Here is a 56,088-nt window from a genome sequence, read left to right as displayed (position 1 = left end):
GCTTTTCACCGCGTTGATGCCATCGCCCACCAGGGCATCCACCAGACCGCTGGCGTAGCGAATTTCGCCGCCGGTCATGCTCCAGATAAACGGACGGTCGCGGGAGTCGTACTCTTCAATCCCCGCTTCCTGTTCAATAACCTGCGGTCCGTTGAGGCCCAGACGCGCTTCACGGGTGACAATCAGGTAGCTGCACAGCGCCGCGGCGATGGACATCCCGCCGAAGCAGCCGACGGTACCGGCGACAATGCCGATTACCGGGGTGTAGCGGCGCAGGTCGACAATCGCGGCGTGAATATCGGCGATGGCGGCAAGGCCCAGATTGGCTTCCTGCAGGCGTACGCCGCCGGTTTCCAGGCACAGCACCGCCTGGGTAGGAATGCCGTTGCGGTTATCTTCCGCCGCCAGCTCAAGGGCGGCGGCCATTTTCGCGCCGGAGACTTCGCCCATGCTGCCGCCCTGGAAGGTACCTTCGATGGCAATGACTACCGCCGGCTGGCCGTTAATGGTGCCTTTTGCGACGACCATACCGTCGTCGGACTGCGGGACGATGCCCTGCGCGCCGAGCCACGGGGACATAATGCCGTCAAAGGGATCCAGCAGTTCGCGATAGCTGCCGTCATCCAGCAGGGTGCGGGCGCGTTCACGGGCGCGGAGTTCAATAAAGCTGCGATCGTTACGCATGAGCCACCTCCTCAAAAACCTGTTCAATACGGATCCGCGCGACGCCGGGCGTGGCGCCGAAATCGTGGATGATCAGCTGTCCGCCGGGCAGGCCGTTAATCAGGCTCAGTCGTTCGAACAGCGCGTTCCAGCGCGCCTGGCTGTTGTCCACGGAGGTGGTGATTTCGACGTTGAGCGTATCGCTCTGTCCGGCGGTATAGAGCACTTCCATATCGCCGGAGCCGACAACGCCTGCCAGCGCTTTGCCGCTGAGGGCGCGGTTGGCAGGGAATGACAATTTAATCTGTTCCATAACATCCTCTGAATGCGTTAAGCGGAAACCCGGTCGAGAAACAGGGTGGCGGCAAGAAGATCCGCCGCGCCACCCGGCGAGGCGTTCTGCGCCAGCATCTGCACGTCGAGACGCGCCAGCGCGGCGCGCCCCCTGGCTGTCGCACATCCTCCTGCCGCCAGCACCTCGCCTGCGCCTTGCCGCATCGCCTCCAGGCCCGCCATTCCGGCGCGGGAGAGCACGCAGGTATCGCTAAGCGAGGTCATAATCGCCATCAGCGCGTCAAGCCGGGCCTGATCCTCGCTGGCCCCCGCGGCCCGGCTGCGCAATAGCTGCGGCAGCGCCAGGGTGGTGATGTGCGGAAAAGCGCGCTGCGCTTCTTCCCGGGCGCCGGGAACCTGCCAGCGGCGGCTGGCGCGCAGACCTTTACTGAAGGTCCTTGGCGCGCAGGCGTCCGGCAGACGGGCCAGGGCGGCGGCGGTTTCCGTAATTCTCTGTGCCTGACCCTCCCCCCCGAGCATCGCCGTCGCGCTGACCAGCAGGCCCAGCGCCCAGATAGCGCCGCGATGGGTATTGACCCCGGCGGTCGCCTGCATCATCCGCGCTTCGCCTTCGCGGCCAAGCCGGCCAACGGTTTCGCGCAGGGCAACGTCGGCCGGACGCCGCCAGCTCTGCTGAGCCAGCGCGTGAAACGTCGGCTGCAGGCTGTGGGCCGAACGCTCCATCAGGGCCAGGTTCAGGTCCTGATGCGCGCCGTTGCTGCGGCTATCCACCAGGCCCGGCTTGGGGCTGAGTCGCGCTTCGTCAACCAGGCAGGCGCTGGCGGTCTGGGCCAGCCAGCGGGCCCGGGTTTCAGCAACGTGGGGAGAGAGTTTTTTCATTACCAGCTCCGGAATTTTGCCGGTGGGTTGTACAGACCGTCGGACCACTCCACCAGATCGGCTACGCTGCCGGCGGCGAGCAGAGAGCGGGTGGCGTCGCTGCGGCGGATACCGATATCTTCCGGATAGACGACTTTGCCGCTTTGGCGCAGTGCGGCCACGCGTTTGGCGTCAACGCCGAGCCCGATATCGGTGATCCCGGCCACGGCCGCCACCATTGCCCGGCGCTCTTCCAGGCTTTCCGCCCGATAGAGATAGGCGATGCCTTCTTCGGTCAGCACGTGGGTGACGTCATCGCCGTAAATCATCACCGGTGCCAGCGGCATTCCGGAGGTTTTAGCGACCTCAACGGCGTCGAGTTTTTCCACGAAGGTCGGTTTCACGCCCGCCTGGAAGGTTTCCACCATCTGAACGACCAGCTTTTTACCGCGCTGCATCGGATCCGGTTCGGTGATCATGTTGAGCCATGCCGGCGTAGCGTGGCGTCGACCGTGCGGGTCGTGGCCCATATTCGGCGCGCCGCCGAAGCCGGAGAGGCGGCCGCGGGTCACCGTCGAGGAGTTGGCGTAGCCGTCAACCTGTAAGGTCGAGCCGATAAACATATCTACCGCATACTGTCCCGCCAGCTGGCAGAACGCGCGGTTGGAGCGCATGGAGCCGTCGGCGCCGGTGAAGAAGATATCCGGACGCGCGCGAATGTACTCTTCCATTCCCAGCTCTCCGCCGAAGCAGTGCACGCTCTCGACCCAACCGCTTTCAATTGCCGGAATAAGGGTGGGGTGCGGGTTCAGCGTCCAGTGTTTACAGATTTTGCCCTTCAGGCCGAGCTGTTCGCCGTAGGTCGGCAGCAGCAGTTCGATGGCGGCGGTGTTAAAGCCGATCCCGTGGTTCAGGGATTGCACCTGATGCTCGGCGTAGATGCCTTTAATCGCCATCATTGCCATCAGGATATGTTCCTGCTTAATCAGGCGCGGATCGCGGGTAAACAGCGGCTCGATAAAGAACGGTTTATCCGCGACGACCACGTAGTCAATCCACGAACCGGGTATATCCACGCGCGGCAGATCGCACTCGTCATCGACCAGTTCGTTAACCTGCGCAATAACGATGCCGTCATGGAACGCGGCGGCTTCCACCAGCGCCGGGGTATCTTCGGTGCTCGGCCCGGTGTACAGGTTGCCCTTGCGGTCGGCTTTGTAACCGGCGATCAGCGCTACGTTTGGCGACAGGTCGACGTACAGGCGAGAGTAAAGTTCGATGTAGGTGTGGATAGCGCCGATTTCCAGCAGGCCATCTTCCAGCAGCTGCGAAATACGCAGGCTTTGGGTACCGGAGAAGGAGAAATCAAGCTTGCGGGCGATACCTTTTTCGAAGAGGTCCAGATGCTCGCTGCGCCCGACGCTCGGCATAATCATATGCAGGTCGTGAATTTTTTGTGGGTTAACTTCCGCCAGCATCCGCGAGAGGAAATCAGCCTGTTTCTGGTTGTTGCCTTCCAGCACCACCCGGTCGCCGGGGGCCAGCAGCTGCTCAAGAACGGCGACCAGCTGGTCGGTGGGGATCACTTTGCCCGAGACCTTCGCCTCGGTCAGTCGCCGCTGTTTTTCCGTACGGCGACGGTTCCAGACGCGTCCCGTCGTTTGTTCGGCACTCATTATTAACCTCCTGATTCGACGAATCGTTTTGATTGTCCTGGTGTGGAAGTAAGTGTGCGTCGCGAGGTGGCGGGCATCAATTAAGGCCAATGGCGAATCGTTAGCGTAAGAGTAATGATTGGCGGGGCAGAGATGTGATGACGATCAATAATGATTGCGAATGATTGGTCTACGAGCAGGGGACGTACCGGGTTGAGGCATTGGCGCGGCTTCCCGGCTCGCACTGCGTTTAGCCGGGCTACGGGTTAAGGGCGTCTGCGGGCCGGTAGCCCGGACAGATGCGCCGCATCGCCTCCGGGGAAGTTCAGCGGCTCCGCGCTCTGCTCCCGGGGGCGGCGCAAAGCGCCTGCCCGGGCTACAGGTTAAGAGTCGTCTGCGGGCCGGTAGCCCGGACAGATGCGTCAGCATCGCCTCCGGGGAAGCGTGCGCAATGGCGTTAGTTTTTACTCAAATCACTCAGCAGAAAGGCAATACTTTGCCCGGCCACCGTCTGTTCGAGGGCGATTTTGACGATAATCGTCAACGGTACCGAGAGTAGCATACCCACCGGGCCCAGCAGCCAGCCCCAGAAGATCAATGACAGGAAGACCACCAGCGTCGACAGCCCCAGCCCGCGGCCCATAATGCGCGGTTCAAGAATATTGCCGAACACCAGGTTAATCACCAGATAGCCTGCCAGGACCACCAGCGCTTCGTACAGACCGCCAAACACCAGCACCTGCAGGATCGGCGGGATCGCCGCGAGCACCGAACCAATGTTGGGAATGTAGTTGAGCGCAAAGGCCAGCAGTCCCCACATAAAAGCAAAGCGGACGTCCAGCAGCACCAGCATTCCCCAGACCACCAGGCCGGTCACCAGGCTGATGGCGGTTTTTAACACCAGGTAGTGGGAGACGCTATCCAGCGCGCGCTGAATCGCGCCCATTCCCTCCACCGGCCGCGACATCAGCTGCTGCAGCTTCGCGGGAAGCTGCGGCACTTCCAGCAGCATAAAGACCACCGTCAGCAGCAGCAGGAAGATAGAGGACATCGCGTTGGAAAGCTGGGTGAGCAGGCCGGTCACCAGCGTCATCACCGCGTTGGGGTCAATATACTTGTTCAGCTCCACCACCGACACGGTAAAGCCGAAGCGCTGTAGCCAGGGCGCAACGGTCTGCATCGGTTCATAGAGATAATTACGGTACTGCGGCAGGGTGCGCGCAAGCTCGTTAAGCGACGTGCCGAGCGAGGCCAGCAGCACAACGGCCAGCAGGACAATCACGCCGACCAGGAGCGAAATAGCCAGCACCCGCGGTACCCGGCAGCGCACCATGAGCTGAACCAGCGGGTTTATCACCACCGCCAGAAAGATCGCCAGAACAAAAGGAACGATAATATCCGCCGCGAAGCGAATGCCTGTCAGGATGATAACCAGCATGCCGAGCATGATGACTATTTTTAAGCCGTTAAGCGTGATGATGGGTTTGGCCATACCGCTCCCTGCGAGAGAAAAAATGGGGTCTAATGTGAGTCATTGTAGACGTTGGCAAAGTCGGCGTCTCAGCGCGTCGCGTCCGCTAAAATGAAAAAAAACGACCAATTAATCAATAATGGCCGGAACGATATCATAATGGTGATTGCGATCGGAAAAAACTAATCCAAATCAAATACCAGAGGTAAAGAACTGCAAAGACTTTGAGTTAAATGTGGCGTTATGGTACAAATCTGCGTGTGTATAACTACAGAGGACAATTTTGATCCGCAAATGACGAGAAGCAATACCGCGGATAATTGTAATTTTATGGACAATCAGTTCAGGATGTATATTTCTTTTCACCCTGCAGTATCCCTCTCTCACTCCCGCTTTCTCGGCGAGCAGCACTGGCGCTCGGCGCTTTAGTCTTCTTCTCTCTGCCTGAGCTGGCGCGCTGCGCACGGCTAATTTAACGTCAGAATTTTTCCGGTTTACTTCTCTGTAAGCCGCCATGGATTATATTCTCAAGCAGGAGAAGGGATCATGTTTTATTGGATTTTATTAGCTTTAGCTATCGTTGCTGAAATTACCGGCACGTTGTCGATGAAATGGGCAAGCGTAAGCGGCGGCCATACTGGTTTTATTTTAATGCTGGTCATGATCGCGCTTTCTTATATTTTTCTGGCTTTCGCGGTGAAAAAAATCGCCCTCGGCGTAGCCTATGCCCTCTGGGAGGGGATCGGCATTTTACTGATCACTATCTTCAGCGTCCTGCTGTTTGATGAGACGCTGTCGACGATAAAAATCGCCGGCCTGGTGACCCTGGTCGCCGGGATTGTCTTGATTAAATCGGGGACGCAGAAAGCGGTGAAGCCGGGCAAGGAGAAAGCGCATGCAACAATTTGAGTGGGTCCACGCCGCCTGGCTGGCGCTGGCGATTGCGCTGGAAATTTTGGCCAACGTTTTTCTGAAATTTTCCGACGGCTTTCGACGTAAATTCTACGGCATTATGTCGCTGGCGGCGGTCCTGGGCGCCTTTAGCGCGCTTTCGCAGGCGGTCAAAGGAATTGACCTGTCGGTGGCCTATGCGCTGTGGGGCGGTTTCGGTATCGCGGCGACCATTGCCGCCGGCTGGGTGCTGTTTGGCCAGCGGCTGAATCATAAAGGCTGGGCCGGTCTGCTTCTGCTGGTGGTCGGCATGGTGTTAATTAAACTCGCCTGATATGATGCCGCCTGTGAATGCGGGCGGCAAATTCTGCTCTCTGTATTACGCTTAAAAAAGAGCCAGTTCGGCGTATTTTGCTGCCGGCCGATATGAGGGCAGAACATGATTCATTTGCCAGGCTGGCGCAATATTCCCTCCGCCAGAACGCTGTCCATCATGATTGTCCTCGCCGGGATCGGCTTAATCGTGTCCATTGTTTCGCTTCTTTATCTCACCCAACACCTGATCGGCCTGAAAGCAAACGAAATTGATAAGCATCGTTCCGTGCTATCGGTGGATGGGGCGGTGCAGACCTCGGTGAACCGCGTGCTGTCGCTGGTGATGGATAACGCTATCTGGGATGATGCGGTGCATCAGACCTATGCCGACAGGCTCGATCCGCAATGGCTCTACAACTCATGGGGATCGGGTTTTAAAATCAATAATCTCTATGACGGCACTTTCGTACTCGACCAGCACTATCGGGTGCTGTGGGGATCGTTTCGCAGTGAGAGCTTTACCGAGCAGGATACCCAATTCCTCGGCAACGGTTTTCGTGCGCTTATCTCGCAGCATGCCGCCGCGCTGCGCAGCGGTAAAAGCGCTTATGCCGGCATCACGCGAACCCGCGCCGGTATTGCGTTTATTGGTATTGGCCTGATTCGCCCGACGGCAGGGCGGCTACAGGTGCATGATGATACGCGTCGCTATCTGGTGATCACCCGCCATATCAACTCGCAAATGCTTGAGCGCCTGGGCGACACGTTTCAGATTCGCAACCTGCACGTCACGCCAGGCGGCGGTGAATACAGTATTCCGCTGCGCACCCAGGCCGGGGAGATCGTGGGTTACCTGAGCTGGCAGCCGGGGCTTCCCGGCGCGGAAGCCGCGCGGGCGGCCTCCGACAGTATGCGGCTGATTGCCGCCGTGGCGGCTGGGCTGATCCTGCTGTTTATTCTCTTCAGCTACCTCGGGCTTTACAAGCTGGCGCGCGGCGAAAAGCTGGCGCGCGACAGTGCCATGACCGACTGGCTGAGCCGCCTGCCAAACCGACGGGCGCTGATCGAACGCCTTAACCAGGTGTGCGAAACCTCCCAATACCAAATGCAAAGCGTGGTATTTATCGATCTCGACGGCTTTAAGGATGTTAATGATAACTACGGCCATGACGTTGGCGATGCGCTGATTATTCATATCGCTAAAGAACTTCGGGAGCGCGTTCCGCCTGAAGGGATGCTGGCGCGTATGGGCGGCGATGAGTTCGCGATGACGGTAAGCGGCGAACAGGCGGTAAATCAGGCGCTGGCTTTTGCCTGGGCGGTACTGGAACTGTTAAAAGCGCCCGTTATCCTCAACGAGCGAAAAATTTATATCAGCGCCAGTATCGGTATCGCCAGCGGCCTCCCGGCAAGCTGCTCCAGCACCGAGCTTTTTCGCCGCGCTGATATTGCCATGTACCATTCGAAGAAAACCGGCAAAGGGCGCACGACCTGGTATGACGAAGCGCTCAGCGACGCGCGGCAGTATCAGCTGAATATCGAAAATGGCATTCGTCAGGGACTGGAGAACGAAGAGTTTGATGTCTGGTATCAGCCGATTGTCAACGCCGATACGCTGGTTATGGAAGGCGTGGAAGCGCTGCTGCGCTGGCCGCGGCGTCCTCAGGGGGCACTGCCGCCGGATGCGTTTATCGGTATCGCCGAAAGTAGCGGTTTGATCTACGCGCTTGGCCAGTTTGTGCTTGAACGCGCCTGTAGCGAACTGCAGCCACTGGACGATCTGCTGCTGTCGGTGAATATCTCCCCGGCGCAGTTCTGCGATCCGGAGTTTGAGTCGCGGGTGGTGCAGGTGCTGGGCCGCTGTCATTTCCCGGCCCGTCGGTTACAGCTCGAAGTCACGGAGAGCTACGTTCTGGAGAATCCCGAGCGGGCGAAGTCGGCCATTGAGAACTTAAGGGCGCTTGGCATCGCGGTGGCGCTCGATGATTTTGGCACCGGCTATTCCAGCATCGGCTATTTACGCAGCTTCAGCTTCGACAGTCTTAAAATCGACAAGTCCCTGGCCGGGCTGGTGGATGTGGATACCCAGGCGGCGGAGCTGGTGCGCGGGACCGTCCGTATTGCCGGAGCGTTAGGCATCACGGTGGTGGCGGAGGGCGTTGAGAATCAGCAACAGCTGGCGCTGCTGCGGCGGGCGGGATGCGACAGATTGCAGGGTTTCTTCTTCAGCGAGCCGATGTCCGTCGCGTCGTTATTGCAGCTGCGCCAGCAGCAAGGCTGACCGCTTACTGGGCAGCCAGCGCTTCAAGCTTATCGCGAAAGCCGGTGACGGAGATGGCGCGGTTGTCCGCCCGCCAGCGATCTTTTGGTCCAGGCGCCGAACTCTGCACCGCAATCACCTGCCAGCCGTCGTCGGTTTTCAGCAGCAGCGGCGAGCCGCTATCCCCCGGCAGCGTATCGCACTGATGAGAGAGCACCGATGTCTGCGCCCAGCCGGTGACTACGCAATCCTGGTGGGTATAGAGATTATCCAGATGATCTTCCGGATAGCCAGACTGAGTCACTTTTCGTTCTGCGGTTTTTAGCGCGGCGGTCAGATCGGCTTTGCTGCCGCTAAAAATCGGCACCGGCGTAATGCCGGAAGGGGCGTAACGCAGCACGATAAGGCCAAAATCCCACGGCGCCGCGGCGCTGGGAACTATCCAGCCGTCGCCGTCCGCCTTAAGCCGTTTCCCCAGCGAAGGATCTACGCGGCCTTCAATACCGTGAATTTCGTACACCCAGCCGCCTTTACGCGAGATAAAACGCAGCGCGACGGGTTTATCCGGCTTGCCTTTGGGCGGCGTGAGCAGGCAGTGCCCGGCGGTGAGCGCCAGATTGGGGGCGATAAGCGTGGCGGTACAGAGATTACCGCTGGCGGTTTCCAGTTGCCCAATCGCATCCCAGGGATCGTCCGTGGGGTTGCTGACCGGTTTTCGGTCGTCGTGACCAAAAAACAGCGTCTTAATATCTTTTGCACTCATGCCATCATCGTCGGCCTGGACCAGCGCTGGAAACAGGGAAATTGAACACAGTAATAACAGGACGTCTCTACGCATATCACTCTCTGGGGAGATAATTATGTATATTGAAAGTAGCAGCAGATTTAAGTTTATGAAAGTTAAGAATAATTTTAATTAAGCCAGGCGGCAGGCGAAATCAGCAAAAAACGCCAGTCGCTTACGGATGAATGGCGTGAATTCAATATGTTAACGCCATTTTCCTGCGGCGTTATTTCCGCAGAAAAGGGCAGCGGAAGCAACATAAATCGTGTATCCGAACGTACAACCGGCGGGTGCCGAATAAAGGATTTGCGGTTCAGCTTTTTCTCAAGACAGTTAATGGCGAAAACGGCCAATATCACGCAAAAAAAGAGATATCTTCACAGGAAAATCGGACTTCTTTACCTGTTTATCACTTACTTTCAAAGCGAAACATTTTCTCACCGAAAACGTTGTTATTGCTATCACCTTGTTGAGCAAACAGAGATGTTATCCCGGCGATGATATCTGCAATGTCAAACACCCGATGTACGGGAGGATTTATGTCTAAACAAGGTATTCGCGCATTGGTTTACGTTTCGCTGGTATCAGCAATGATTTGGGGCGCGACGGGCTATCTGCTGGTGACGGCGGTTCACGTTCTTTAATCCGCGACCTCACCGTGGTGGAACCAGGCATGTTTAAGCGGCGGGCTGAGCGCGTTTTGCGGCCAGCGCCGCCCGTTCCGGCGTTTTATTGATAGCTAAATCCCCGGGCAGGCCGCCGGTGTTCTCGTCAGCAAAATCTTCGTCCCTTACATTTTCTCAGCGCTAACGCTGCCGGCAATATTGCGTGAAGGTGCCGTTGCGCAGCAGGTGGCAACAAAGCGTAGCGGGTGATGGCAGGTTTGGTGACCGCATTAAGCGACCCCAACGATATTCTCTTTTTTCCGCAGTCTATTCATATCGCCGACGGTATCGGCTGCTGTCTGGGGCTGTTGACGGCGGTGTGGGTGCGTATCGACCGGAGCGTGCTTTCGCTTGATATTCTGGCGGTTCGTCGTTGGCTAACGGCTCGTTACGTCAAACGTTTGACGACGGTCTCGGCGACAACCTGTGGCAGCAATAGGTTTAGTAAAGAAAAAAACGGCTGGCGACCAGCGCGCAGATAATCAGCAGGATCAGGATGAGCTCAAAACGATAGCGCCGCAGCATGGTGCTCTCCAGAAAAAAACGGCGCTGAAGCCAGCGCCGATATCATATCACATCGCTTAACCCGGGAGATTAAGCAGCCGGTTGTGCAGCTGGTTTAGCGGTATGATGTTTGGTGGTTTTGTGGTGTTTTTTCGCTGCCTGTGCTTTCTGAGCTACTGGTTTAGCAGCGGCTTTTTTGTGTTTCTTAGCGGCCTGAGCTTTCTGGGTGGCAGCCGGTTTAGCTTCTGCTTTTTTGTGCTTTTTAGCGGCCTGCGCTTTCTGGGTGGCAGCGGGTTTAGCGGCTGCTTTTTTGTGCTTTTTCGCAGCCTGCGCTTTCTGCTCAGCAGCCGGTTTCGCAGCGGCGGTATGGTGTTTCTTGTGGTGGGTCGCTTTAGCGGTGGTGCTGTGAGTTGCAGCAGCCGGCGCCGGAGTCGTGGTGGTGGCAGCATCGGCAGCGAAAGCAACAGAAGACAGACCCATTGCAGCGGCAACGACCAGAGCTAATACTTTTTTCATTCTGATATCCTCGAAAAGGTTTCTTGTTTCAACCCCACTGCGGGGCCGTTGAAAGAACTATATGCCTGTCTTATCGAGGTTTCCGTGAGTGTTTGGTATCGGCGTGTAACCATATGTACAACGCGCTGCTACAACAATGGGACACGGCGTCGGGCGCGGCCCGACGCCGGTGATTTACAGATAACGCGAGGTAAGGTGCTGGCGGAAATAGTCGCTGTTAAGGTCTTCTCCGGTTGCATGCTGAATCAGCTGCGAGGTGGTAAAACGGCTACCGTGCTGCCAGATATTTTGCCGCAGCCAGTCAAACAGGGCGCTGAAGTTACCGTTGGCGATATCGCTTTCCAGCTGCGGCAGCGCCCGTCTGGCGGAAGCCATCAGCTGAGCGGCGTACATCGCGCCAAGCGTGTAGGAAGGGAAATAGCCAAAACCGCCGTCGGTCCAGTGGATATCCTGCATACAGCCGTCGCGATAGTTGCCGAGGGTGGAAAGTCCCAGCCAGTGCTGCATTTTTTCATCCCACAGCGCCGGAATATCCTCGACCTCAATATCGCCATCAATCAGCGCGCGTTCAATTTCGTAGCGCAGAATAACGTGTGCCGGATAGCTCACTTCGTCAGCGTCGACGCGGATAAAGCCTGGCTTGACGCGCTGATTCCATGCGATGAAGTTTTCGTGGCTAAAGGCCGGCTGTTCACCAAAGTACTGGCGTACCGTTGGCAGCAGGCGCTGCAGGAAGGCGTCGCTACGGCCAAGCTGCATCTCGAAAAACAGGCTTTGCGATTCATGGATCGCCGTGGAGCGGGCGAGGGCAATGGGCTGATCGAGCCAGTTGCGCGGCAGGTTTTGTTCATAGCGCGCGTGGCCGGTTTCGTGAATGACGCCAAACAGCGCGCTGAGCAGGTCGTTTTCGTTGTAGCGCGTGGTGATACGGACGTCCTGGGGCACGCCGCCACAGAACGGGTGGGCGCTGATATCCAGGCGTCCGCCGTCAAAATCAAATCCCAGCACGCGCATCGCCTCCAGCCCCAGCTCGCGCTGGTCGGCAATCGGAAACGGCCCTTGAGGTTCGATGAGCGGTGTTTGCGCCTGCTTCTCAACCACCTTCTCCAGCAGCGAAGGAAGCCAGGATTTCAGGTCCGCGAACAGTACGTCAAGACGGGCGCTGGTCATATCGGGTTCAAAAATATCCAGCAGCGCGTCGTAGCGGGAACCGCCTTTTGCCGCAGCCCGAATCTGCGCCTCTTCGCGACTCAGTTTGACGACGTCACGCAGGTTCTCGGCAAAACCCTGCCAGTCGTTCGCCGGACGCTGGCTACGCCAGGCGTGCTCGCAGCGGCTACCCGCCAGCGATTTCGCTTCCACCAGGCTTTCCGGCAGCAGCGCCGCCTGTTCGTACTGGCGGGTCATTTCGCGCAGGTTGGCCTGTTCCACATCATTTAGCTCTTCCTGAAGCGCATTCTGCAGCCATTCACCCACTTTTTTATCGGTCAGGATCTGATGCTGCAAAACGCCAAGCTCGGCCAGCGCTTCGCCGCGGGCCGCGCTGCCGCCGGGGGGCATCATGGCGAACATATCCCAGCCGGCGATGGCGGAAAGATGCGAGAAGCGGGAGAGTCGCTGGAAGGTGCGGGTAAGCTGATGATAATTTTTATTTTCGGTCATGTTTACACTCTGACGGTGGCAAGTGAACAAAAGCTTTTTCGTGGGCCTACACTATCGCGATCCGCCGATGGGGTCGAGGGATGCGGGCGCTTTCGACATAAATCACCCCGACGTTAATGGGAAATTGCCCACAGCGTCGGCTCGCCCGCTCGACGCAAGCATCAGCATAATGTAGTGATTAATCGATTGCGTATTTTATGTTTGGCTCGAAATAATCCAGATGTGCGTAAAGTAGCAGACGCTTTCTCTGAACTACGGCTAAACTTAATGCAGGCACAGGCCGCCGATGCGAGGTGGATTATGAATCCGTTTACCTGGCTGTTTATAGCACTGCTTTCCGTCGATGCCGTTAGAGAACTGTTGGGAATGTCGTCGGTACTGGGGATGTGGTGAAGAGCGTGGCCCGTTTCAGGCCACGTTAATCTGCGTTATTTCAGTCGCTTGTGTAAACACGCGCCGGTGAGCAGCGCCGCCAGCAGCATCAGCGCGATAAACCCACCTACGCCGTTCCAGCCGTAGTTATGCCAGAATACGCCGCCTAACGTCCCCGCCATGCTGGAACCCAGATAGTAGCTGAATAAATAGAGCGATGACGCCTGGCCGCGGGCACGACGCGCGCGCGGGCCAATCCAGCTGCTGGCCACCGAGTGGGCCGCGAAGAAACCCGCGGAAAACAGCAGCATGCCGATAAAAATCAGCCACAGCGACGAGAACAGGGTCAGCAGCAGGCCACCGAGCATCACCGCAGTCGAGAACAGCAGCACCGGGCCGCGACCGTAGCGAACGGTCATGGCCCCGGCTTTCGGCGAACTCCAGGTACCGGTCAAATAGGCCACCGATAGCAGGCCAACGACCGCCTGGCTGAGGGACCACGGCGAAAGCATCAGGCGGTAACCGATATAGTTAAACAGCGTCACGAATGACCCCATTAACAAGAAACCCTCAAGAAACAGCAGCGGCAGCCCGCGATCGCGCCAGTGCAGGCGGAAGTTGATCAGCAGCGATTTTGGCCGCAGCGAGGTTGGACGGAAGTGGCGCGATTCCGGCAGGATGCGCCAGAACATCAGCGCGGCCGCCAGCGCGAAGCCGCTAATGACCGCCAGCGCTATCCGCCAGCCGAAGAAATCGGTAAATACCCCCGTCAGCAGACGGCCGCTCATGCCGCCAATGGAGTTTCCGCTGATATAAAGACCCATTGAGAACGCCACCACGCTGGGGTGAATCTCTTCGCTCAGATAGGTCATGCCGACCGCCGCCACGCCGCTCAGCGACAGGCCGATCAGGGCGCGCATCATCAGGATCCCATGCCAGCTGGACATCATCGTCGACAGCAGTGAGCAGCAGGAGGCTAGCACCAGCGCGGTAACCATCACCTGTTTGCGGCCAATGGCGTCGGACAGCGGACCGGTAAACAGCAGGCCGACCGCCAGCATCGCCGTGGAAATCGACAGCGAGATACTGCTGCTGGCCGGTGAGACGCCGAATTCACTGGAGAGCACCGGGAGGATCGGCTGGACGCAATAAAGCAGCGCGAACGTCGCCAGTCCGGCAGAAAAGAGGGCGAGAGTGACGCGAATAAATTGCGGAGTACCGCGTTTGATAAACTGGTTTGGCTGAGGAGCGATGATGTCGCTGACGTCGTTTGCCGGGGCGGTGTCAACGGTAGTTGTACGACTCACGGAAAAATCCTTGCTGATATACAGAGAGTTAAGTGACCGCAATGGCCACTTATTCAGGGTATGAAAATGTAAATATTCTGTCTAATATATTAATAATCTCAAATAAGACGTTTTAAATATGAATATTGAACTGCGCCATCTGCGCTATTTTATTGCCGTGGCGGAAGAGCTCCATTTTGGCCATGCGGCGGCGCGGTTAAATATCTCTCAGCCGCCGCTTAGCCAGCAGATTCAAATCCTTGAACAGCAAATTGGCGCGCGTCTGTTTGCTCGTACTAATCGCAGCGTCAGCCTGACCGAAGCCGGAAGGCAGTTTCTCGCCGATAGCCGGCAGATCCTCTCGCAGGTCGATGATGCTGCCGCGCGCGCGGCTCGGCTTCACCACGGCGAAACCGGCGAGCTGCGCATTGGATTTACCTCATCGGCCCCCTTTATCAAGGCGGTTTCCGACACGCTGTCGACCTTTCGCCGCCGCTATCCCGATGTGCATATTCAGACGCGGGAAACCAACACGCGCGAGCAGATTGTGCCGCTGAACGAGGGCGCGCTGGATCTGGGACTGATGCGTAATACCCAGCTGCCGGATACCCTGGTCTGGGAAAGAGTGCTGCGCGAACCGCTGCTGGCGATGGTGCCCCGCGATCATCCGCTGGCCAGCAAGCCGCGCGTAAGCCTGCGGGAACTGGCACGGGAGCCGTTCGTGTTTTTCGATCCCCATGTGGGTACCGGGCTGTATGACGACATTCTGGGCTTGATGCGCCGCTACGACCTGACGCCAGCCATCACCCAGGAGGTGGGGGAGGCAATGACGATTATCGGCCTGGTGGCCGCCGGGCTTGGCGTGTCGATTTTACCGGCGTCCTTCAGGCGGGTCCAGCTGTTGGAAATGTGCTGGCTGCCGATCGAAGAGCAGGACGCGGTGTCGGAAATGTGGCTGGTGTGGTCGAAGCATCACGAACAGGGGCAAGCGGCCCGGCGTTTTCGTGAATCGCTGCTTGCCAGCGCCACATGAGACATTTAGGACAAATAACGGCTAAAAATGTGCGGTAAATCACAAGGCTAAGCAAAAATTTGACGAGTACCGTTGAAGTGCTTCACCATAGCCATCAGTTTATTTCGAAGCGCGAAAATAAAGGGAGTCAACGGTGGTAGCGGACAGTCAGCCAGGCCATATCGATCAAATTAAGCAGACCAACGCGGGCGCGGTTTATCGCCTGATTGATCAGCTTGGCCCGGTGTCGCGCATCGACCTCTCGCGCTTCGCGCAGCTGGCCCCTGCCAGCATCACCAAAATCGTCCGCGAAATGCTGGAAGCGCATCTGGTCCAGGAGACGGAAATCCAGGAGCCAGGGAGCCGGGGAAGGCCTGCCGTTGGCTTGATGGTGGAAACCGAAGCCTGGCACTACCTCTCTATCCGCATCAGCCGCGGCGAGATCCACCTCGCGCTACGGGATTTAAGCAGCGCGCTGGTGGTGGAAGAGCAGCTGGAACTGGCGTTACAGCACGTTCAGCCCTTCGCGAGCCGGCTGCTCGATCAGGTTGACCAGTTCTTTATTCGTCACCAAAAGAAGCTGGAGCGTTTAACCGCCATCGCCGTCACCATGCCGGGGATCATCGATACCGAGCACGGTATCATCCACCGGATGCCGTTTTATGAAGACGTTAAGGACATGCCGCTGGGCGAAATCTTAGCCAATCATACCGGCGTATCGGTTTACATTCAGCACGATATCAGCGCCTGGACCATGGCTGAATCGCTGTTTGGCGCCTCCCGGGGAGCGCGAGATGTGATTCAGGTGGTGATTGACCATAACGTTGGCGCGGGCGTGATCACCGACGGTCGTCTGCTGCACGCGGGCAGCAGCAGTCTGGTCGAAATCGGCCACACCCAGGTCGATCCGTATGGTAAACGCTGCTATTGCGGTAACCATGGCTGTCTGGAAACCATTGCCAGCGTGGAGAGCGTGCTGGAACTGGCGCAGATCCGCATGGCGAAGTCGATGAGCTCAATGTTGCATCAGCAGCCGCTGAGCGTTGAATGGCTATGTCAGGCCGCGCTGCAGGGGGATTTACTGGCGCGGGACATTATCAGCGGCGTCGGGAACCACGTTGGACGGATTCTGGCGATTATGGTTAACCTCTTTAACCCGCAGAAAATCCTTATCGGCTCTCCCTTCAATCTCGCCGCGGATATTCTGTTTCCGGCAATATCTGATTGTATTCGACAACAATCGTTACCAGCCTACAGCCGACATATTGCCGTGGAAAGCACCCAGTTTTCTAACCGGGGAACGATGGCTGGCGCGGCCCTGGTAAAGGATGCCCTCTATAACGGATCGCTGCTGATACGACTGTTACAGGGTTAACATTTTTTCATATTCACACCAAAAATTGCGCTATCTCAAGCTGGCTTCCGGCAGCATCGCGTAGACTTTTTCCACAGTTGATTATTTCTCTCCCGTATATTTCATCAACATAACTGTGGGGTTAGTGATGTTTAAGCGTTTCTTCATAACAGGTACTGACACCGCTGTCGGCAAGACGGTGGTTTCCCGTGCGCTGTTGCAGGCACTGGCTGCCAGCGGCAAAAGCGTCGCCGGGTACAAGCCTGTGGCGAAGGGCAGTAAAGAGACGCCGGACGGACTGCGGAACAAAGATGCGCTGGTCTTACAGAGCGTGTCATCGCTGGTGTTACCGTATGAAGCTGTCAATCCCATCGCGTTAAGCGAAGATGAAAGCAGCGTGGCGCACAGTTGCCCGATCAACTACGGACTGCTGTCGGATGGTCTCCAGCGCCTCAGCGGCCAGGTTGAACATGTGGTGGTTGAAGGTACCGGCGGCTGGCGCAGCCTGATGAACGACCTGCGTCCGCTTTCGGAATGGGTGGTGCAGGAACAGCTGCCGGTGTTAATGGTCGTCGGCATTCAGGAAGGCTGTATCAATCATGCTCTGCTGACCGCGCAGGCGATTGCCAACGACGGCCTGCCGCTGATCGGCTGGGTGGCCAACCGGATTAACCCAGGCCTGGCGCATTATGCTGAAATCATCGAGGTGCTGAGCAAAAAGCTGCCGGCGCCGCTGATCGGTGAACTGCCTTACTTACCGCGCGCGGAGCAGCGTGAACTGAGCCAGTATATCGACTTATCGATACTCGGCGAGGTGATGGCGGTAGATAGAATCCCGGCGTAACGTCCGCGACAGCACCGACGCCAGTACGCTGGCAATCAGTAAACCGGGCAGTAAAACGTATTGTCCGGTCATTTCACAAATCATCAGCGTGGACATAATCGGCGCGTGGGTGGTGGCTGCCAGAAACGCCGCCATGCCGGTTAAGCCAACCACTATCGCGATAGCCTGGTAATCAGGTAGCCATAGTCCGGTCAGGCTGGCGAACAGCATGCCAATCCCCAGCCCAACAAACAGCGTTGGGGTAAAAACGCCGCCCGGCGCGCCGGAACCGCTGCTGGCCAGCACGGCGAGCAGCTTGCAGACAAACACCACAATCATGGCGCTGAAGAGCGGCGGCGAAAGAAGATAGCTTTGCACAACGCTATAGCCATTTCCCCAGACGGCCGGCGCGAGCAGCGACAGCAGACCGACGATAAGTCCGCCCAGCGCCAGCTGCCACGGAGGCGACAGGCGCAGCCGGACAAAGCACCGGTGGCTATAGCTCATCAGCCAGATAAACAGCGGCCCGCAAAGCCCGGCCAGCAGCGCCGTCGCCAGCATCAGCGCATAGTGCGTCGCGCTCAGGGTTTCGTGGAATTCAACGTGATACAGCGGAGCCGAATCGCCGTTCAGCAGATTGGTCAGCAGCAGGGCCACCACCGCGGCAATCACCACCGGGCCAAGCGACGCCAGCATCAGGGTGCCGAATAAGATCTCGGCGATAAACAGGCTCCCGGCCAGCGGAGCGTGGTAAGCGCTGGCCATCCCGGCGGCGGCGCCGCAGGCTACCCATAGCTTCCACTCTTCTTTTGGCGTAAAGCGGCGGGCGAACAGCGACGCGGCCAGCGCCGCCAGCAGGATCATCGCCCCCTCGCGACCGATGGCGCTGCCGGTCGTCACCACCAGCAGAGAGGCCAGCGATTTTACCAGGCTGGCTGGCGTATCAAACACGCCGTCGCCGGTCTCGAGCGCTTCCATATAGTCGGTTGGCGCACGGGGCCGCGCAAGGGTGCGGCGCTGCCAGAGCCAGAGCAGGGCGCCAGCCGCAAGGCCGCCAAGCGCGGGCGTCAGCAACCGACGCCATGGTGGCAACGACTCGGCGGCGTTCACCAGGCTTCCGCTGTCATTGCTCAGAAACAGGCTTTCCAGACCGGTCATCGCATGGCGAAACAGGGCAACCGCGAGCGCGGCGAGGACGCCGACCAGCATGGCGATAATCATGCGGCGAAACATAACCTGAACATCAGGATAAGCGTGAAGACGATGCATCAGCGAATTCGGTTAACGGGGAATGGGGCTTATTTTTACCGGGAATAAGCATAGACGCAAAAGCGATAAGTGCGAAAGAGGCTAAAGGTGACGTTGTCACGAAATGCGTTATGCCCGGCGGGCGGGCATAACGTCAGGGCATTAGCGGTAGAGCGGCTTATCCGCGACCGCGCAGGGCAGCCGCGCCCGCCATCGCGTCAGCGTTTCTTGCGCCAGCTGACCAAGAGCCTGATAAAAAGGGTTTCCGGCCCCGGCAATAAACACGCTCAGAAAGCGGCCCGACCACGGGAGAAGATGCCAGGCCAGAAGCTGGTTAAATGCCTCATCCTGACCGGATTCACAAAGCCAGGCCGCCAGCAGCAGCAGCGTACCGAAGTGGTCTTCCGGTTCAGCGCGTTGCTCAGACAAACCGATGCCGTTAGCCCGCATCCACTCGCGCAGCGCCAGCGTAGAGTCGCCAAACAGCACGCTTTCTTTATCCAGCCAGACGGAGCCCCACGGCGGCGCAGGCAGCGCCCACGGGCCGATGAACAGCCGCTGCCAGGCGTCCGCCAGCGGTTCATCGTCTTCGAGAGCGAACTGCGCCGCCAGGCCGTTCGCGACCGGCCAGGGCCACTGACTTTGCCAGCTGCCGTCGCGCAGGGCGGCAACCAGCGGAGCAGCCTGCTCGCTGCCCGGAGCATAAGAGAACAACGCCCCCAGCGTACGGGCGCTGAGTGCGACGGCATCGCGGTCTTGCGATTGCATCATATCTATTCCTTACTGCAGAGGGTGCCGCGGCACCCATTCATTAACCGGCAATCGCCGTACCGACGGTCATATGTAGGCCATAAAACAGGCCGCGACCGATAAACTCGCCGAGTAATACCAGTATCAGTCCGAGCAGCAGGCTGGCGATGCGCGGGTTTTTCTTTCTTGCCAGCGGGCAGATCCAGCAGCCAAGGCCCAGCGTCAAAAATGCTAAACGCAGGATTTGTAGCCAGCCGTAGTTTGGCAGCAGGGCGCTGGCCTGCTGCACGGAACTGCGGATCTCCGCCAGTTCGCTGTTCTGCAAAATGACCACGGCCAGGCTTGCCAGCAGCGCGAGGACGCTCATCGACGCGAAGACCGTGCCGTTAAAAGGCACGTTGGCTACCCGCAGCAGCAGGGCGGCGAAAAGCGGCCCGCACAGCACCATCGTCAGGAAGAAGGCGGCGGTGGTGTAGGCATTATACCAGGTCGGCACGGTATTAATTTGATAGACCAGGGTCATCTCCAGGACGAACAGGCAGCCGAGCAGCATGGTGAGCAGAAGCCAGGCCTTGGCCAGGATTGCCGGCATTTTGCCGAGAAACGTCAGCAACCACCACACTCCTCCGACGGCGAAAAACAGCGCGCCGCTGGCGATTTCATTACTTAACGCCGATGCGCCGACCCGGGTAAGAGAGTTAAATGCCCGCAGCGGCGAGCCGAGGTGGATAATCGACGCCAGAAAGCCAATCCCCATGACCAGCCAGATAAAAAACATGCAGCGCACCAGGCGCTGCCGGGCTTCGGAGTTATTATTCAGCGAAAGCCAGCCGAGCCCGCTGACGATTATCGCCCCTGCAACGCTTTGCCCCAGCACCGTAAACAGCACCAGCGGCCATTCATGCCATCCATTTCCCATTTTACACCTCCTTCGGATTGGCCAGATAGCCGGTGGTATCACCGCACGGACGCGCGTTGGCGTTCGGTTTGATCGCGATACTCGGCCTGGTGAAGTGCGCGGACGGCAGCGGGGCGACGGCGGCAAGCTGACCGTGCTTTTCGCGCAGTTCTTCGATGGGACCAAAGTCGAGCGCCCGCAGCGGGCAGGACTCGACGCAAATCGGCTTTTTACCCTCGGCGACCCGGTCATAGCAGCCGTCGCATTTGGTCATATGGCCCTTTGCCGCGTTGTACTGCGGCGCGCCGTACGGGCAGGCCATATGGCAGTAGCGACAGCCGATGCATACCTCTTCGTTCACCACCACAAAGCCGTCATCGCGCTTGTGCATGGCGCCGCTGGGGCACACTTTTGTGCAGGCCGGGTCTTCGCAGTGGTTGCAGGCGATGGACAGGTAATAGGCGAAGACGTTTTGCTGCCACACGCCGTTGTCCTCCTGCCAGTCGCCGCCCGCGTATTCGTAGATGCGGCGAAAGCTTACGTCAGGCGTGAGGTTTTTATAATCCTTGCAGGCCAGCTCGCAGGTTTTACAGCCGGTGCAGCGGGCGGAATCGATAAAAAATCCATACTGAGCGCTCATGGTTTACTCCTTAAACCTTCTCGATTTCGACCAGATTGGTGTGCTGCGGATTGCCTTTAGCCAGCGGCGAAGGACGGTGCGTCGTCAGCGTATTAATACAGGAGCCGCGATCGATACGATCGCCATTCATGTTGGCGTCATGCCAGGCGCCCTGGCCCATCGCCGACACGCCGGGCATGATGCGCGGGGTCACCTTAGCCGGAATGCGCAGCTCGCCGCGGGCGTTGAATACGCGCACCATATCGCCGTTCTTAATCCCGCGCTTTTCGGCGTCCAGCGGATTTAGCCACACCTCCTGACGACAGGCCGCCTGCAGGACATCCACGTTGCCGTAGCTGGAGTGGGTACGTGCTTTATAGTGGAAGCCGAACATTTGCAGCGGGAATTTCTCGCGCAGAGGATCGTCCCATCCTTCGAAAGTAGAAGCGTATACCGGTAATGGACTGATGGTTTCGTCTTTTTCCAGCTGCCATTTGGCGGCGATATCCGCCAGACGGCTGGAGTAGATCTCGATTTTACCCGACGGTGTTTTTAGCGGATTGGCGACCGGGTCTTTGCGGAAGTCGCGGTAGGCCACAAAGTGACCGTTGGGGTCTTTACGTTTGTAAATTCCCATATTTTTCAGTTCATCGTAGCTCGGGAGCGCCGGGTCTTTCGCCAGCATCTTCGCGTACAAATGCTGCAGCCACTGCTCCTGGGTACGGCCTTCGGTAAACTTCTGGTGGACATCCTCGCCAAGCCGTTTTGCCACTTCGCTGAGGATCCAGTAGATAGGTTTGCGCTCGAATTTAGCGGAGGTAACTGGCTGAATAAAGATGAGATAGCCCATATTGCCGGCGTAGTCGTTGGGAATAATGTCTTCCTGCTCGACGGTCATCAGGTCCGGCAGCAGGATATCGGCGTATTTGGCCGAGGAGGTCATAAAGTTTTCGATAACCACGATCGTCTCGCACTTGCTTTCGTCCTGCAGGATCTCGCGGTCTTATTGATATCGGAGTGCTGGTTAATGATGGTATTGCCGGCGTAGTTCCAGATGAATTTAATCGGCACGTCCAGCTTCTCTTTCCCTCGAACGCCGTCGCGGGTGGCGGTCATCTCCGGGCCGCGATCGATGGCGTCGGTCCAGCTAAAGCAGGAGATGGCGGTTTTGACCGGGTTGGTCAGTACCGGCAGGCGTTCAATGGTGATGGTATAGGTGGATTCGCGGGCGCCGCTGTTGCCGCCGTTAATGCCGACGTTGCCGGTCAAAATAGGCAGCATGGCGATCGCCCGGGAGGTCAGCTCGCCGTTAGCCTGGCGCTGTGGTCCCCATCCCTGGCAAATGTAAGCCGGCCTGGTGCTGCCGATTTCCCGGGCCAGCTTGATGATGCGGTCGACGGGAATGCCGGTGATCCGCGAGGCCCATTGCGGCGTTTTCGCCACGCCGTCATCGCCCTGTCCAAGAATATACGCTTTATAATGCCCGTTCTTCGGGGCATCTGCCGGCAGCGTTTTTTCATCGTAGCCGACGCAGTACGTATCGAGGAACGCCTGATCGACCAGATTTTCATTAATCAGCACCCAGGCGATACCTGCCACCAGCGCGGCGTCGGTGCCGGGGCGAATCGGGATCCACTCATCCTCCCGCCCGGCGGCGGTGTCCGTGTAGCGCGGGTCGATAACGATCATCCGCGCACTGGAGCGCTCGCGCGCCTGTTCTAAATAATAAGTAATACCGCCGCCGCTCATGCGGGTTTCCGCCGGGTTATTGCCGAACATCACCACCAGCTTGCTGTTTTCGATATCGGAGGTGCTGTTGCCGTCATTGCTGCCGTAGGTGTAGGGCATGGCGCAGGCAATTTGCGCGGTACTGTAGGTCCCGTACTGGTTTAACGAACCGCCGTAGCAGTTCATCAGGCGCATAACCGGTGAGGCGGTGGGCGACGATCGCGTCATATTGCCGCCGACAATCCCGGAGGAGTAGTTAATATAAACCGCTTCGTTGCCATACTCTTTGACGATGCGTTTGAGATTGTCGGCGATCGTATCCAGCGCCTCCTCCCAGCTAATGCGGACAAACTTGCCTTCGCCGCGTTTGCCGACGCGCTTCATGGGATAGTTAAGGCGGTCGGGATGATTAATGCGGCGGCGGATGGATCGGCCGCGCAGGCAGGCGCGCACCTGGTGATCGCCATAAATATCCGCGCCGGTATTGTCGGTTTCGACCCAGACGACTTCATCGTCACGCACGTGTGAACGCAGGGCGCAGCGGCTGCCGCAGTTGACCGAACAGGCGCCCCAGACGATACGCTCCTCGCCGTGAGCGGCGTCTTGCACCGCGGCAGCGGCGTGACTCAGGCTGAACGGCAGCGATAAACCGCCGGCGGCGAGAGCCAGCGAACCAAGGGCGGTTGATTTGATTAGCGTTCGACGGGTAAGGCCGTCGGTATGTTCCTGGTTAGACATTGCTCACTCCATGATTTTGTTATAATGGCGTAATGCCAACGCCTTCGTAAGGTCGGCGTGGAGAGTGAGGAATCATACTTAAAATGGAGTAGAGAGATCTTATCCCTGGTCAACCGAGGGATAAGACTTCTCCAGACATTCGGCGAGGTTACTGCGCACCGCTGTCGCGGGTATAGATGATTTTAAAGGTGTCGTTGGCGCAGTGGCCGACAACCTGTGCGCCGGGCTGATCGGGCTGGTCGTTCGGGACTATCGTCAGGCTGAAGCCCGATTCCGGGACGCCGTTGTTGATGATTTTTTGCTGAATATCGCTTTTTACCCGCTCGCAGGAATCCGGCGCCGCGAAAGCAGCTGTCGAACCCAGCAGCAGAGCCGCACATAGCCAGGGTGATAGTTTCATCATAAACTCCTTATTAACGTTATCCAGATTTAAGCATAGCAGAAGTGGTGTAAACAATTGTATTTGCTAATATGATTGAACTATGCACAAAAGGAATCGCGCGTGAAAAAACGGTTGTTGCTGTTACTGGCTGTCGGGGCTCTTAGCGCCTGCGATGAAAAGGGCGCGCCGCAGGCCTTCACCCCGGAAATGGCCAGCTTTTCTAACGAATTTGAGTTCGATCCGCTGCGCGGGCCGGTGAAAGCGTTTAGCCAGACGCTGTATGACGAACACGATCAAGTGGTGAAGTGGGTTAAAGGGCGTTTATCCAGCGAAGGATGCTTTGACCTGCTGGCATTTGAGGATCGGGAGAATAAAACCGGCGCGGCGTTGGTGCTGGACGCTAACTACTACCTGGATGCGCAAAGCCACGAAAAGCGCCTGCGTTTACAAGGCAAATGTCAGCTGGCGGAAATGCCCTCGGCGGGGGTCTCCTGGGAAACCGATGATAACGGGTTTGTCGTCACCGCTCGCGGCAAGGAGAGTACAGCGACGTACCGCTACGATAGAGAAGGCTATCCGCTGGGCAAAACCACCATAGCCAAAGGTGAACAATTTACGGTGGCCTCAACGCCATCATCCGATCCGCGCAAAAAAATGGACTACACCGCAGTGAGCACCTTCAATGACCGCGCGCTGGGCAACGTAAGCCAGACCTGCGATTACGACAGTCACGACAACCCGGTAAGCTGCGAGCTTAAGGTTGTCGACGACAGCGTGCAGCCTGCGTTAACCCGCCACTACACCATCAAAAGCACTATTGACTATTACTGAGCCGTCGGTTTCAGCAGCGTCTGGCCCTGCGGTTTATGCTCGGCCAGATACTGGTGCTGGAACAGGCACATGCGGATGGTATTGCGGTATTCGCCGTTAATAAAGAATTCATGAATCAGCTCGCCTTCCACCATAAATCCGAGCTTGCGGTAGATGTGGATCGCTTTTTCATTTTCTTTATCGACGATGAGGTAGAGCTTATACAGGTTGAGCACCATAAAGCCGTAATCCATCGCGAGCTTAGCGGCGCGGGTGGCCAGACCTTTCCCCTGATAATCGGGAGAGATAATGATCTGAAACTCGGCGCGGCGGTGCACGTGGTTGATTTCAACCAGCTCAACCAGTCCGGCCTTTTCGCCGTCGCATTCAATGACAAAGCGGCGTTCGCTCTGATCGTGAATGTGTTTGTCGTACAGGTCGGAAAGCTCAACAAAGGCTTCATAGGGCTCTTCAAACCAGTAGCGCATAACGCTGGCGTTGTTGTCGAGCTGGTGGACAAAGCGAAGGTCTTCGCGCTCAAGCGGGCGGAGTTTGACGTGATAAGCGTCAGTCATGGGAGTACCTGTGTGTTATAGCGAAGTTTTGGTGATTGTGGCGCCCGTGCGGGCGCCATTCATTACGGGGTAATGGTGCGACCGGTGCGGCGGTCAAGGCAGCGCAGGGTGTTAGGCTCCCAGTACGCGTTGACGTTCGCGCTCTTCTGGCAGTTGTCCTGGGCGTCAAAAGCCACGTCGGCTTTATCCCACTCTTTTTCGGCGCGCTTGTTGACCTTCTGGCGTAAAGTGCGGGTGTCATTCCACTGCTCTTTTTCCATGGCGGCCTGCTGGCGGCTCTGGGCGCTGTCGCCGGATTCGATGACCAGCTTGTCCGTTTTGGCGAATGACGATGCGGTAAAGACCACCGCGCTCAGCGCCAGCAGGGCAGTCAGGCACCAGCGTTTGTTCAGTGTTGTGTTCATCACGATTTCCTTTAAGCGATTCCCTTGGATTGAGTTTACTACATCTCCTTTCGACGGCATACCCGACAAAACAGAGTAAACGACGGCCATTATTACGTAGAATGCGTTAACGCTTGTTCAACTTACGACGCTTTGCATGTTAAAAACCACGCTGCTTTTCTTTGCTACCGCCCTGTGCGAAATCATTGGCTGCTATTTACCCTGGCTCTGGTTAAAACGCGGGGCGACGCCCTGGCTGCTGATGCCGACGGCCCTGGCGCTGGCGCTTTTTGTCTGGCTTCTGACGCTTCACCCCGAGGCCAGCGGACGGGTTTATGCCGCTTACGGTGGGGTGTACGTGTGTACTGCGCTGCTGTGGCTGCGCTTTATCGATGGCGTCAAACTCAGCCACTATGATTGGGCCGGCGCGCTGGTTGCGCTGTGCGGCATGCTGATTATTGTGGCCGGCTGGGGACGCGCATAGCCTCTTTTACTGAGTGAGCCGGGCCAGGTGATGCTGTCCCGGCCTATCTCTTCCTGCCTTCTCGCTCGCTTTCTCTGTTCACGCCGCTTTTATCCCCGATGGGATACTGTGATCTGCCGCGTCTTTTTCGATCATTATACTTGTATGGTAGTAGGTCTGATGGTTTACTTTTACCCACTAACCGCACAGAAGTAAGGAATGAGAAATGAAGATCGTTGCCGCTGAAGTTTTCGTCACCTGTCCGGGACGCAACTTCGTCACCCTTAAAGTCACCACTGATGACGGGATCGTCGGGTTAGGTGACGCGACGCTAAACGGTCGCGAACTGTCCGTTGCGTCCTATCTGCGGGATCATCTCTGTCCGCAGCTGATTGGCCGCGACGCGCATCGCATCGAAGATATCTGGCAGTTTTTCTACAAGGGCGCCTACTGGCGTCGTGGTCCGGTCACGATGTCGGCGATTTCCGCTATCGATATGGCGCTCTGGGATATCAAGGCGAAAGCCGCAGGCATGCCGCTATACCAGCTGCTGGGCGGGGCTTCGCGCGAAGGCGTGATGGTCTACTGCCACACTACGGGTCACTCCATCGATGAAGTGCTGGATGACTACGCGCGCCACAAAGAGATGGGGTTTAAAGCGATTCGCGTGCAGTGCGGCGTGCCGGGGATGAAAACCACCTACGGGATGGCGAAAGGTAAAGGGCAGGCCTACGAGCCGGCAACCAAAGGCCAGTGGCCGGAAGAGCAGCTGTGGTCTACCGAGAAGTATCTCGATTTTACGCCACAGCTGTTTGCCGCCGTACGCGAAAAATTTGGCTTTAACGAGCATCTGCTGCACGACATGCATCATCGCCTGACGCCGATTGAAGCGGCGCGTTTTGGTAAGAGTATTGAAGATTACCGCCTGTTCTGGATGGAGGATCCGACCCCGGCGGAGAATCAGGCGTGTTTCCGTTTAATTCGCCAGCATACCGTCACGCCGATTGCCGTCGGAGAAGTCTTCAACAGCATCTGGGATTGTAAACAGCTGATCGAAGAGCAGCTGATTGACTATATCCGCACCACCATTACCCACGCAGGCGGGATTACGGGGATGCGTCGGATCGCCGATTTTGCCTCGCTTTATCAGGTACGCACCGGTTCACACGGGCCGTCCGATCTTTCTCCGGTCTGCATGGCGGCCGCGCTGCACTTCGACCTGTGGGTGCCGAATTTTGGCGTCCAGGAATATATGGGCTATTCCGAACAGATGCTGGAAGTCTTCCCGCACAGCTGGACGTTTGATAACGGCTATATGCATCCGGGTGAAAAACCGGGGCTGGGAATTGAGTTCGATGAAAAACTGGCCGCGAAATACCCCTATGAACCGGCCTATTTGCCTGTAGCGCGTCTGGAAGACGGCACGTTGTGGAACTGGTAAAGAAGGAAGTCAAAATGAAAAGTATCGTGATTCGCCAGCCCAACGAACTGGTGATTGAAGATCGTCCTATCCCGCAGCCTGCCGCGGGCGAAGTGCGGGTAAAAATTAAGCTGGCGGGGATATGCGGTTCCGATAGCCATATTTATCGCGGCCACAATCCGTTTGCCAAATACCCGCGCGTTATTGGCCATGAATTTTTTGGCGTTATCGACGCCATCGGAGAAGGGGTTACCGACAAAGCCATCGGCCAGCGGGTCAGCGTTGATCCGGTCATCAGCTGCGGCCATTGCTATCCTTGCTCGGTGGGCAAACCAAACGTCTGCACCTCTTTGGTGGTGCTCGGCGTGCATCGGGATGGCGGCTTTAGCGAGTACGCGGTGGTGCCGGCGAAAAATGCCTGGCAGGTTCCGGACAACGTGACGGACAGACATGCGGTGATGATTGAGCCCTTCACTATCGCGGCCAATGTTACCGGGCACGTTTCGCCAACCGACCAGGATATCGCGCTGGTCTACGGTGCCGGGCCAATGGGCCTGACGACCATTCAGGTGCTGAAGCGGGTGTATCGCGTTAAGCAGGTCATCGTGGTCGATCGCATTGATGAACGCCTGGAGATGGCCCAGCGTAACGGCGCGGATTGGGTGATTAATAACAGCGTCGTGCCTCTGGCGGATACGCTGAAGGCGGAGGGGGTACTACCGACGCTGATTATCGATGCGGCCTGTCATCCCTCGATTCTACAAGAGGCGGTCACCCTGGCTTCTCCGGCGGCGAGAATTGTTTTGATGGGATTCTCGACGGAGCCTTCGCAGGTTGCACAGCAGGGTATTACCGGCAAGGAGCTCTCTATTTTCTCGTCGCGTCTTAATGCCAATAAATTCCCGGTGGTCATAAAGTGGCTGGAACAAGGCTTAATTAACCCGGAGGAGCTGATTACTCATCAATTTGCTTATCAACATGTTATCGATGCACTGGAGCTTTTTGAAAATGACAGGAAACGTTGCTGTAAGGTTTTATTAACCTTCAGCCAATAACAACAGGTGCGGACTCTGTATTCTACAATTAGAGATAATCATTATGACTACCGTAAAAAATGAGAGAACCACTTCCGATCTCATTCGTGCAGCCGTATCTGGTTGGTTAGGCACGGCACTGGAGTTTATGGATTTCCAACTCTATTCCCTTGGCGCAGCGCTGGTTTTCCATGAGATTTTTTTCCCGGAGCAATCCGCCGCCATGGCGCTGATTCTGGCAATGGGAACCTACGGCGCGGGCTATATTGCGCGGATCGTCGGCGCCTTTATTTTTGGTAAAATGGGCGACAGTATTGGGCGCAAGAAGGTTCTGTTTATTACCATCACCATGATGGGGATCTGTACCACGCTTATTGGCGTGCTGCCAACCTATGCCCAGGTCGGTATTTTAGCGCCGGTGTTGCTTGTGACTTTACGTATTATTCAGGGGTTGGGTGCCGGGGCCGAAATATCAGGTGCGGGTACCATGCTGGCGGAATATGCGCCGAAAGGTAAGCGTGGAATTATCTCTTCGCTGGTGGCTATGGGCACCAACTGCGGTACGTTAAGCGCCACGGCTATCTGGGCGGTGATGTTCTTCGTGCTGGACCGTGAACAGCTCGTCGCGTGGGGATGGCGTGTGCCGTTCCTGGCAAGCGTAGTGGTGATGATCTTTGCCATCTGGCTGCGTCTCAATCTGAAAGAGAGCCCGGTTTTTGAGAAAGTGAGCGAAGACAGCGTCCTGCAGAAAGAGATAGCGACCCAGGAAGGAACCTTTAGCGCCATGCTGAAAAGTAAGTCCTTCTGGCTGGCGACGGGTCTGCGCTTCGGACAGGCGGGAAATTCAGGATTGTTGCAAACTTTCCTCGCGGGCTATCTGGTTCAAACATTACTGTTTGATAAAGCTATCCCTACCGATGCGTTAATGATTAGCTCTGTTATCGGCTTTATTACTATCCCACTCCTTGGGTGGCTGTCAGATAAAGTAGGGCGTCGCTTACCCTATATTATCATTAATATTTCAGCCATTATTCTGGCGTATCCCATGCTGTCGATTATTGTGGATAAGAGCTATAGCGCGAGCACCATCATGGCGTCACTGATCGTCATTCATAATATCGCGGTATTGGGTCTGTTTGCGCTGGAAAATATCACCATGGCGGAAATGTTCGGCTCACGTAACCGCTTTACCCGCATGGCAATTTCAAAAGAGGCGGGGGGATTAGTCGCCGTAGGCTTTGGCCCGGTGCTGGCCGGTATTTTCTGCAATATGACCGGTTCCTGGATGCCCATTGTTGTGATGCTGGTGTGCTACTCCATCATTGGCTTAATTTCCGCCATTCTGATGCCTGAAGTGCGTGACCGCGATCTGAGCTTGCTGAATGACGCCGCAGACTGCGCGCCGCAGAATAAAGCGGTGGGTAACGGGCAATATATTTAAAAAACACAAACTCCGCACCGAATGATGATCGCCGTAAATAACATTATGCCGGGCCATTAGCCCGGCATTTTCACTCTTTTATTCTCAGAAATACCGAAAGTATAACTCGCCCATCTTCTTGTATGGTAGTTGATAAAAGTCAAAGATATCATACCAATTGCATGAGATGGTTTATTTCACCAGCCGGTACCCACTTACCGTGGGGATCCAGAAATCATAAATATGAGAGCCACCATGGAACATATGCTATTAACAGCGAACGCCACGCTGCCAGCTTACGATCGCAACCGTCTTATTCCACGCATCGTTCATTTGGGCTTTGGCGCATTTCATCGCGCTCACCAGGCGGTATATGCCGATATTCTGGCGACAGAACACGGCAGCGACTGGGGCTATACCGAAGTGAACCTGATCGGTGGCGAGCAGCAAATCGCCGATCTGCAACAGCAGGATTTACTTTACACCGTCGCCGAAATGTCGGCGGATGCCTGGACCGCCCGCATTGTTGGCGTGGTCAAAGAGGCGATGCATGCCCAGGTCGATGGTCTGGAAAGCGTGCTGGCAAAAATGTGCGAGCCTCAGGTCGCTATTGTGTCATTGACCATTACCGAAAAAGGCTACTGCCACTCGCCGGCCAGCGGTGAACTGCAGTTAGATCACCCGTTGATTGTTGCCGATTTGCAAAACCCTCATCAACCGAAATCCGCGCCGGGCGTGGTGGTAGAAGCGCTGGCACGCCGTAAGGCGGCAGGTCTGCCGGCCTTCAGCGTGATGTCCTGCGACAATATGCCGGAAAACGGTCACGTCATGCGTAATGTCGTCTGCGCCTATGCCCGCGCCGTGGATGCCGAATTAGCCGAGTGGATTGCGCGCAGTGTCACTTTCCCTTCTACTATGGTTGACCGCATCGTACCGGCGGTGACTGCCGAAACGCTGGAGAAAATTGAACAGCTCACCGGCGTTCGCGACCCGGCTGGCGTCGCCTGCGAACCGTTTCGTCAGTGGGTCATTGAAGACAACTTTGTCGCCGGTCGTCCGCAGTGGGAAAAAGCCGGCGCTGAGCTGGTGTCGGACGTGCTGCCCTTTGAAGAGATGAAGCTGCGCATGCTGAACGGCAGCCACTCGTTTCTTGCCTGGCTGGGCTATCTGGCGGGATACCAGCATATTAATGACTGTATGCAGGACGAAAACTACCGTCGCGCCGCGCGTGCGCTGATGCTGGAGGAGCAGGCGCCGACGCTGAACGTGCAGGGTGTGGATCTGGCACGCTATGCCGGTCTGCTGATCGAGCGCTATAGCAACCCGGCGCTGAAGCACCGCACCTGGCAGATAGCGATGGACGGCAGTCAGAAACTGCCGCAGCGGATGCTGGATTCGATTCGCTGGCACCTGGCGCATGGCGGCGACTTTACGCTGTTGGCAATGGGCGTCGCGGCCTGGATGCGCTATGTCAGCGGGGTGGATGACCAGGGGCAGGCGATTGAAATCTCCGATCCTTTACTGCCGGTGATTGCGCAAACCGTACAGAATAGCGCAGACGGCGAAGAACGCGTGCGCGCACTGCTGGGTATTGAGGCTATTTTCGGTGCCAGTCTGCCCCAGGAGAGCCGTTTCGTGAACGCGGTGGTTCGCGCTTATTTATCCCTGCAGCAGCACGGCGCAAAAGCGACCGTAGCGGCCTGGGCTCAGGCAAACTAATTTATTTCACCCGCGTGCCGCCGGTCCCGGCGGCATTGCCCTCATGCTGTATCCCTGAACGCTTTTCCCGCCAGAAATATATTTCCCGTCAGGCGCAATCTTTGATCCAGATCGTTGAATATACATAACTTTATCTAACAACAGTTAAGTATAAATAACTGATGTTTATTTTAATGAATTAAATATTTATCTGGATGATTATTCATTCTCCTGGTGAAGTAAATATGGCATGATGAGTTAACTTACTAAGTTTCCTCAGAAAAAAGGAGAACGGACTATGTACAAAAAAATTTTGCTGCCCGTAGACGTTTTTGAAATGGATTTAAGTGACAAAGCGGTTCGCCATGCTGAGTTTTTAGCATCAGCGGATGAAGGGGAGATTACGCTGCTCAACGTTCTGCCGAACAGCAGCAGCTCAATTTTACGCGGTTTTGCGGCCGATATACATAAGTTTGAGGCCTATATGCGTGAGGAATCTGAGAAAAAGATGAAGACAATATCCCGTCTGTTCTCCATTCCCGCCGGGCGGATTCATTCCCGAGTTGTCTTTGGCAACGTGCGCGATGAAATTCTGGCGGTGAGCGGCAATGAGGATTTTGACGTTATCGTTATTGGTTCCCGCAAGCCGGGTATATCCACTCATCTTCTTGGTTCAAACGCTGAGTCGATTTTACGTCACGCTAAAATACCGGTTCTGGTTGTCAGGTAAGTCAAGCTCTCGCGGCAGATAATCTGTTCTGCCGCAACTCGTTTTATTCCTCGCTGAACCAGTCGCTGTTTTCCTGACGAACAAGCAGCACGGACTCGCTAATTTCTTGCAGATGTAGGCGCATGGCTTTTTCAACCGCATCCGGATTGCGGGCGACCAGCGGCTGGAAAATATCATAGTGCTGACGCAGCATCATATCGGGTGGGGTCACATGATCGAGGCTCATATAGCGCACCCGGTCAATGGTGGCTTTAATATTCTCGACGGTATCCCAGGCGAGCTGGCAGTCGGCGATTTGCGAGAGCTTCTGGTGAAATTCGTCATCCAGCTGGAAAAAATCCGTTAACTGCTGCCGCTCCACCGCCGTACGCTGCTGATTGAGATTTTGCTCAAGCTGGTAGAGCTGTTCATCATTCACCATTCCGGCGGCGCGTCGCACCACGGCGCATTCGATGGCCTGGCGGACAAAACAGCCGTTACGCACCTGCGAGAGCGAGATTTTATTCACATAGCTGCCGCGCTGCGGACGGATCTGAATTAAGCCATTTTCAGCCAGTTTGATAAAAGCTTCGCGTACAGGTTGCCGGGAAACGTCAAAGCGCACGGAGACTTCTTTTTCCGAAAGAGGGGTGCCTGGCGGGATCAGACAATGGACGATATCCCGACGCAGGATACGATAAATTTGCTGATTAACGGGCTGTGTCGGATTCAGTTGTGCTTCTGCGGCCATGGATGATTACTTTTATATGAGGTATTTGCGCTATTTTACGCGTTTTTTGTCTTCCAGCCCAGACCCGGCCCGCGGGCCGGGTTACAGAGCTTAGCCCTGGCGGTGCACGTTCAGTCCGGCAAAACTTTGGCTGACCGGCATGATTTCCAGGGTATTAATGTTGACGTGTTTTGGCAGGGTTGCGACCCACCAGACCGCTTCGGTGACGTCTTCCGGAGTCAGAGCCTGGGTATTTTCGTAAGCTTTCTCGGCTTTAGCGTCATCACCTTTAAAGCGCACGTTAGAGAATTCGGTGCCACCGACCAGACCGGGCTCAATATCGGTCACGCGAAGGGCGGTACCGTGAAGATCGGTACGAAGATTGAGGCTGAACTGACGCACAAACGCTTTGGTCGCGCCGTAGACGTTACCGCCAGCATAAGGCCAGGCGCCGGCGACCGAACCGATATTGATTACGTGGCCGCGATTACGCTCAACCATTCCCGGCAGAACGGCGCGGGTCATATACACCAGCCCTTTGTTATTGGTGTCAATCATGTCTTCCCAGTCTTCAATGTTGGCTTTATGCGCGGGCTCCAGTCCCAGCGCCAGCCCGGCATTATTGACGAGAACATCAATCGCCTGCCAGTCTGCCGGCAGTCCGGCAATCAGCTCTTCAATGGCTGCACGGTTGCGCACGTCCAGCTGGGCGGTATAAAGGTTCTCGCCCAGCTCATCTTTAAGCGTTTTCAGGCGTTCTTCGCGACGCCCGGTGGCAATCACTTTGTGACCGTTAGCGATAAAACGGCGAGTTATGCTTTCACCAAAACCCGCTGTTGCTCCGGTAACCAGGATAATCATCTTACTGTTCCTCAACGATTTTTGTGTCTTCATACCATAGCACGCGATCCCGGCGACGGGTAATGGAAATCACCAGACCTCCCCGCCGAACGCGGCGGTGAACAGAGTAATCATTGCGGTCAATCAATGAGTTGCCTAATCTTACAGAATAATCGTGTTCAGGAGATGAAGATGTCGGAGAACAATCCTTTTTTTAGCGTCAGTCTGCTGCCTTATCAGGCGCCGCGTTTCGATTTGATTGACGTGAGTCATTACCGTCCGGCCTTCGACGAGGGCGTTCGTCGCCAGCGCGCAGAGATTGCCGCTATCGCGAATAACCCGCAGCCGGCTGATTTTGCCAACACGCTGGAAGCCCTGGAACAGAGCGGCCAGCTGCTGGCTCGGGTAACCAACGTCTTCTTCGCTATGGCGGGCGCGGAGACCAATCCGGCCATTCAGGCGCTTGATGAGCAGTTTTCCTCTGAGCTGGCGGAACTGGCGAATGATATCTGGCTCAACGATGCCCTTTTTCAACGCGTGAAGCAGGTGTGGGAGCGGCGAGAGTCGCTCTCCCTTGACGCCGAATCCCGACGTCTGCTGGAGGTGACCTGGCAACGCTTTACCCTTGCGGGAGCCACGCTTGCGGACGATCAAAAAGCGGCGCTTCGCGCGCTGAATACCGAGGCGGCAGCGCTGCAAAGCCAGTTTCAGCAGCGCCTGCTGGCGGCGGTAAAATCTGGTGGTCTGGTGGTGGATTACGCTCATCAGCTCGCAGGGCTTAGCGACGATGAGATAAGCGCAGCGGCAGAAGCCGCGCAGGAGAAGGGATTAGGTGGTCGCTGGCTGCTGCCTTTACTCAATACGACCCAGCAGCCCGCGCTGCTTTCGCTGCAGGACCGGCAGACGCGAGAGAATTTGTTTGCAGCAGGCTGGACGCGAAATCAGAAGGGCGATGCGAATGACACTCGCGAGCTGGTACTGCGGCTAGCGGAGCTCCGCGCGCGCAAAGCGCAGCTGCTGGGCGCTGATGACTTCGCCAGCTGGTCAATGGCCGATCAGATGGCGGGCGATCCGGCAGAGGCGTTTGCCTTTATGCGGCGAATCGCTCCGGCGGCGAAGGCGCGGGCCGAGCAGGAGCTGGCGGATATTCAGCAAGTTATTGATAATGAAGGCGGTGATTTCCGCGCGGCGGCGTGGGACTGGCTCTATTACGCCGAGCAGGTGCGCAGGGCGAAATTTGCCATCGATGAAGCGCTGCTCAAGCCCTATTTTGCCCTCGACCGCGTCCTGCGCGACGGCGTGTTCTGGACGGCGACACAGCTGTTCGGTATTCGCTTTGTCGAGCGATTCGATATTCCGGTTTATCATCCGGACGTGCAGGTATGGGAAATTATCGACGCTAACGGAGAGGGAATTGCGCTGTTCTACGGCGACTACTTCTCGCGGGACAGCAAAAGCGGCGGGGCGTGGATGGGCGTATTTGTTGAACAATCCACCCTGCGTGCGCAGCATCCGGTAATTTATAACGTCTGTAACTACCAGAAACCCAAAGCCGGACATAGCGCGCTTCTTTCCTGGGATGAGGTCATCACTTTATTTCACGAATTTGGGCATACCCTGCACGGCCTGTTTGCCAGCCAGAAGTATGCCAGTCTGTCGGGAACTAATACGCCCCGCGATTTTGTTGAGTTTCCTTCACAGATTTATGAACACTGGGCCAGCGAGCCGCAGGTATTTGCCCACTATGCGCGGCATCATCAAACCGGGGAAAACATGCCGGCCGCGCTGCGCGACAGCATGTTCCGCGCGGCGAAGTTTAATAAAGGCTACGACATGAGCGAACTGCTCGCAGCGGCGCTGCTGGATATGCACTGGCATAGCGTGAGGGAGGATAAACTCCCGGATGATGTCGATGCGTTTGAAGCCGCGTCCCTGCGTGCGGAGAATATGGATCTGGCCGCCGTGCCGCCGCGCTATCGCAGCAGCTACTTTTCGCATATTTTCGGCGGCGGATACGCCGCGGGCTATTACGCTTACCTGTGGACCCAAATGCTGGCGGATGACGGCTACCAGTGGTTCGTTGAGCAGGGTGGTTTAACCCGTGAAAACGGCCAGCGCTTCCGCGAAGCGATTTTGTCTCGCGGCAATAGCACTGATTTAGCAGAACTTTATCGCCAGTGGCGCGGACACGATCCGAGGATTGAGCCGATGCTGGAAAACCGCGGGCTGAGCTAGCCGAGCGTTGTTTAGAGCAGAAGAAGACCGGGCGCAGCGCCCGGTTTTTTATCCACTTTTTCCGTCTCCAAAATCTCTGCAAAACGTCACTGCCCAATTTAGCGCCCTCGGCATCGTTTGTCCCGTTTTGGTAATCCCGTGCATCGACGCGCTGGCCACTTTTGCTTAAAAACATGAAGCCCGGCATAAAGTGTTTTTTAGCGGAAAATAATATTAATATATTAAATATAACCCCCTTACAATATTAGGAGTTTACTTACATTGTTGCATGGATTTCTTAAATTTAATAAGCGAACTTGCTCTGTGAATGTTCTTCACTCTATCATCTGTCTTATCTCTTGCATATCTTTTATTGAACGGATTGAGTATGGCTAATATATTGCTTCTGGCATTCGCGGTTTTTTTATTGCTGGTTTCACTGATTTCTGGGTTTTCGTATTTTCAAGACAGAAAAAAGCAAAAGTTGAGTTTTAAAAGCAAACGTATGAAATTCTAATTAAAATAGAGAGATGTTCTTCTCATAACGATGGAAGAGAATCTGATAAGCTCCTGATTGTTTTCTAACTGGAATTTCTTCATTATTCGTAATTTATGGGAGTATACGGTTCTGTGATCGATGCCCAGGTTTTTTGCTGTTTCATTATTGTTAAGGCCAATGTTTATGGCATTAATAATTTTTAGTTGCGAGCGACTCAATGACTGATGCGGGCATTTTAAACAGCGATTCTTCTCTATCGTTATACGTTTCTTATCGCCCGCGACAAATTCATCAAAGAGAATAGACAGGTTTTTTTTGATTGTTTCAAGGCTGCTTTTATGAAATAAAATGACAGCATTTTGAACGCATAAAGGCAGCAGGGAAGGATTAAACGTTATTTCTTTTTTGGTGAAAATTACCACCGCTGGACACTCTGATTTATATCTTTTCATTTCCTGACATAATAAATACTCGCCAACTTCCATCTCAGTAAAAATTATGTCTGGTTTTTTGAGGTGTTCTTTTGTGTTATTGCTTTGAAAACAAAGGTCGCTTATACCTTTGGTGCTCGCAATTTCTTGGGTAAGTTCCTCTATGGCCTTTTCTAAATAAATATTTTTGGTGATGATGGCGATTTTTAGCATGATTTTATTATTTTTAAAAAAGGCGGTGGAAAAATTTTCGACCGTCGTATGATGTTTTATTTAAGTAACGCCTGATGAGATTAGGATATTTCCTATTGAATATAATGGCAATAGGTTTAAAGAAAGGGTGGCTTTACTTTTTAATTAAAGATCGCAGCTAAATCAGTGGCTTGCGTGGGTGGTTTGCTTATTTTTCAGCGTTTTTAATCGCACTAAATGCCAAGATTTGTTATGCCAGTCTTAATTTGTATTCATGGGTTTTATTAATTAACGACAATTATTCAGAAAATCATTATAAATATAGCATCGAAAGCTAATTTTTAGCGGCGTCCATTGAATCATAGGGCGAGAAGCTATTCGTTATTTAACGGCATGCATGCCGTTGATTTGATACTTCCACCGCGTAGCTATCCGGGACGCGTTGAGCAGGGCGGTTTAACCCGTGAAAAGGATCAGCGCTTCCGCGAGGCAATTTTGTCTCGCGGAACGGGTTTTGATTTAACTGCGCTTTATCGGCATTGGCGCGAGCGCGCTCTTACGATTGAGCCGATGCTGGAAAACCGCGGATTGGGTTAGTCCGGCGATTGTCACGTAAAGAGGACCGAGCGCGGTTTTTGTACGTTTTTCCTCCCCAAACTGAAGCCTTACATTCATCAAGATGGGGAAGTGATACTGTAGAGGTGCCAGGGCATGGTTAAAATGCATTCGCATTCGATTTGACCTTAGCGATAAACTCTTCTGTAAGCGACAAGCCTTCGATGATTTCCTTATCGACTACGGTAATTCCGTATTGGACAATTAACTCCAGCAGTCCGTCATAGGTCTGTATGAGCTCCAGAAGGCTGTAGATTGTTTTGCGATCGGAAACGGAGGGCATCTCAGAGATTGCTGAAGATTGATTAACAATCCACTCAAGATTGGCTTTGATTTTTTCTATATCAAGGTAACTATACATATTTCATGGGCTTAAATCCTCATTTCAAGATTTTTTTGAGAAAACGCGTTTCTGACTTCACAGGAAAAAGCTATTGAATAACATCCAAAAACTCTGTTACTGGGAGATGTCGATGATCAAGCCGGATGGGGGCTAGCTGCAGAAGCGGTCATGTCCAAAAGCGCTGCTACTGGCGTATCCCCTAAAGAAGGGCGCGATGTGCGTAGACTTCATTATGGAACGGATCGCCTATATATCAAGAAATCAGCGGATAAAATGTGAATAAGTAAATTTTACTGCGGATAAGGCTGCTCACCTGCAAACCGTATGCAAGAGCTGCAGGTGAGCAATGTGCCATGGAGGCAGTACCATAGCGGCAAAATTTTAGCCTCGCGCTGCGGGCAAAACCAACAAACCGTTTACCGCCGGGAACATTTTAGGACTTACCTTACTCATCACCGTGCGCAAGGCAAATGAAAATAGGGTATCAACCGGGCTCAATATGATGTCTGCCTGCGGCCTCGCCCCTTCGAGGCCAGCGTAAGCGCTGTTCAAGGCACGAGTGCTTTGTCCTGCAACTCGAATTATTTAGGGTAGTAATAACCTTTTTTAACAGCTAATGCGGATTAGCGTATTTTGCGTCATGTTTTTACGGGCATAACGCGCGCGCGACTGGAATAAACCGAGAGGCAGGCGGATATTGGCTGAGGGAGGAGAAAAATTATCTGGTTAATAAAGGACGCAGAGCCCGGCGTCCCATTGCGGATAAAAAACAGAACGGCTGGAATTACCTAACAGCGCTTCGCTTGCACGAGTCCGAAGAAATTGCGCGGCAGGTTGTGACTCTGGTATTGGCAGGCCGGGTAAGGCGTCAATCGCCACCCGGTGAAGAACCGGGGAAGATGTTTAAACAGATTTGTCATCACTCCCAAACCGGGCACAGAGCCCGGTTTGTTGAGCCGTACGCTTTCACACCTTAAGCAGCTTTACCGTGGCCTCAATGTCTATCTCATCTTCCGAGAAGATGAGGGTGGTTCCCTGGAAGGTGGTAATAGCCAGCTTTTTCACCGAGCGCATTTCGCCAGGCTTAGCGGTGGATTTTGGCCTGATATTTCCCATCAACAGGCCTACGGAAAGGACCGCATTCTCTTTGTCGATGCGGGCATCGGCGGGCTCTTCCTCGCTGTACACCAGGAAAGATTTGATCGATGTAAGCTTAATCCGCTCGCCTGCAATATAGATATATTTGCTTTCCGGCAGGACTTTTACCGCATAGGCTGACAAACCCTTGTTATTGGTGGTGGGTTCGAAAGTGACTGCTGCATCTTTTTTAATGAGTTCAGGGTTGGCAACCTTAATCACATGAAAATAGCGATTATCGCCGTTTTCATCTTTGATAAATCCAAAACCTTTATCTTTAAACCACGTTGTGATCGTTCCGTTCATCGCCGTTACCGCCTGGTTAATCGTTTATCTACTCAATTTTTGCCGCGCGCAGTGTAAAGCACAACGCCTGCGCAGACCAGGTCTGAATCGCCGGTCTGCGCAGGCCCGCATTGCTTACCACATCAAATCATCGGGAACTTTAAAATCAGCATACGGATCGTCTTCGTCCTGCTCTTCCGCACTTAGCGCGCTGTTTAAGACAATGCTGCTGGCGTCGCGCTGGGCGATTTTATCGGCGACGCTCGCCGGGATAATCGCGTATTTGCTCTCGCCGTCGTTATCGCCGGCCAGACGCGCAATGGCGAGACGGCCGCTAATCAGCTGTGCCTGGGTGAGTTTATCCACGGCGATTTTTTTAATGAAGTTGTTATCCGTGAAGTTAAAATCAATATTGCCTTTTGAAATATCGATTTTATTCATTTCAATAAGCTGCTTAACCTGCGCTTTATACTCTTTCGAGAGCGCCGCCTGCTTTTGCTGCTCGCTAAGCTGCTTATCTCGCTCAAGCTGCGCTTTTTTATTCTCTTCCACTGCTTCTCTGGCTTCACGAGCCTGAACGCGGGACTTTTTCGCCGTTCTCTGAACTTTGGCCATTTTTTTGCTGGTCACTAACCCGGCTTTAAGCATTTGTTCTTGTAAGGTGAGTTTTGTCATCTTCGTGTCTGAATCCGCTGAATAATGAGTGAGATTATACCTGCAAATGTCCGGGATGTACCAGGCGGTATGATTCGCATAAAGCAATTGCATAAAAAATCACTATTATCGCCATTTATTTGCTATAAATGCATCTTTATTGCTTTTTTATGAGGTGTGGAGATGATTGTCAGAACCTGGCATGGTTGTGTTCCCGTTGAGTTTGGCGATGCGTTTGCGGTTCATTTGCAGGCGACAGGCGTACAGCATTCCCAGGGCATCAGCGGCAACGCGGGGGCGTTTGTCAGACGGGAAACGCAGGGGGAGTGGGAACACTTCTTCCTGGCAACGTACTGGCACAATCTGGATGCGGTCATCGCCTTTGCCGGTGAAGCGTATCATGTCGCAGTGACCTATGCGGATGATGAGCAATTCCACCTGTTGTCCGACCCTTACGTTTTTCAGTTTAACGTAGCTGAAGTCGTGGCGATTTAAGTCAGCGTTAGCATAAGCGCGCCGCAGGCAAAAAATTAAGGCCCGAAGGGCCTTAGAATGGGTTATTTCCGTCCCGCCAGTAAACCAATCACCAGCCCGATAGCGCCGGCCGCCAGCAGCCCGGTCAGCGGATTTTCCCTTACGCGCTCGGAGACCTCTGAGACGGCATCCGACGCCTGAGCGGCGTACTTACGGGCCGCGCCTTTTAGCTGATGTTTAGGCGAATCAACCGCATCACCAAATTGCTGCTGGGCTTCCCCGGCGAATTCATTGACTTTGTTGCTCACTTTGTCCGCCAGATTCTGCGCGTCGTTTTCATACTCTTGTGATGACATGGGAGTCTCCTTTCGTTTGACTTATTTAAGTCTAGTGGCTAACAAGCGAAGTACAAATGCTCAGCCGTCGGTGAGCCTCACTCCAGGAATTTTCCACAACGTCCGGGATATAAACCAGGTCGCTGTTTCTGCCACAAAAGCGCTACACTCTGGCGAAAAGAAACGTCGCCAGAATGGGGGGATTGCCGTCATTTCAATTGATTAAGGTAATTCCTGGATATAAGATCCGTCAGGCGCGGGGGCAGGAAAGGCGGCAATTCATAAATAAGAACTATTGATGTTCACAATTCCTCTTTTTTCCTTCATCATTTGTCAGCTTTTACTCCTAATAATCAGCGCTTAGCTCAGCATAAGAAAGAAATTTTTTTACTCAAGGCCGGTATGAACTATAAGAAAGTACTGAAGAACACGTTGCTGCTTGCTCCCGTGGCGATCCTGAGTCTGCAAACCCCTGTCTGGGGCGCAGAGGCCACGAAAACGGCGACCTGCCAGAAGGCGTCGCCTGCGGTGGACAAAGAAGGCGTGCCGTTACCGCCCGTTGTTGGTAAAGAGGGCGCTCAGCCGGCCTCCGCTAAAGACAAGTCCGGCCACGGCGGCGCAACGACCAACTGTCAGCCTGCGGCCATCGAAAATTAATCATTGACCTCAACCCGGGAGGGACATGGTGCACCCGTTAATTAAGGTGATGCTGGTTGGAGGGAAGGGCGACGGCCTGATGGTTAGCGTTGCCGATAACGCGACGGAGATTTCCGTGACGCCTGCGCAGTACGGCGCGAAATCCGGCCAGCCGCTGAGCTACAGAATCGTATCGCAGACCATTGACGATGAACGCTATTTTTTCGGCGTTTTCAACGAGAGCCATGAGGATACGGACAAACTCAAAAGAGTCGCGCTGACCCGCGGCATGAAAAAACTCTTCAGCTAAGCCGGAGCCGGGCGGCAAGCTGTCGTCCGGTCCGCGCCTGTTTTGTTTTCCTTTCGCCTCCGATACAGTAGCGCCAAACGCTTTTATCAGTTTCGGGAATCTATGATTAACCATATCCGGATAAAAAATTTCAGATCGGTCAGGGATATTGAGCTGGAACTCGGTGCGCTGAATATCGTCTTTGGCCCCAACGGCTGCGGTAAATCCAATATCTATAAAGCCATCCACCTGTTAACCGCCTGCGCCGACGGGAAGTTTTCCGGCTATATCAGCGATGAGGGCGGGCTGGAAAACATTATGTGGTCCGGGCCAGGCGCGCCGACCGACCGCTTTCCGCGGCGGCTGCAGATTGGCTGTCTGACCGACGAGTTTGACTACCAGCTGCAGGTGGGTTTTCCGGAAAAGCTGCCTTACCCTACCCAGTTTCAGCTGGATCCGATCGTTAAAGAGGAGTCGATCTGGCTGGCGGGATTTTCCCGACGTCCTTCATCGCGCGTGCTGGAGCGTAAAAACCAGGCGGCGTTCCTGGTGGATGTGAATGGCGAAAAGAGTACCTTTACCGACGCCATTTACGAGAATGAATCGATTTTTGGCCAACTGGGCGAGCCGCACCGTTTTCCGGAGGTCTCGCGGGTCAGGGAAACCATGCGCCACTGGCGCTTTTATCACGAATTCAATATTGGCAGACTCTCACCGCTGCGACACCCGACGGTAGGCTACCGCTCGCCGGTGCTCGACAGCGATGGGCATAACCTCGCCGCCGCCTTTCAGACCATCGTGGAAATCGGCGCCGAAGAGCTGCTGCATGAGATCCTCGGCGAAGCGTTCCCGGCGTGTACCTTTTATTGTGAAAACGAAAACTCGCGTTTCTCGATGAAGATGCGCCGTAACGGCGTCTGGCGGCCTTTACTGGCGGCGGAAATGTCCGACGGCACGCTGCGCTTCCTGTGCCTGGCGGTGGCGCTATTAAGCCCGCGCCCTCCGGCATTTCTGGCCATTAACGAGCCGGAAAACAGCCTGCATCGCCAGATGTTCCCGGCGCTGGCCCGGCTGATTGTCGAAGCGGCCCGCTATAGCCAAATCTGGTTAACCAGCCACTCCGTCGAGCTGGCTGAGCTGATTTCATCGATGGCGGAAGCGCGCCTTTACGGGCTGGAAAATAGCGACGGGGAAACGCGGATCGCCGGCTATCGGCAACTGCCTTACCCGGCGTCTTAACGGTGTATTGCCGACGCGCCGCCGGAGGGTTTCCGGCGGCCTGGCGTTATGCTGCGGCCGGGAGCAGGGTTTTGCTGCCTTTCAGGGTAAACAGCGAAATGACGGTAAAGCTCAGGGTAATACAGCCCAGGATCAGATAAGCCTGATGGAAGCCGACGGTATCATACATCCGTCCTACCCACGCCGAGAGCACAACGCCCGACAGCTGTTTCGATAAATTAAAGCCGATCAGGAACAGCGTCGCCGAAAGTTTTGGGTTAAATGCCGACGAGATATATTTAAAGGTGCCAACCAGCAGGAAGGGGATCTCAAACATATGCAGCATTTTTAATATAATCACTTCCACCGCCGAGGTCGCGAAAGACGAGCCTAAAATTCGGACTGACATAATTACCCCGGCAATTAACAGGGCATTCTTGGCGCCAATTCGGTTAATAATTGCCGGCGCGCAGAACATGATCAGCGCATTGAGTAATTCCCCACCGGTGGTCACGAAGCCAAACACTTCGGTGCCGCGCTGCGGGCTGGCGAAGAAGCCTTTAAAAAAGTTGGCGAACTGCTGGTCGAAAACGTCATAGACGCTGGCGACGCCAACGACATAAATAATAAAGCCCCAGAAGCGCGGCATCCGCAAGAGCTCGGCGGCGGTGCGCATGGAGAAAGCCTGACGGTTGACGCCCAGGGCGTCGATAACCTCGGCGCTATTGCTGCTTTCCGGCTTCGAGACCCACAGCAGCACGCCGAGGATCAGCGCGAAGCCGGAGGCGATCCAGAAGGTGATATTGGGGTCGATACTAAACAGAATGCCGGTGATTGAGGCGCACAGCGCCCAGCCGACGCAGCCGGAGACGCGCACTTTACCGTATTCAAAACGGTTGGCGCGGCTGACGCGTTCAATATAGGCTTCTACCGCCCCGGAGCCGCTGGAGAAGACGATCCCCAGATAGATCCCGCCCACCAGCGCGCCCGCGATGATATTCATCTGCAGCAGCGGAGAGAAAACAAAAATAAAGAACGGGGCAAACAGGATTAATAAAATCGTAATCGTCCACAGCAGATGTTTGCGCAGGCCGAGCTTATCGGAAATCAGGCCAAACACCGGCTGGAAAATTATCGCGAATAGCGAAATGGAGGAGAAGACAATCCCCGTTTCGGTTTTGGTTAAATGGTTTACTTCCGCCAGCCACACCGGGAAGAAGGGGAAGTAGGCTGACATAATGAAATAGTAGAAGAAAAAGAACAGCATGAAATATATAAAATTATGCCGTTCTCGTGGCGCGAGTTCAGAGAGTTTCATTGTGAATATTCCATATTATTATGCCTGTAAGGTTGGGGGCTGGCGCCCCCGATTATTATTGGAAATGAATCGTTAACTGATATTGCCATTGTGTCTCAAGCAGCAGCCATTGCTGTAGTACGCTGGGTGTCCAGGAGTCATCGCCGCCGATACCCATGTGTTGAGCATCAAGCGCGATCCAGACGCCGTTTTCCGGCTTCATCCTGTGCCAGTGATCGGTCTCCATTAACTGCGCGGTGCTGTAGGGCTGTACGGAGAAGTGGAAATCGCCCGCGACGTGCCAGCGCCCCCAGTCCAGCGCTTTGTTATCGCAGCGCAGGCCGTTTTCCGTCGGGAAAATGTACGGTGTGGTCATCTCTTCCAGCGGCAGCTGCCAGCGGGAGAAACAGGCGCTGGTGCGGCGGTCCGGATAGTTTTCATGCGGGCCGTAGCCGAGCCAGGAAACCGGTTGATGCTGGTCCGGAACCTGGAAATTCAGCCCGATGCGCGGCAGCGGCGGCAGGGTGCCGGCGCGTTCGCCATTGACCGCCAGATGCAGCTTGCCTTCGCCATCAAACGTCATCCGCCAGTGGCTGACAATCACCACTTCGTCGCCGCGCAGATAGTGCCAGCGGCTATCGATAACCACTTCATGGGCCAGGCGCTGGGCGTCGCACTGTACGCAGCGGGCGCTAAGGCCGTAGAGCCCGGCGCTCTTCCAGCGTTCAACCCAGGCGTTGGGGTCGATGCGCTCCACTTCGCTGACGCCGATATCGTTATCCAGCGGGGCGCGCACAAACTGGTCGCGCAGCGGCGTCAGCAGCTGTTCCACACCCTCTACCTGCCAGTGGGTCAGCAGGCCGCTCTCCCGGTCGATAGTCCATTGCTGCGAGCCGCTGCGTACGGTCCAGGCCGCGTCGCTGCTCTCCAGCGCTGGCGCCGTGCCGACGGGGGAAGGCCGGCGCAGCGCCAGCGGGGCGGCGAGCGGGAACTGCTGCCAGGCGACGCGATGCCCGGCGTCGGACCAGGCGGTGGCCTGCGGCTGGACAACCTCCAGCGTCAGCCACACCGCTTCGGCGCCCACGGGCAGCGTCAGCGCATCGCACAGCGTCAGCTCGCCCTGGCCTTCAGGGCTCAGCTCAAGCTTCACTTGACCCTCGGCAAAGGTTTCTCCGGCGGCCTGGACCTGCCAGCGCAGCGCTTCGTTATCGGTGGCGCGGAACAGATATTCGCTGCTGATGCTGATACGCAGCGGGGATTGCGCAAGCAGGGTAAACTGGAAGTACTGCTGCGCGTGTTTCGCTTCAATTAATGAAGGGTGCGGGCGGCGGTCGGGGAAGACCAGGCCGTTCATACAGAACTGGCGATCGTTCGGCGTATCGCCAAAATCACCGCCGTAGGCCCAGCCGACGCTGCCGTCGTCGAAGGTTTTGCTGATGGCCTGATCGGCCCAGTCCCAGATAAACCCGCCCTGCAGGCGCGGATAGTCGCGGAAGGCCTGCCAGTAATCAGCAAAGTTGCCGAGGCTGTTGCCCATCGCGTGGGCGTATTCGCAGAGGATCAGCGGGCGCTGCTCGCCCGGCAGACTGATCCACTTTTTGATCCCCCATTTCGGCACCGTCGGAATCCGCTGATCGCGCTCAACGCGGGCGTACATCGGGCAGATAATATCGGTGGTGGTGCTGTCGGCGCCTCCACCCTCGTACTGCACCGGGCGGGAGGGATCGTTGCGCTTCAGCCAGTGATACATCGCTTCATGGTTGCCGCCGCCGCCGGATTCGTTCCCCAGCGACCAGATAATAATCGACGGGTGGTTGCGATTGCTTTGCAACATCCGGCTGACGCGGGCGCTGAAGGCCGGCAGCCAGGCTGGATCGTCGGAAAGACGATTCATCGGCACCATGCCGTGGGTTTCAATATTGGCTTCGTCAACGACGTACAGGCCATAGCGATTGCACAGCTCGTACCAGCGCGGGGTGTTTGGATAATGCGAGCAGCGCACGGCGTTAAAGTTGTTCTGCTTCATCAGCAGGATGTCCTGCACCATATCCTCTTCGGTCACCACCTGGCCGCGCTGGTGATGGTGCTCGTGACGGTTGACGCCGCGGATCAGCAGCGGTTTGCCGTTTAACAGCAGCAGGCCGTTTTTGATTTCAACCCGGCGAAAGCCGATATCCCAGGCTTCAGCCTCGATCGTTTCATCGCCGCGGCACAGGGACACCACCGCCCGATAGCAGTTTGGCGTTTCCGCGCTCCACAGCGCCGGTCGCTCTACCGGCAGACGAATCGCCGCGCGTTCGGCATAGCTTCCGCGCTCATCGATAATCGGCGAACCCGGCGACTGCTGGTGACTGGCGACCAGACGATCGTCATCCCACAGTTCGATCTTCACCGTCAGCGCCTCCAGCAGCGCGACCGGCGCGGCGACGCTTAAGTTCACCAGCAGCTCGGCATCCCGATAGAGCGCATCGAGCTGCGGCGTGAGCTGAACGTCGCAGAGGTGCAGGGTCGGTTTGTTCAGCAGCCAGACCGAACGGAAGATGCCGCTCATGCGCCACATATCCTGGTCTTCAAGCCAGGTACCCGCGCTCCAGCGCATCACCATCACGCAGATGCGGTTATCACCCGGCTGAAGGTAGGGCGAGAGATCGAAGGCCGCGGGCAGGCGACTGTCCTGCGAATAACCGACCCATTCGCCGTTGCACCACAGATGAAAAGCCGAATTAACGCCGTCGAAGATAATCTGCGTCTGGCCGTCGGCTCGCCAGCTCTCATCGACGCTGAACGTCAGCGAGTAGCAGCCGGTCGGATTCTCCTCAGGCACGCGCGGCGGCGTAGTGTCGATCGGGTAGCGGACGTTGGTATAGATCGGAGCGTCGTAGCCTTCCATTTGCCAGTTTGACGGCACCGGCGTACTGCGGCTGTCCGGCAGATCGTCTTCCAGCCAGCGGGCATCCACGTCAAACGGGCTGCGAGCCCAGGAGAACTGCCACTGGCCGTCAAGCCGGCGGCGGAACGCCGAGGGCTGGTTTTTCCGCGCCGCGTCGGTATCGCGCCAGCTGGCGAAAGCCGGGTGGGCCGGTAAACGGTTGAGATGGGTAATGGTCTGGTTCTGCCAGTCTTCGCGGGCGAGAATCTGATGGAACGTTGCTCCTGCGGCGGAAAGAGAGTCGTGTTGTTGCATACGTATTCCTGACGGATAAGTGATAAAAATGTCATTCGCTAGACAATATGATTTTGTTATCAGTTATTTTCGCTATAGCCGCAATATTGGCGAAAATGAAACCCACTGGCGATCACGAAAAGCTGGAAAAACAGCTGATTTTTGTCGTCTTTTAAACATAAAATGTTAGCGGACGACATTGAGGTTTTGATTCAGAAGGAGTGCACTATGCAGCGTCGCCTGGCAACGCTTGACGATGTGGCCCGCGAGGCCGGCGTGTCTCAGCAGACGGTCTCCCGGGTGCTGAATAATCCGGACGTGGTGTCTGAACGAACCCGCGATAAGGTCATCCGCGCGATGCAGGCGCTGCGCTACGTACCGAACCGTTCCGCTCAGCTTCTGGCGGGGAAATCCGCGCCGTCGATTGGGCTGATAACCGCTTCGCTGACGCTGCACGCGCCTTCACAAATCGCCGCGGCGGTGAAAAGCTACGCCGGTCTGCATCAGCTTGAGGTCTCGATTGCGATGCCGGTGCAGGTCGACTATCCGTCGCTGCAGGCGCGGCTTAATGAGTTTCGCGCCCAGCATATTCGCGGCGCGATTATCAGCCTGCCGCTCGAAAGCAGCCTCGCGGAGCGGCTGGTGGTGGAAAACCCCGATATCGCCTGCATGTTTCTTGATGTTTCGCCGGAGACCGACGTGTGCTGCGTGCGTTTCGATCATCGCGACGGCTGCGGCGCGTGCGTGCGGCATCTCTGGGACGCCGGGCACCGGGAGTTCGGCCTGCTGGCCGGGCCGGAGAGCTCGGTCTCCGCGCGCATGCGATTGAGCAGCTGGCGCGAGGCGCTGCATCGGCTGGGCGTCAGTAATGCGGTGACGGTGTTTGGCGACTGGAGCGCCGCCAGCGGCTGGAACAAAACGTTTGAGCTCCTGCATCATCATCCGCGCATTAGCGCCATCGTGGTGGCTAACGATCAGATGGCGCTCGGGGTACTGAGCGCGCTGGCGCAGTTGAATCGCACCGGCAGCCAGGCGATCTCGGTCACCGGCTATGACGATACCGCGGACAGCCTCTACTTCCAGCCGCCGCTGACCACCGTCGCCCAGGATTTTAACGTTCTGGGAAAAAGGGCGGTTGAGCTACTCATCCAGCTAATGGCTGCCCCGCAGATGAAGATCCGCGAGCTGCTGCCGACGCGCCTGATTATCCGCCAATCCACCTGGCCCTGCGCGGGCGCCACGCAGGAGGAGAAAGAGGGCCTTGTCGCGCAGATTAAAGCGCTGGTGGAAAAGCTGTAAGCAACGGTCCGTTTAGCTTTCATTGATGTTGCGCGTGATAGCTTATCGGACAAGCGTACTCAGGGGGTTATGCCCTGAACGTAAAAATGCAAAACACAATCTATCCATGCAAGCATTCATTCACCGCCAGTCACATGGCGGTTTTTTTTGCCCGTTTTCGGTCGTTAGAATATGGCGTTATTTTATTTAATTCTGCCTCCTGGTCGATTACTCGCCGCTGTTAAGCATAAATGCGCTGTTTTCACGCCGCGGTGTCAGAAAATTTCCCCGGCTTATACTTTTTTATCCAGCATAAAATGCTGTTGACCGGGGGCGGCAGGGCGCGCTTTTTTTAGCGCCATTTGGCTATGCTGAAAGCCAAAGCAGGCGAGTGAAAGGCAACGTCATGATGATATTAAAAGATAAAGAGCACGTGGACTCGGTTGACTGGCGGACGGTGGCGGAGATTATCGCCGCCGCAGGTCTCAATCAGCGGGACGTCGCGCTGGTGGAGCGCGCGTTTCGCCATAGTACCTTTTGCTGGTTTGGCTATGAAAACGGGCAGCTTATTGCCGTTGCCCGGGCGATTAGCGACCTGACCTGGTGCAGCTATCTGGCAGATGTCGCGGTGCACCCGCGCTGTCAGGGAAAGGGGTACGGGCAGCAGCTGATGCAATCGGTCAGCGATCGGCTGCGGCCGTTCGGCAAAACCTTCATCTACTCGGTGGTGGATAAAGTCGGCTTTTATCGCCGCTTTGGTTTTGAAACGCTGACCACGGGCATGGTCTGCGCCAGCGAAGAGGCGATAGCGCGTATGCGCGAGCAGGGATTTGTTGGCTAGTAAATACCGCTTAAAAAAACGCATTTACCAAACGGTTTAAATGGCTGCTGAATGAATCACTACCATTACCCGCGCCGCTAAGGATTATTTCGCTGGCCCTTGCCGGTTGCTGCCGTAAATAATCGGATAAACTTAGTCGGCTACAGCCGGTCCAGTTAATTATGACAGATAGCCTGGGTTAAAAGGGTAAACTGTGTTACACAGTCCCATTCTCCTGGCAAACATCTGGATGGGATTATGCTGACAACTCTGATTTACAGAAGTCAGATGCATTTAACACAAGAAACCGATCTCATACTGCTGGTTGAAAAAGCGAATGCTGAGAACGCAGCACGCGGGATTACGGGCATACTTCTTTTAAAAGATAATGTTTACCTTCAGATACTTGAGGGGGATGAGTGCGTGCTTGAGCAGCTATTCAGCACGATCAAGCAAGACGATCGCCACCATCAGGTTGTCGAGCTGATGCGTGATTACGCCCCGCGCCGGCGCTTTGAAAACGTAGGGATGATGTTTTTTGACCTGAATAAACTGCAAACCGCTGACGTCCTGACAAAGGTTCGCCAGCTTAGCCAACTGAAAGGTTATCTTTCCACCGAAGAGCGCGTCTATAAATTTATCCATACTTTTATCAGTCAAAAAAGCGCTGCCGCGCCGTTACCCTTTTTACGGCCTGACAAATGGTCGCTTCATTCGCGTAAACATGCATTTCATGCGCCGCAAGAATCGTTTTTTGCCGGTCAATGTTGTCAGTTTGCTTTCCAGCCCATTATCGAACCGTTGGCCGGGAATATCACTTCGCTTGAAGCGCTTATTCGTGATAAAGAGGGCGGTAGTCCCGCCAATTTCTTTGCCTCGATTCCGCCAGAGCAACGTTATGAAGTTGATCTCAAAGCGAAATCAGTTGCCTTTGCCCTGGCGAAAGAAATCAATATAGGCGACCATAAAATATCCATTAATATCCTTCCGATGTCTCTGGTTGTTATTCCTGATGCCATTGAATACCTGCTGCGGGAAATAAAAAAACAGGGTCTTGAACCCGAACAGGTGATCGTGGAGGTGACGGAAGATGAAATGATCTCCGGTTTTAGCCAGTTCAGCAGCGCGATAAAAAAACTGCGCGTCTCTGGTATGGGGCTGGCAATTGATGACTTTGGTGCCGGTTATGCTGGACTCTCGTTGTTGACAAAAATTCAGCCTGATAAAGTTAAAATCGACCGCGAGATTATTACCGATATCCATCAGAGCGGCCCTAAACAAGCGGTGGTAAGATCGATTATCAACTGCTGCCGTGAACTTGAGATTGCGGTGGTTGCTGAAGGCATAGAGCGGATAGAGGAGTGGTGCTGGCTCGAATCTGCGGGTATTAAACGTTTCCAGGGCTTTTTATTTGCCATGCCGACAGTCAACGGCGTCGGTGATATACGCTGGCCTCGGGAAAAGTGAAGCCTGATTTGCCTTAATGTACCGAGCGGTTTGCCTCCGGCAGCAGCGCAGGCGAGGAGACATTGCGTATTCCGCCTGGAGTATCCCTATTTTCTGAAGCTGAACCGGCCAATAGTTGCTGATGGCCGGTGAGCTCATGACTAACCGCAAGCCCTGCATATTCCCAATCTATAACAGACTGACCCTTGTTAATCATCTAGCCTGTCATGACTGATTTCATCTTCGTGGGTGCTTATCAACTGCGTGAGCGCTATTTGTTCCTGAAACTTGGTCAGAAGCAGTTCTGCGTCCGTCTTCAGAACGTCTTCAGATGATTCCAGTACTGAATTTATCGCTTTCGTTACGCTGCTAACTAATTCCGTGACCCCGCCTTCCTTGCCGATAGCGAGCATCAGCGCGCTAATGAGCAAAGACTGCGCCTCGACCTGGGCAGCAAGCTGCTTACTTTCGGCATCCATGGCGGAAATTTTAGCAATTATGCTGAGAATGACATTATTCATTGTATCCCTCAAATCAATAAGTTAGAGCGGGTTGTTGATGGCTATATTCGCTGTTGATAATCCGAATTAACCATAGAACATAAATATGCCAGAAAAAATATCGGTAGCGTTAGTCAGGTTTTGGACATCACCAAAGTAAAGCATGAAAACGCGCCGGTCCCACTTCCATATTCCTCCAACGATTGCGCCCGACAGAGCGCAAAGGAGCACGAAGAGTGCGGATCTTGAAAAGAAAGACGCCAGGCTTGAGGTCGTGTTTAGCCTGGCCGACCTCTGATATTTCTTGCTTCAGCATCAACTCATACAGGCGACAGGAAAATGTGTGGATGTTTAACCGGCAGGACAAGCTCGTTGGCAAGAGCGGCTGGATCTGTTCAACGAGATACAGCATGGGCTGACGCCAGACCATGAATATGGCTCATGTTGTAATGAAATTAACTCGCTTTCACTCATCTAATGGCTCTGGCATAACATGCTGTATTCGATATAGATAATATGAAGATGAAGACTGCTTATGGAAGCCTGCGCCAGCCTGCAACCATCAGAAAGGACTGCAGTTTTTATCTCAGAACTTAGGATGCACATCTGCGATGAATCAACAATTTACCTTTACTATTAAACGCACTCTCTTTGATGAAAACTATAACCCCTCAGAAAATACGCGTATTACAACCAACTTTGCTAATTTAGCAAGAGGGGAAAATCGCCAGGAGAATCTGCGCAATACCTTAGTCATGATTGACAATCGTTTCAATACGCTGGCGCACTGGGATAACCCCAAAGGCGATCGCTATGCCGTTGTGCTGGAAATTATTTCAGCCGAAATGAATATCAGCGCCACCGGCGATACCTTTCCGGTGATTGAAATATTGCAAACCAGCATTATTGATAAAAAGACCGATGAACGTATTGCGGGTATCGTTGGCAATAATTTCTCTTCGTACGTTCGCGACTACGACTTTAGCGTATTGCTGTTAGACCATAATAAAGGACGCGCAGGTTTTAGCCTTCCGGAAGGATTCGGCGATTTGCACGGCAACATATTTAAACATTTCGTCAATTCAGCGGAGTACAAGGCCAATTTCAAAAAATCACCGGTCATTTGCCTTAGCGTCTCCAGCAAAGACACCTATCACCAGACCGGAAATCAACATCCTGTCCTGGGGCTCGAATACCGGCCAGAGGGTTCATCGTTGACTGAGCAATATTTTGGCAAAATGGGCCTGAAGGTTCGCTACTTTATGCCGAAAAACAGCGTTGCGCCTTTGGCCTTTTATTTCTCAGGGGATTTGCTGAGCGATTACACGAGCCTTGAGCTGATTAGCACCATCAGCACGATGGAGACGTTCCAGAAGATATACCGCCCGGAGATCTACAACGCCAACTCTGCCGCAGGACTCTGCTATCAGCCCGATCTGCATCATCAGGACCATTCATTAACCAAAATTGTTTACGATCGTGAAGAGCGCAGCCAGCTGGCGGTAGAGCAGGGGAAGTTTACCGAAGAGCACTTTATTAAACCGTATAAAAATATTCTGCAGCAATGGTCTGCTCATTACGCTCTTTAAGACATCGCATATATAAGGCTATCGATAATGACAAAATTATTACCCACTTCAACAGCCGGCAGCTTACCGAAACCGTCCTGGCTTGCAGAGCCGGAGAAACTGTGGTCCCCATGGAAACTGCAGAATGAAGAGTTAATTGCCGGGAAAAAAGACGCGCTGAGCCTGTCCTTATTTGACCAACTGCGCGCCGGCATCGACATCGTCAGCGATGGCGAGCAAACCCGTCAGCACTTTGTTACTACGTTTATTGAGCACCTCAGCGGCGTCGATTTTGAAAAACGCGAAGTCGTTAAAATCCGTAATCGCTATGATGCGAGCGTTCCGACCGTCGTGGGCGCCGTCGAGCGTCAAAAACCCGTTTTTGTCGAAGATGCGCGTTTTTTACGTCAGCTCACCAGCCAGCCGATTAAGTGGGCGCTGCCGGGGCCCATGACCATGATTGATACGCTCTATGACAATCACTATAAGAGCCGCGAAAAACTGGCCTGGGAGTTTGCGAAGATACTTAATCAGGAAGCCAGGGAACTGGAGGCCGCCGGCGTCGACATTATTCAGTTTGATGAGCCAGCCTTTAATGTGTTTTTTGATGAGGTTAATGATTGGGGCATCGCGGCCTTAGAAAGAGCCGTTGAAGGGCTAAAATGCGAAACTGCGGTACATATCTGCTATGGATACGGCATCAAAGCGAATACCGACTGGAAAAAGACCCTGGGAACAGAGTGGCGACAATATGAAGAAGCGTTTCCTAAGCTGCAAACCTCCAGCATCGATATCATCTCGCTGGAATGTCATAACTCACGTGTTCCCATGGATCTGCTTGAACTGATTCGCGGAAAAAAAGTGATGGTTGGAGCCATCGACGTGGCGACCAATGCGATCGAAACGCCGGAGGAAGTCGCCGCGACCTTACGTAAAGCGCTGCAGTTTGTGGATGCCGATAAGCTTTATCCTTCAACCAACTGCGGCATGGCGCCGCTATCGCGTCCGGTGGCGAGCGGCAAGCTCAATGCGCTAAGCGCCGGGGCGGAAATTATCCGCAGGGAGCTGCAGGCTAAATAGAACCCTGGCAAAGGGCTGGAAGCCTCGCCGCAGCTGACGGATATTCAGCGAATGGTATGTAAGGTAAGCGAAATGCTTCTGGCTCAGATTTCATCATTCGCTGACCGGGCATAATCAGTACGTCGTGCCGGGCGCTCGGGCGCTACTTAAAATATTTATCGAGGGGATCGTGATGGCGGTATTTTCGGAAGAAAAACAGCCAGTAGACAAAACCCAGAGTAGCGCCCAGCCCGGCAAACTGCAGATAAAGTATTTTACGTCGGGCAAGCAGGTCCATAAATGAATACGCGCCTTTCCACATATCAATAATGCCACCGTTTATCACCAGGTCTGTAAACAGCGCAAGCCCCGGCAGAGCAACCGCGTACGCCGCCATAAGGTATAAAAGCGCCGCAAGCCTCATTTTGGTATTGATATGCATATTCTGCCTCCTTGCTCATGATGACAAAGCATAACATAGCCTATCAACGATCAGCATCGAGTGGGCTGTTGAGGGATGTTCGGACGGAGTTTCTCCTGGTGACTGATACGATAAATTATCGTGTATAAGGTGGTTCATCGATCGGCAAGCCAAAAGCAGAACGCCCCCTGGTGCATTGGCAGCAGGGGGCGTTTACGGATGGGGATTATCGTCGTTCATCAGTCATCCCATTTGTGGCTCAGGTATGCGGCAAGAAATCCAAAGAACAGAATGGTTCCCAGAACTGCCATAAATACATGCATATTTCCCAGCATGATTAACCTCCATTAGTTTTGCTATGCGCTATGTTGTCCTCATTGAACGGGTTTACGGTTGTTGGATACATCTTAACCCGACTAATCTAAACAAACGATTAACAAATTGCCCAGCGTGACTATTATCCATGTGAATCACTCTCCCTTTTTACCCGCCAGCGCGCTTTTCCTGTACTGCAACGGGCTAAGGGCAAACTGCTGGCGGAAGTGATGGCGCAGGGTGCTGGCGTTTGAGAAACCGCAAAGCTCGGCAATCTGCTCAACGCTCAGCCGGCTGTGGGTTAAGTGCTGCGTGGCGCGCTGAAGGCGCTCGTCAAGCAGCCAGCGGGCGGGGGTTTTGCCGGTGGCGTCTTCGAAACGGCGTAAAAACGTGCGCTGCCCCATGCCGGCTCTTTCCGCCAGCGAGGCCACGGTGTGGCCAGCGGCGAGATTCTGGTGCAGGAAATCAAATAATTGCCCCAGCCGCTGGCTCTCCCGCGCTTTGGCCACCGGGCGAACAATCTGCTGCGCCTGCCCGCCGTCGCGATGGGGGGAAACCACTAACCGTCGGGCGACAAGATTCGCCGCTTCGACGCCGAAGTCCTCGCGCACCAGGTGCAAACATAAATCGATACCCGCGGCGCTGCCTGCGGAGGTCATGACGCCTTCGGCGCCGACGTACAGCACGTCATCGATCACCTCAATGCGCGGAAACCGCGCCCGCAGCTGGTCGGTATAGCGCCAGTGGGTGGTCGCCTGGCGGCCGTTCAGCAGCCCGGCCGCGGCCAGAACGAAAACCCCGGAGCAGATAGAAATTATCCGGCAGCCTCGCGCATGGGCGGCGACCAGCGCCTCGCACAGCGCTGGCGGCACGGGGGAGTCAATACCGCGCCAGCCGGGCACCACGATGGTGTCCGCTTCGCCTAACAGCGCCATACCGCCATCGGTCATGAGCCGAATTCCGCCGGTTGCCCGCAGCTCGCCGTCGTCGACGGCGGCCACGGCAAAGCGATACCATCGTTCGCCCATCTCCGGGCGCGGCAGGCCGAAGATCTCAACGGCGACGCCAA

Annotated in this window: 55 protein-coding genes and 1 pseudogene (2 of these 56 running past the window's edge); 25 read left to right on the top strand and 31 right to left on the bottom strand. The window is 55.2% G+C overall.

The features are described from left to right. The 5 genes from ABLV30_RS10620 to ABLV30_RS10600 all read right to left on the bottom strand — a co-directional run. On the bottom strand, window positions 1-684 hold the 5' portion of the coding sequence (locus ABLV30_RS10620) for a biotin-independent malonate decarboxylase subunit beta (RefSeq protein ID WP_004851300.1). The gene continues 150 nt to the left of window position 1, outside the view; only the first 684 of its 834 coding nucleotides appear in the window; it begins with the start codon at window positions 682-684; its stop codon lies off the left edge, out of view. Continuing rightward, window positions 677-976, bottom strand: coding sequence for a malonate decarboxylase acyl carrier protein (mdcC, locus tag ABLV30_RS10615; RefSeq protein WP_004102520.1), 300 nt, complete (start codon window positions 974-976; stop codon window positions 677-679). Before mdcC ends, ABLV30_RS10620 begins: the two co-directional genes overlap by 8 nt. A 17-nt stretch (window positions 977-993) precedes the next feature. Then, complete coding sequence (locus tag ABLV30_RS10610) at window positions 994-1,836, bottom strand: triphosphoribosyl-dephospho-CoA synthase (protein ID WP_025105791.1); 843 nt, start codon at window positions 1,834-1,836, stop codon at window positions 994-996. After that, a complete protein-coding gene (mdcA, locus tag ABLV30_RS10605; RefSeq protein WP_004851289.1) occupies window positions 1,836-3,491 on the bottom strand; it encodes a malonate decarboxylase subunit alpha in 1,656 nt (551 codons plus the stop codon). The genes ABLV30_RS10610 and mdcA overlap by 1 nt, the downstream gene beginning before the upstream one ends. A gap of 436 nt (window positions 3,492-3,927) precedes the next feature. After that, window positions 3,928-4,962 carry an AI-2E family transporter gene (locus ABLV30_RS10600; RefSeq protein ID WP_004119683.1) on the bottom strand — a complete coding sequence of 345 codons (1,035 nt, stop codon included), beginning with the start codon at window positions 4,960-4,962 and terminating at the stop codon, window positions 3,928-3,930. A 525-nt stretch (window positions 4,963-5,487) separates the two neighbouring features. Between ABLV30_RS10600 and mdtJ the strand changes: the two genes are divergently transcribed. From mdtJ to ABLV30_RS10585, 3 genes are all read left to right on the top strand, one after another. Beyond that, a complete protein-coding gene (gene mdtJ / locus ABLV30_RS10595; protein ID WP_187228570.1) occupies window positions 5,488-5,850 on the top strand; it encodes a multidrug/spermidine efflux SMR transporter subunit MdtJ in 363 nt (120 codons plus the stop codon). Then, window positions 5,837-6,166: a multidrug/spermidine efflux SMR transporter subunit MdtI gene (gene mdtI / locus ABLV30_RS10590; protein WP_004851284.1), complete on the top strand. Its 330-nt coding sequence runs from the start codon at window positions 5,837-5,839 to the stop codon at window positions 6,164-6,166. The genes mdtJ and mdtI overlap by 14 nt, the downstream gene beginning before the upstream one ends. Before the next feature lie 105 nt (window positions 6,167-6,271). Further along, window positions 6,272-8,428, top strand: coding sequence for a bifunctional diguanylate cyclase/phosphodiesterase (locus ABLV30_RS10585; RefSeq protein WP_265800042.1), 2,157 nt, complete (start codon window positions 6,272-6,274; stop codon window positions 8,426-8,428). 4 nt (window positions 8,429-8,432) lie between these two features. On the opposite strand, the gene ABLV30_RS10580 is transcribed toward ABLV30_RS10585, so the two are convergent. Then, the gene (locus ABLV30_RS10580) at window positions 8,433-9,245 is read right to left on the bottom strand and encodes a serine protease (protein ID WP_014229539.1); all 813 of its coding nucleotides are present in this window, start codon (window positions 9,243-9,245) and stop codon (window positions 8,433-8,435) included. A gap of 832 nt (window positions 9,246-10,077) precedes the next feature. Here ABLV30_RS10580 and ABLV30_RS10575 point away from each other — a divergent pair. Next, window positions 10,078-10,338: a hypothetical protein gene (locus tag ABLV30_RS10575; RefSeq protein WP_224244191.1), complete on the top strand. Its 261-nt coding sequence runs from the start codon at window positions 10,078-10,080 to the stop codon at window positions 10,336-10,338. A gap of 112 nt (window positions 10,339-10,450) precedes the next feature. On the opposite strand, the gene asr is transcribed toward ABLV30_RS10575, so the two are convergent. Both asr and ABLV30_RS10565 read right to left on the bottom strand, forming a co-directional pair. Beyond that, complete coding sequence (gene asr, locus ABLV30_RS10570) at window positions 10,451-10,876, bottom strand: acid resistance repetitive basic protein Asr (RefSeq protein WP_009654716.1); 426 nt, start codon at window positions 10,874-10,876, stop codon at window positions 10,451-10,453. Window positions 10,877-11,050: 174 nt separating this feature from the next. Next, window positions 11,051-12,538 (bottom strand): carboxypeptidase M32, encoded by a 1,488-nt coding sequence (locus ABLV30_RS10565; protein ID WP_032748987.1) that lies wholly within the window; start codon window positions 12,536-12,538, stop codon window positions 11,051-11,053. A gap of 300 nt (window positions 12,539-12,838) precedes the next feature. On the opposite strand from ABLV30_RS10565, the gene ABLV30_RS10560 reads away from it, so the two are divergent. Next, window positions 12,839-12,931, top strand: coding sequence for a hypothetical protein (locus ABLV30_RS10560; protein ID WP_004851273.1), 93 nt, complete (start codon window positions 12,839-12,841; stop codon window positions 12,929-12,931). Between the two features lie 35 nt (window positions 12,932-12,966). On the opposite strand, the gene ABLV30_RS10555 is transcribed toward ABLV30_RS10560, so the two are convergent. Then, complete coding sequence (locus ABLV30_RS10555) at window positions 12,967-14,217, bottom strand: MFS transporter (RefSeq protein ID WP_014229535.1); 1,251 nt, start codon at window positions 14,215-14,217, stop codon at window positions 12,967-12,969. A gap of 118 nt (window positions 14,218-14,335) precedes the next feature. On the opposite strand from ABLV30_RS10555, the gene ABLV30_RS10550 reads away from it, so the two are divergent. The 3 genes from ABLV30_RS10550 to bioD all read left to right on the top strand — a co-directional run bounded on the left by ABLV30_RS10550 (window position 14,336) and on the right by bioD (window position 17,406). After that, a complete protein-coding gene (locus tag ABLV30_RS10550) occupies window positions 14,336-15,229 on the top strand; it encodes a LysR family transcriptional regulator (RefSeq protein ID WP_025105786.1) in 894 nt (297 codons plus the stop codon). A 133-nt stretch (window positions 15,230-15,362) separates the two neighbouring features. Beyond that, complete coding sequence (mlc, locus tag ABLV30_RS10545; RefSeq protein ID WP_014229533.1) at window positions 15,363-16,583, top strand: sugar metabolism global transcriptional regulator Mlc; 1,221 nt, start codon at window positions 15,363-15,365, stop codon at window positions 16,581-16,583. Window positions 16,584-16,710: 127 nt separating this feature from the next. Further along, window positions 16,711-17,406: a dethiobiotin synthase gene (gene bioD, locus ABLV30_RS10540; protein ID WP_004851267.1), complete on the top strand. Its 696-nt coding sequence runs from the start codon at window positions 16,711-16,713 to the stop codon at window positions 17,404-17,406. Here the strand turns inward: bioD and clcB are convergent. The 6 genes and pseudogenes from clcB to ABLV30_RS10510 form a co-directional block, all read right to left on the bottom strand. Further along, a complete protein-coding gene (gene clcB, locus ABLV30_RS10535) occupies window positions 17,359-18,654 on the bottom strand; it encodes a voltage-gated ClC-type chloride channel ClcB (RefSeq protein WP_014838621.1) in 1,296 nt (431 codons plus the stop codon). The two genes, bioD and clcB, sit on opposite strands and share 48 nt — an antisense overlap. Window positions 18,655-18,795: 141 nt before the next feature. Beyond that, complete coding sequence (gene dmsD, locus ABLV30_RS10530; RefSeq protein WP_134897316.1) at window positions 18,796-19,404, bottom strand: Tat proofreading chaperone DmsD; 609 nt, start codon at window positions 19,402-19,404, stop codon at window positions 18,796-18,798. Window positions 19,405-19,444: 40 nt separating this feature from the next. Further along, a complete protein-coding gene (locus tag ABLV30_RS10525) occupies window positions 19,445-20,302 on the bottom strand; it encodes a DmsC/YnfH family molybdoenzyme membrane anchor subunit (RefSeq protein ID WP_014229530.1) in 858 nt (285 codons plus the stop codon). A 1-nt stretch (window position 20,303) separates the two neighbouring features. Continuing rightward, window positions 20,304-20,921, bottom strand: a complete 618-nt coding sequence (locus ABLV30_RS10520) for a DMSO/selenate family reductase complex B subunit (protein WP_032719195.1) — start codon at window positions 20,919-20,921, stop codon at window positions 20,304-20,306. A 10-nt stretch (window positions 20,922-20,931) separates the two neighbouring features. Next, a pseudogene (gene ynfE / locus ABLV30_RS10515) lies at window positions 20,932-23,366 on the bottom strand (selenate/tellurate reductase subunit YnfE). A 148-nt stretch (window positions 23,367-23,514) separates the two neighbouring features. After that, window positions 23,515-23,766 carry a DUF1161 domain-containing protein gene (locus ABLV30_RS10510; protein ID WP_004119709.1) on the bottom strand — a complete coding sequence of 84 codons (252 nt, stop codon included), beginning with the start codon at window positions 23,764-23,766 and terminating at the stop codon, window positions 23,515-23,517. A gap of 102 nt (window positions 23,767-23,868) precedes the next feature. On the opposite strand from ABLV30_RS10510, the gene ABLV30_RS10505 reads away from it, so the two are divergent. After that, window positions 23,869-24,579: a YnfC family lipoprotein gene (locus tag ABLV30_RS10505; RefSeq protein ID WP_014229527.1), complete on the top strand. Its 711-nt coding sequence runs from the start codon at window positions 23,869-23,871 to the stop codon at window positions 24,577-24,579. On the opposite strand, the gene speG is transcribed toward ABLV30_RS10505, so the two are convergent. Both speG and ABLV30_RS10495 read right to left on the bottom strand, forming a co-directional pair. Continuing rightward, window positions 24,573-25,133 (bottom strand): spermidine N1-acetyltransferase, encoded by a 561-nt coding sequence (gene speG, locus ABLV30_RS10500; RefSeq protein WP_004102449.1) that lies wholly within the window; start codon window positions 25,131-25,133, stop codon window positions 24,573-24,575. The genes ABLV30_RS10505 and speG overlap by 7 nt on opposite strands. Before the next feature lie 62 nt (window positions 25,134-25,195). Then, complete coding sequence (locus tag ABLV30_RS10495) at window positions 25,196-25,537, bottom strand: DUF1283 family protein (RefSeq protein ID WP_004851259.1); 342 nt, start codon at window positions 25,535-25,537, stop codon at window positions 25,196-25,198. Window positions 25,538-25,673: 136 nt separating this feature from the next. Between ABLV30_RS10495 and ABLV30_RS10490 the strand changes: the two genes are divergently transcribed. From ABLV30_RS10490 to ABLV30_RS10465, 6 genes are all read left to right on the top strand, one after another. Further along, window positions 25,674-26,000 (top strand): YnfA family protein, encoded by a 327-nt coding sequence (locus ABLV30_RS10490; protein ID WP_004851258.1) that lies wholly within the window; start codon window positions 25,674-25,676, stop codon window positions 25,998-26,000. A 205-nt stretch (window positions 26,001-26,205) separates the two neighbouring features. Next, the gene (rspA, locus tag ABLV30_RS10485; protein ID WP_004851257.1) at window positions 26,206-27,420 is read left to right on the top strand and encodes a starvation-sensing protein RspA; all 1,215 of its coding nucleotides are present in this window, start codon (window positions 26,206-26,208) and stop codon (window positions 27,418-27,420) included. 14 nt (window positions 27,421-27,434) lie between these two features. Continuing rightward, window positions 27,435-28,454 (top strand): Zn-dependent oxidoreductase, encoded by a 1,020-nt coding sequence (locus ABLV30_RS10480; RefSeq protein ID WP_187228571.1) that lies wholly within the window; start codon window positions 27,435-27,437, stop codon window positions 28,452-28,454. Between the two features lie 43 nt (window positions 28,455-28,497). Then, window positions 28,498-29,874, top strand: coding sequence for an MFS transporter (locus ABLV30_RS10475; RefSeq protein WP_182157900.1), 1,377 nt, complete (start codon window positions 28,498-28,500; stop codon window positions 29,872-29,874). A gap of 234 nt (window positions 29,875-30,108) precedes the next feature. Then, window positions 30,109-31,572, top strand: a complete 1,464-nt coding sequence (locus ABLV30_RS10470) for a mannitol dehydrogenase family protein (protein WP_004851251.1) — start codon at window positions 30,109-30,111, stop codon at window positions 31,570-31,572. Window positions 31,573-31,849: 277 nt separating this feature from the next. After that, window positions 31,850-32,281: a universal stress protein gene (locus tag ABLV30_RS10465; RefSeq protein ID WP_187228572.1), complete on the top strand. Its 432-nt coding sequence runs from the start codon at window positions 31,850-31,852 to the stop codon at window positions 32,279-32,281. A 43-nt stretch (window positions 32,282-32,324) separates the two neighbouring features. On the opposite strand, the gene ABLV30_RS10460 is transcribed toward ABLV30_RS10465, so the two are convergent. Beyond that, window positions 32,325-33,011, bottom strand: a complete 687-nt coding sequence (locus ABLV30_RS10460) for a GntR family transcriptional regulator (protein WP_004851246.1) — start codon at window positions 33,009-33,011, stop codon at window positions 32,325-32,327. 90 nt (window positions 33,012-33,101) lie between these two features. Further along, window positions 33,102-33,851: a bifunctional NADP-dependent 3-hydroxy acid dehydrogenase/3-hydroxypropionate dehydrogenase YdfG gene (ydfG, locus tag ABLV30_RS10455; RefSeq protein ID WP_004851244.1), complete on the bottom strand. Its 750-nt coding sequence runs from the start codon at window positions 33,849-33,851 to the stop codon at window positions 33,102-33,104. A gap of 171 nt (window positions 33,852-34,022) precedes the next feature. On the opposite strand from ydfG, the gene dcp reads away from it, so the two are divergent. Beyond that, window positions 34,023-36,065 (top strand): peptidyl-dipeptidase Dcp, encoded by a 2,043-nt coding sequence (gene dcp / locus ABLV30_RS10450; RefSeq protein WP_116280569.1) that lies wholly within the window; start codon window positions 34,023-34,025, stop codon window positions 36,063-36,065. A 492-nt stretch (window positions 36,066-36,557) separates the two neighbouring features. Here dcp and ABLV30_RS10445 read toward each other — a convergent pair whose 3' ends face one another. From ABLV30_RS10445 to ABLV30_RS10430, 4 genes are all read right to left on the bottom strand, one after another. Beyond that, the gene (locus tag ABLV30_RS10445; protein WP_265800040.1) at window positions 36,558-37,187 is read right to left on the bottom strand and encodes a LuxR C-terminal-related transcriptional regulator; all 630 of its coding nucleotides are present in this window, start codon (window positions 37,185-37,187) and stop codon (window positions 36,558-36,560) included. Between the two features lie 694 nt (window positions 37,188-37,881). Beyond that, the gene (locus tag ABLV30_RS10440) at window positions 37,882-38,142 is read right to left on the bottom strand and encodes a hypothetical protein (protein WP_080528122.1); all 261 of its coding nucleotides are present in this window, start codon (window positions 38,140-38,142) and stop codon (window positions 37,882-37,884) included. A gap of 948 nt (window positions 38,143-39,090) precedes the next feature. Then, entirely contained in the window at window positions 39,091-39,567 is a 477-nt protein-coding gene (locus ABLV30_RS10435) for a cold shock domain-containing protein (RefSeq protein WP_004851238.1), read from the bottom strand. Between the two features lie 114 nt (window positions 39,568-39,681). Continuing rightward, window positions 39,682-40,221: a DUF2058 domain-containing protein gene (locus tag ABLV30_RS10430; protein WP_025105772.1), complete on the bottom strand. Its 540-nt coding sequence runs from the start codon at window positions 40,219-40,221 to the stop codon at window positions 39,682-39,684. Between the two features lie 162 nt (window positions 40,222-40,383). On the opposite strand from ABLV30_RS10430, the gene ABLV30_RS10425 reads away from it, so the two are divergent. Then, a complete protein-coding gene (locus ABLV30_RS10425) occupies window positions 40,384-40,695 on the top strand; it encodes a hypothetical protein (RefSeq protein ID WP_025105771.1) in 312 nt (103 codons plus the stop codon). Between the two features lie 62 nt (window positions 40,696-40,757). Here the strand turns inward: ABLV30_RS10425 and ABLV30_RS10420 are convergent, their stop codons facing one another. Then, entirely contained in the window at window positions 40,758-41,030 is a 273-nt protein-coding gene (locus tag ABLV30_RS10420; protein WP_004851233.1) for a CsbD family protein, read from the bottom strand. A gap of 381 nt (window positions 41,031-41,411) precedes the next feature. On the opposite strand from ABLV30_RS10420, the gene ABLV30_RS10415 reads away from it, so the two are divergent. The 3 genes from ABLV30_RS10415 to ABLV30_RS10405 all read left to right on the top strand — a co-directional run bounded on the left by ABLV30_RS10415 (window position 41,412) and on the right by ABLV30_RS10405 (window position 43,173). Then, complete coding sequence (locus tag ABLV30_RS10415; RefSeq protein ID WP_025105770.1) at window positions 41,412-41,666, top strand: hypothetical protein; 255 nt, start codon at window positions 41,412-41,414, stop codon at window positions 41,664-41,666. Between the two features lie 28 nt (window positions 41,667-41,694). Further along, window positions 41,695-41,955, top strand: a complete 261-nt coding sequence (locus ABLV30_RS10410; RefSeq protein WP_014229513.1) for a hypothetical protein — start codon at window positions 41,695-41,697, stop codon at window positions 41,953-41,955. Between the two features lie 102 nt (window positions 41,956-42,057). After that, the gene (locus ABLV30_RS10405; protein ID WP_187228222.1) at window positions 42,058-43,173 is read left to right on the top strand and encodes an AAA family ATPase; all 1,116 of its coding nucleotides are present in this window, start codon (window positions 42,058-42,060) and stop codon (window positions 43,171-43,173) included. A gap of 46 nt (window positions 43,174-43,219) precedes the next feature. Here ABLV30_RS10405 and ABLV30_RS10400 read toward each other — a convergent pair whose 3' ends face one another. Both ABLV30_RS10400 and ABLV30_RS10395 read right to left on the bottom strand, forming a co-directional pair. Continuing rightward, entirely contained in the window at window positions 43,220-44,470 is a 1,251-nt protein-coding gene (locus ABLV30_RS10400) for an MFS transporter (RefSeq protein WP_025105768.1), read from the bottom strand. Window positions 44,471-44,525: 55 nt separating this feature from the next. Next, window positions 44,526-47,633: a beta-galactosidase gene (locus tag ABLV30_RS10395; protein ID WP_187228221.1), complete on the bottom strand. Its 3,108-nt coding sequence runs from the start codon at window positions 47,631-47,633 to the stop codon at window positions 44,526-44,528. A gap of 207 nt (window positions 47,634-47,840) precedes the next feature. On the opposite strand from ABLV30_RS10395, the gene ABLV30_RS10390 reads away from it, so the two are divergent. The 3 genes from ABLV30_RS10390 (at window position 47,841) to ABLV30_RS10380 (ending at window position 51,177) form a co-directional block, all read left to right on the top strand. After that, a complete protein-coding gene (locus ABLV30_RS10390) occupies window positions 47,841-48,911 on the top strand; it encodes a LacI family DNA-binding transcriptional regulator (RefSeq protein WP_025105766.1) in 1,071 nt (356 codons plus the stop codon). Window positions 48,912-49,296: 385 nt separating this feature from the next. After that, complete coding sequence (locus ABLV30_RS10385) at window positions 49,297-49,731, top strand: GNAT family N-acetyltransferase (RefSeq protein WP_014229506.1); 435 nt, start codon at window positions 49,297-49,299, stop codon at window positions 49,729-49,731. Window positions 49,732-49,968: 237 nt separating this feature from the next. After that, window positions 49,969-51,177 carry a diguanylate phosphodiesterase gene (locus ABLV30_RS10380; RefSeq protein ID WP_154904423.1) on the top strand — a complete coding sequence of 403 codons (1,209 nt, stop codon included), beginning with the start codon at window positions 49,969-49,971 and terminating at the stop codon, window positions 51,175-51,177. 188 nt (window positions 51,178-51,365) lie between these two features. Here the strand turns inward: ABLV30_RS10380 and iraP are convergent, their stop codons facing one another. Both iraP and ABLV30_RS10370 read right to left on the bottom strand, forming a co-directional pair. Continuing rightward, window positions 51,366-51,677, bottom strand: a complete 312-nt coding sequence (gene iraP, locus ABLV30_RS10375; RefSeq protein ID WP_049083441.1) for an anti-adapter protein IraP — start codon at window positions 51,675-51,677, stop codon at window positions 51,366-51,368. 127 nt (window positions 51,678-51,804) lie between these two features. Further along, window positions 51,805-52,086, bottom strand: a complete 282-nt coding sequence (locus tag ABLV30_RS10370) for a hypothetical protein (protein WP_049083440.1) — start codon at window positions 52,084-52,086, stop codon at window positions 51,805-51,807. A 181-nt stretch (window positions 52,087-52,267) separates the two neighbouring features. Here ABLV30_RS10370 and ABLV30_RS10365 point away from each other — a divergent pair, with 181 nt between their 5' ends. Both ABLV30_RS10365 and ABLV30_RS10360 read left to right on the top strand, forming a co-directional pair. Further along, a complete protein-coding gene (locus tag ABLV30_RS10365; protein ID WP_014229504.1) occupies window positions 52,268-53,245 on the top strand; it encodes a DUF1852 domain-containing protein in 978 nt (325 codons plus the stop codon). Window positions 53,246-53,272: 27 nt separating this feature from the next. Further along, complete coding sequence (locus tag ABLV30_RS10360; RefSeq protein ID WP_032694476.1) at window positions 53,273-54,304, top strand: methionine synthase; 1,032 nt, start codon at window positions 53,273-53,275, stop codon at window positions 54,302-54,304. Between the two features lie 142 nt (window positions 54,305-54,446). Here the strand turns inward: ABLV30_RS10360 and ABLV30_RS10355 are convergent, their stop codons facing one another. From ABLV30_RS10355 to ftrA, 3 genes are all read right to left on the bottom strand, one after another. Next, window positions 54,447-54,725, bottom strand: coding sequence for a hypothetical protein (locus tag ABLV30_RS10355; protein WP_032749016.1), 279 nt, complete (start codon window positions 54,723-54,725; stop codon window positions 54,447-54,449). Between the two features lie 218 nt (window positions 54,726-54,943). Continuing rightward, window positions 54,944-55,039 (bottom strand): protein MgtS, encoded by a 96-nt coding sequence (mgtS, locus tag ABLV30_RS10350; RefSeq protein WP_004102377.1) that lies wholly within the window; start codon window positions 55,037-55,039, stop codon window positions 54,944-54,946. 135 nt (window positions 55,040-55,174) lie between these two features. Continuing rightward, window positions 55,175-56,088, bottom strand: the 3' portion of a protein-coding gene (gene ftrA, locus ABLV30_RS10345; protein WP_109240408.1) for a transcriptional regulator FtrA. It continues 97 nt past the right edge of the window; only the last 914 of its 1,011 coding nucleotides appear in the window; the start codon falls outside the window, past its right edge; the stop codon is at window positions 55,175-55,177.

This window comes from Klebsiella sp. CN_Kp113 (assembly GCF_040064585.1).
GTDB lineage: Bacteria > Pseudomonadota > Gammaproteobacteria > Enterobacterales > Enterobacteriaceae > Klebsiella > Klebsiella michiganensis.
Note: the sequence above shows the minus strand (reverse complement) of the source record. Positions and strands in the feature narration are given on the sequence as shown.

Coding starts and splice junctions, on each gene's coding strand:
- ABLV30_RS10400 (WP_025105768.1), bottom strand. CDS start 44,470: ATGAAACTCTCTGAACTCGCGCCACGAGAACGGCATAATTTTATATAT.
- mdcA (WP_004851289.1), bottom strand. CDS start 3,491: ATGAGTGCCGAACAAACGACGGGACGCGTCTGGAACCGTCGCCGTACG.
- ABLV30_RS10580 (WP_014229539.1), bottom strand. CDS start 9,245: ATGCGTAGAGACGTCCTGTTATTACTGTGTTCAATTTCCCTGTTTCCA.
- ABLV30_RS10475 (WP_182157900.1), top strand. CDS start 28,498: ATGACTACCGTAAAAAATGAGAGAACCACTTCCGATCTCATTCGTGCA.
- ABLV30_RS10370 (WP_049083440.1), bottom strand. CDS start 52,086: ATGGTCTGGCGTCAGCCCATGCTGTATCTCGTTGAACAGATCCAGCCG.
- ABLV30_RS10525 (WP_014229530.1), bottom strand. CDS start 20,302: ATGGGAAATGGATGGCATGAATGGCCGCTGGTGCTGTTTACGGTGCTG.
- ABLV30_RS10395 (WP_187228221.1), bottom strand. CDS start 47,633: ATGCAACAACACGACTCTCTTTCCGCCGCAGGAGCAACGTTCCATCAG.
- ABLV30_RS10565 (WP_032748987.1), bottom strand. CDS start 12,538: ATGACCGAAAATAAAAATTATCATCAGCTTACCCGCACCTTCCAGCGA.
- ABLV30_RS10550 (WP_025105786.1), top strand. CDS start 14,336: ATGAATATTGAACTGCGCCATCTGCGCTATTTTATTGCCGTGGCGGAA.
- ABLV30_RS10480 (WP_187228571.1), top strand. CDS start 27,435: ATGAAAAGTATCGTGATTCGCCAGCCCAACGAACTGGTGATTGAAGAT.
- ABLV30_RS10365 (WP_014229504.1), top strand. CDS start 52,268: ATGAATCAACAATTTACCTTTACTATTAAACGCACTCTCTTTGATGAA.
- ABLV30_RS10425 (WP_025105771.1), top strand. CDS start 40,384: ATGATTGTCAGAACCTGGCATGGTTGTGTTCCCGTTGAGTTTGGCGAT.
- ABLV30_RS10415 (WP_025105770.1), top strand. CDS start 41,412: ATGAACTATAAGAAAGTACTGAAGAACACGTTGCTGCTTGCTCCCGTG.
- ABLV30_RS10470 (WP_004851251.1), top strand. CDS start 30,109: ATGGAACATATGCTATTAACAGCGAACGCCACGCTGCCAGCTTACGAT.
- ydfG (WP_004851244.1), bottom strand. CDS start 33,851: ATGATTATCCTGGTTACCGGAGCAACAGCGGGTTTTGGTGAAAGCATA.
- iraP (WP_049083441.1), bottom strand. CDS start 51,677: ATGAATAATGTCATTCTCAGCATAATTGCTAAAATTTCCGCCATGGAT.
- mdcC (WP_004102520.1), bottom strand. CDS start 976: ATGGAACAGATTAAATTGTCATTCCCTGCCAACCGCGCCCTCAGCGGC.
- asr (WP_009654716.1), bottom strand. CDS start 10,876: ATGAAAAAAGTATTAGCTCTGGTCGTTGCCGCTGCAATGGGTCTGTCT.
- mdtI (WP_004851284.1), top strand. CDS start 5,837: ATGCAACAATTTGAGTGGGTCCACGCCGCCTGGCTGGCGCTGGCGATT.
- rspA (WP_004851257.1), top strand. CDS start 26,206: ATGAAGATCGTTGCCGCTGAAGTTTTCGTCACCTGTCCGGGACGCAAC.
- ABLV30_RS10520 (WP_032719195.1), bottom strand. CDS start 20,921: ATGAGCGCTCAGTATGGATTTTTTATCGATTCCGCCCGCTGCACCGGC.
- ABLV30_RS10390 (WP_025105766.1), top strand. CDS start 47,841: ATGCAGCGTCGCCTGGCAACGCTTGACGATGTGGCCCGCGAGGCCGGC.
- ABLV30_RS10405 (WP_187228222.1), top strand. CDS start 42,058: ATGATTAACCATATCCGGATAAAAAATTTCAGATCGGTCAGGGATATT.
- clcB (WP_014838621.1), bottom strand. CDS start 18,654: ATGCATCGTCTTCACGCTTATCCTGATGTTCAGGTTATGTTTCGCCGC.
- ABLV30_RS10440 (WP_080528122.1), bottom strand. CDS start 38,142: ATGTATAGTTACCTTGATATAGAAAAAATCAAAGCCAATCTTGAGTGG.
- ABLV30_RS10495 (WP_004851259.1), bottom strand. CDS start 25,537: ATGAACACAACACTGAACAAACGCTGGTGCCTGACTGCCCTGCTGGCG.
- ABLV30_RS10600 (WP_004119683.1), bottom strand. CDS start 4,962: ATGGCCAAACCCATCATCACGCTTAACGGCTTAAAAATAGTCATCATG.
- ABLV30_RS10490 (WP_004851258.1), top strand. CDS start 25,674: ATGTTAAAAACCACGCTGCTTTTCTTTGCTACCGCCCTGTGCGAAATC.
- ABLV30_RS10435 (WP_004851238.1), bottom strand. CDS start 39,567: ATGAACGGAACGATCACAACGTGGTTTAAAGATAAAGGTTTTGGATTT.
- speG (WP_004102449.1), bottom strand. CDS start 25,133: ATGACTGACGCTTATCACGTCAAACTCCGCCCGCTTGAGCGCGAAGAC.
- ABLV30_RS10430 (WP_025105772.1), bottom strand. CDS start 40,221: ATGACAAAACTCACCTTACAAGAACAAATGCTTAAAGCCGGGTTAGTG.
- ABLV30_RS10610 (WP_025105791.1), bottom strand. CDS start 1,836: ATGAAAAAACTCTCTCCCCACGTTGCTGAAACCCGGGCCCGCTGGCTG.
- mdtJ (WP_187228570.1), top strand. CDS start 5,488: ATGTTTTATTGGATTTTATTAGCTTTAGCTATCGTTGCTGAAATTACC.
- ABLV30_RS10460 (WP_004851246.1), bottom strand. CDS start 33,011: ATGGCCGCAGAAGCACAACTGAATCCGACACAGCCCGTTAATCAGCAA.
- dcp (WP_116280569.1), top strand. CDS start 34,023: ATGTCGGAGAACAATCCTTTTTTTAGCGTCAGTCTGCTGCCTTATCAG.
- ABLV30_RS10385 (WP_014229506.1), top strand. CDS start 49,297: ATGATGATATTAAAAGATAAAGAGCACGTGGACTCGGTTGACTGGCGG.
- ABLV30_RS10380 (WP_154904423.1), top strand. CDS start 49,969: ATGCTGACAACTCTGATTTACAGAAGTCAGATGCATTTAACACAAGAA.
- dmsD (WP_134897316.1), bottom strand. CDS start 19,404: ATGATGCAATCGCAAGACCGCGATGCCGTCGCACTCAGCGCCCGTACG.
- ABLV30_RS10585 (WP_265800042.1), top strand. CDS start 6,272: ATGATTCATTTGCCAGGCTGGCGCAATATTCCCTCCGCCAGAACGCTG.
- bioD (WP_004851267.1), top strand. CDS start 16,711: ATGTTTAAGCGTTTCTTCATAACAGGTACTGACACCGCTGTCGGCAAG.
- ABLV30_RS10420 (WP_004851233.1), bottom strand. CDS start 41,030: ATGTCATCACAAGAGTATGAAAACGACGCGCAGAATCTGGCGGACAAA.
- ABLV30_RS10510 (WP_004119709.1), bottom strand. CDS start 23,766: ATGAAACTATCACCCTGGCTATGTGCGGCTCTGCTGCTGGGTTCGACA.
- ABLV30_RS10560 (WP_004851273.1), top strand. CDS start 12,839: ATGAATCCGTTTACCTGGCTGTTTATAGCACTGCTTTCCGTCGATGCC.
- ABLV30_RS10445 (WP_265800040.1), bottom strand. CDS start 37,187: ATGCTAAAAATCGCCATCATCACCAAAAATATTTATTTAGAAAAGGCC.
- ABLV30_RS10360 (WP_032694476.1), top strand. CDS start 53,273: ATGACAAAATTATTACCCACTTCAACAGCCGGCAGCTTACCGAAACCG.
- ABLV30_RS10355 (WP_032749016.1), bottom strand. CDS start 54,725: ATGCATATCAATACCAAAATGAGGCTTGCGGCGCTTTTATACCTTATG.
- mgtS (WP_004102377.1), bottom strand. CDS start 55,039: ATGCTGGGAAATATGCATGTATTTATGGCAGTTCTGGGAACCATTCTG.
- ABLV30_RS10465 (WP_187228572.1), top strand. CDS start 31,850: ATGTACAAAAAAATTTTGCTGCCCGTAGACGTTTTTGAAATGGATTTA.